Annotated in this window: 56 protein-coding genes (1 of these 56 cut by a window edge); 31 read left to right on the top strand and 25 right to left on the bottom strand. The window is 71.3% G+C overall.

Going from position 1 to position 56,302, the window contains the following annotated elements:
* Positions 1–863 carry the 5' portion of a malate synthase A gene (gene aceB, locus ACLJPY_RS22925; RefSeq protein WP_410591341.1) on the bottom strand. It extends 745 nt beyond the left edge of the window, so only the first 863 of its 1,608 coding nucleotides appear in the window; it begins with the start codon at positions 861–863; its stop codon lies off the left edge, out of view.
* Between the two features lie 88 nt (positions 864–951).
* A complete protein-coding gene (gene aceA / locus ACLJPY_RS22920) occupies positions 952–2,232 on the bottom strand; it encodes an isocitrate lyase (protein ID WP_410591340.1) in 1,281 nt (426 codons plus the stop codon).
* A 227-nt stretch (positions 2,233–2,459) separates the two neighbouring features.
* Between aceA and ACLJPY_RS22915 the strand changes: the two genes are divergently transcribed.
* Positions 2,460–3,884 carry a short-chain fatty acyl-CoA regulator family protein gene (locus ACLJPY_RS22915; protein WP_410591338.1) on the top strand — a complete coding sequence of 475 codons (1,425 nt, stop codon included), beginning with the start codon at positions 2,460–2,462 and terminating at the stop codon, positions 3,882–3,884.
* Here ACLJPY_RS22915 and ACLJPY_RS22910 read toward each other — a convergent pair whose 3' ends face one another.
* Positions 3,885–4,028 (bottom strand): hypothetical protein, encoded by a 144-nt coding sequence (locus ACLJPY_RS22910; RefSeq protein WP_410591337.1) that lies wholly within the window; start codon positions 4,026–4,028, stop codon positions 3,885–3,887.
* A gap of 329 nt (positions 4,029–4,357) precedes the next feature.
* Between ACLJPY_RS22910 and ilvA the strand changes: the two genes are divergently transcribed.
* On the top strand, positions 4,358–5,614 hold the full coding sequence (gene ilvA, locus ACLJPY_RS22905; RefSeq protein WP_410591336.1) for a threonine ammonia-lyase IlvA: 1,257 nt from the start codon (positions 4,358–4,360) through the stop codon (positions 5,612–5,614).
* A 20-nt stretch (positions 5,615–5,634) separates the two neighbouring features.
* On the top strand, positions 5,635–6,204 hold the full coding sequence (locus tag ACLJPY_RS22900; protein ID WP_410591335.1) for an NADAR family protein: 570 nt from the start codon (positions 5,635–5,637) through the stop codon (positions 6,202–6,204).
* Positions 6,205–6,210: 6 nt separating this feature from the next.
* On the opposite strand, the gene ACLJPY_RS22895 is transcribed toward ACLJPY_RS22900, so the two are convergent.
* Both ACLJPY_RS22895 and ACLJPY_RS22890 read right to left on the bottom strand, forming a co-directional pair.
* Positions 6,211–6,576, bottom strand: coding sequence for a hypothetical protein (locus ACLJPY_RS22895; protein ID WP_410591333.1), 366 nt, complete (start codon positions 6,574–6,576; stop codon positions 6,211–6,213).
* Positions 6,577–6,620: 44 nt separating this feature from the next.
* The gene (locus tag ACLJPY_RS22890) at positions 6,621–7,373 is read right to left on the bottom strand and encodes an acyltransferase (RefSeq protein WP_410591332.1); all 753 of its coding nucleotides are present in this window, start codon (positions 7,371–7,373) and stop codon (positions 6,621–6,623) included.
* A 52-nt stretch (positions 7,374–7,425) separates the two neighbouring features.
* On the opposite strand from ACLJPY_RS22890, the gene ACLJPY_RS22885 reads away from it, so the two are divergent.
* The 4 genes from ACLJPY_RS22885 (at position 7,426) to ACLJPY_RS22870 (ending at position 11,995) form a co-directional block, all read left to right on the top strand.
* Positions 7,426–8,388, top strand: coding sequence for a nucleoside hydrolase (locus ACLJPY_RS22885; RefSeq protein ID WP_410591331.1), 963 nt, complete (start codon positions 7,426–7,428; stop codon positions 8,386–8,388).
* Positions 8,389–8,444: 56 nt separating this feature from the next.
* On the top strand, positions 8,445–9,536 hold the full coding sequence (locus ACLJPY_RS22880) for an NlpC/P60 family protein (protein ID WP_410591841.1): 1,092 nt from the start codon (positions 8,445–8,447) through the stop codon (positions 9,534–9,536).
* Between the two features lie 270 nt (positions 9,537–9,806).
* Complete coding sequence (locus ACLJPY_RS22875; RefSeq protein ID WP_410591329.1) at positions 9,807–11,243, top strand: FAD-dependent monooxygenase; 1,437 nt, start codon at positions 9,807–9,809, stop codon at positions 11,241–11,243.
* Between the two features lie 224 nt (positions 11,244–11,467).
* Entirely contained in the window at positions 11,468–11,995 is a 528-nt protein-coding gene (locus tag ACLJPY_RS22870; RefSeq protein WP_410591328.1) for a hypothetical protein, read from the top strand.
* Positions 11,996–12,001: 6 nt separating this feature from the next.
* Here the strand turns inward: ACLJPY_RS22870 and ACLJPY_RS22865 are convergent, their stop codons facing one another.
* On the bottom strand, positions 12,002–13,153 hold the full coding sequence (locus tag ACLJPY_RS22865; RefSeq protein WP_410591326.1) for an MFS transporter: 1,152 nt from the start codon (positions 13,151–13,153) through the stop codon (positions 12,002–12,004).
* Positions 13,154–13,270: 117 nt separating this feature from the next.
* Here ACLJPY_RS22865 and ACLJPY_RS22860 point away from each other — a divergent pair, with 117 nt between their 5' ends.
* Genes ACLJPY_RS22860 through ACLJPY_RS22845 form a run of 4 tightly spaced genes read left to right on the top strand, consistent with a single transcriptional unit; the run spans position 13,271 to position 16,581 of the window.
* A complete protein-coding gene (locus ACLJPY_RS22860) occupies positions 13,271–14,044 on the top strand; it encodes a maleylpyruvate isomerase family mycothiol-dependent enzyme (RefSeq protein ID WP_410591325.1) in 774 nt (257 codons plus the stop codon).
* 39 nt (positions 14,045–14,083) lie between these two features.
* Positions 14,084–14,512 carry a MarR family winged helix-turn-helix transcriptional regulator gene (locus ACLJPY_RS22855; RefSeq protein WP_410591324.1) on the top strand — a complete coding sequence of 143 codons (429 nt, stop codon included), beginning with the start codon at positions 14,084–14,086 and terminating at the stop codon, positions 14,510–14,512.
* Positions 14,513–14,553: 41 nt separating this feature from the next.
* Positions 14,554–15,129, top strand: a complete 576-nt coding sequence (locus ACLJPY_RS22850; RefSeq protein WP_410591323.1) for a PadR family transcriptional regulator — start codon at positions 14,554–14,556, stop codon at positions 15,127–15,129.
* Between the two features lie 9 nt (positions 15,130–15,138).
* A complete protein-coding gene (locus ACLJPY_RS22845) occupies positions 15,139–16,581 on the top strand; it encodes an FAD-dependent monooxygenase (protein WP_410591322.1) in 1,443 nt (480 codons plus the stop codon).
* A 219-nt stretch (positions 16,582–16,800) separates the two neighbouring features.
* Here the strand turns inward: ACLJPY_RS22845 and ACLJPY_RS22840 are convergent, their stop codons facing one another.
* Positions 16,801–17,319 (bottom strand): GNAT family N-acetyltransferase, encoded by a 519-nt coding sequence (locus ACLJPY_RS22840; RefSeq protein WP_410591321.1) that lies wholly within the window; start codon positions 17,317–17,319, stop codon positions 16,801–16,803.
* Between the two features lie 10 nt (positions 17,320–17,329).
* Positions 17,330–18,217, bottom strand: a complete 888-nt coding sequence (locus ACLJPY_RS22835; RefSeq protein ID WP_410591320.1) for a TetR/AcrR family transcriptional regulator C-terminal domain-containing protein — start codon at positions 18,215–18,217, stop codon at positions 17,330–17,332.
* A gap of 143 nt (positions 18,218–18,360) precedes the next feature.
* On the opposite strand from ACLJPY_RS22835, the gene ACLJPY_RS22830 reads away from it, so the two are divergent.
* The gene (locus tag ACLJPY_RS22830; RefSeq protein WP_410591319.1) at positions 18,361–19,065 is read left to right on the top strand and encodes a DUF2306 domain-containing protein; all 705 of its coding nucleotides are present in this window, start codon (positions 18,361–18,363) and stop codon (positions 19,063–19,065) included.
* Between the two features lie 90 nt (positions 19,066–19,155).
* Positions 19,156–20,121, top strand: a complete 966-nt coding sequence (locus ACLJPY_RS22825; protein ID WP_410591317.1) for a chitinase — start codon at positions 19,156–19,158, stop codon at positions 20,119–20,121.
* Position 20,122: 1 nt separating this feature from the next.
* Here ACLJPY_RS22825 and ACLJPY_RS22820 read toward each other — a convergent pair whose 3' ends face one another.
* The 7 genes from ACLJPY_RS22820 to ACLJPY_RS22790 form a co-directional block, all read right to left on the bottom strand.
* On the bottom strand, positions 20,123–20,953 hold the full coding sequence (locus ACLJPY_RS22820) for a LysR family transcriptional regulator (protein ID WP_410591840.1): 831 nt from the start codon (positions 20,951–20,953) through the stop codon (positions 20,123–20,125).
* A 16-nt stretch (positions 20,954–20,969) separates the two neighbouring features.
* A complete protein-coding gene (locus ACLJPY_RS22815; protein WP_410591316.1) occupies positions 20,970–21,347 on the bottom strand; it encodes a DUF427 domain-containing protein in 378 nt (125 codons plus the stop codon).
* A gap of 63 nt (positions 21,348–21,410) precedes the next feature.
* Positions 21,411–22,175, bottom strand: coding sequence for an HAD family acid phosphatase (locus tag ACLJPY_RS22810; RefSeq protein ID WP_410591314.1), 765 nt, complete (start codon positions 22,173–22,175; stop codon positions 21,411–21,413).
* A gap of 81 nt (positions 22,176–22,256) precedes the next feature.
* Complete coding sequence (locus tag ACLJPY_RS22805) at positions 22,257–23,417, bottom strand: THUMP-like domain-containing protein (protein WP_410591313.1); 1,161 nt, start codon at positions 23,415–23,417, stop codon at positions 22,257–22,259.
* 1 nt (position 23,418) lies between these two features.
* Positions 23,419–24,384 (bottom strand): class I SAM-dependent methyltransferase, encoded by a 966-nt coding sequence (locus tag ACLJPY_RS22800; protein WP_410591312.1) that lies wholly within the window; start codon positions 24,382–24,384, stop codon positions 23,419–23,421.
* Positions 24,385–24,388: 4 nt separating this feature from the next.
* Positions 24,389–25,168 (bottom strand): enoyl-CoA hydratase/isomerase family protein, encoded by a 780-nt coding sequence (locus tag ACLJPY_RS22795; protein WP_410591311.1) that lies wholly within the window; start codon positions 25,166–25,168, stop codon positions 24,389–24,391.
* A 54-nt stretch (positions 25,169–25,222) separates the two neighbouring features.
* Positions 25,223–26,044 (bottom strand): ABC transporter ATP-binding protein, encoded by an 822-nt coding sequence (locus tag ACLJPY_RS22790; protein ID WP_410591310.1) that lies wholly within the window; start codon positions 26,042–26,044, stop codon positions 25,223–25,225.
* 323 nt (positions 26,045–26,367) lie between these two features.
* Between ACLJPY_RS22790 and ACLJPY_RS22785 the strand changes: the two genes are divergently transcribed.
* Together ACLJPY_RS22785 and ACLJPY_RS22780 are read left to right on the top strand one after the other, a co-directional pair.
* The gene (locus ACLJPY_RS22785; protein WP_410591309.1) at positions 26,368–26,913 is read left to right on the top strand and encodes a cysteine dioxygenase; all 546 of its coding nucleotides are present in this window, start codon (positions 26,368–26,370) and stop codon (positions 26,911–26,913) included.
* On the top strand, positions 26,910–27,305 hold the full coding sequence (locus ACLJPY_RS22780) for a rhodanese-like domain-containing protein (protein ID WP_410591307.1): 396 nt from the start codon (positions 26,910–26,912) through the stop codon (positions 27,303–27,305). Before ACLJPY_RS22785 ends, ACLJPY_RS22780 begins: the two co-directional genes overlap by 4 nt.
* Positions 27,306–27,346: 41 nt before the next feature.
* Here ACLJPY_RS22780 and ACLJPY_RS22775 read toward each other — a convergent pair whose 3' ends face one another.
* The 4 genes from ACLJPY_RS22775 to ACLJPY_RS22760 all read right to left on the bottom strand — a co-directional run bounded on the left by ACLJPY_RS22775 (position 27,347) and on the right by ACLJPY_RS22760 (position 30,137).
* Positions 27,347–28,336: an LLM class F420-dependent oxidoreductase gene (locus ACLJPY_RS22775; RefSeq protein WP_410591305.1), complete on the bottom strand. Its 990-nt coding sequence runs from the start codon at positions 28,334–28,336 to the stop codon at positions 27,347–27,349.
* Between the two features lie 65 nt (positions 28,337–28,401).
* Complete coding sequence (locus tag ACLJPY_RS22770; protein WP_410591303.1) at positions 28,402–28,992, bottom strand: putative T7SS-secreted protein; 591 nt, start codon at positions 28,990–28,992, stop codon at positions 28,402–28,404.
* 13 nt (positions 28,993–29,005) lie between these two features.
* Positions 29,006–29,329, bottom strand: coding sequence for a hypothetical protein (locus tag ACLJPY_RS22765; RefSeq protein WP_410591302.1), 324 nt, complete (start codon positions 29,327–29,329; stop codon positions 29,006–29,008).
* Positions 29,330–29,348: 19 nt separating this feature from the next.
* Entirely contained in the window at positions 29,349–30,137 is a 789-nt protein-coding gene (locus ACLJPY_RS22760) for a hypothetical protein (protein WP_410591300.1), read from the bottom strand.
* A 370-nt stretch (positions 30,138–30,507) separates the two neighbouring features.
* Between ACLJPY_RS22760 and ACLJPY_RS22755 the strand changes: the two genes are divergently transcribed.
* Entirely contained in the window at positions 30,508–30,708 is a 201-nt protein-coding gene (locus ACLJPY_RS22755) for a hypothetical protein (RefSeq protein WP_410591298.1), read from the top strand.
* Between the two features lie 2 nt (positions 30,709–30,710).
* Here ACLJPY_RS22755 and glgP read toward each other — a convergent pair whose 3' ends face one another.
* Positions 30,711–33,239, bottom strand: a complete 2,529-nt coding sequence (gene glgP / locus ACLJPY_RS22750; protein ID WP_410591297.1) for an alpha-glucan family phosphorylase — start codon at positions 33,237–33,239, stop codon at positions 30,711–30,713.
* A gap of 129 nt (positions 33,240–33,368) precedes the next feature.
* On the opposite strand from glgP, the gene ACLJPY_RS22745 reads away from it, so the two are divergent.
* Positions 33,369–34,793, top strand: a complete 1,425-nt coding sequence (locus ACLJPY_RS22745) for a neutral zinc metallopeptidase (RefSeq protein WP_410591296.1) — start codon at positions 33,369–33,371, stop codon at positions 34,791–34,793.
* 43 nt (positions 34,794–34,836) lie between these two features.
* Here ACLJPY_RS22745 and ACLJPY_RS22740 read toward each other — a convergent pair whose 3' ends face one another.
* Positions 34,837–35,808 carry a tetratricopeptide repeat protein gene (locus tag ACLJPY_RS22740; protein WP_410591294.1) on the bottom strand — a complete coding sequence of 324 codons (972 nt, stop codon included), beginning with the start codon at positions 35,806–35,808 and terminating at the stop codon, positions 34,837–34,839.
* A 719-nt stretch (positions 35,809–36,527) separates the two neighbouring features.
* Between ACLJPY_RS22740 and ACLJPY_RS22735 the strand changes: the two genes are divergently transcribed.
* Complete coding sequence (locus ACLJPY_RS22735) at positions 36,528–36,935, top strand: hypothetical protein (RefSeq protein ID WP_410591293.1); 408 nt, start codon at positions 36,528–36,530, stop codon at positions 36,933–36,935.
* Position 36,936: 1 nt separating this feature from the next.
* Here ACLJPY_RS22735 and ACLJPY_RS22730 read toward each other — a convergent pair whose 3' ends face one another.
* Positions 36,937–37,242 (bottom strand): MTH1187 family thiamine-binding protein, encoded by a 306-nt coding sequence (locus ACLJPY_RS22730; protein ID WP_410591291.1) that lies wholly within the window; start codon positions 37,240–37,242, stop codon positions 36,937–36,939.
* A 77-nt stretch (positions 37,243–37,319) separates the two neighbouring features.
* On the opposite strand from ACLJPY_RS22730, the gene ACLJPY_RS22725 reads away from it, so the two are divergent.
* Positions 37,320–37,820, top strand: a complete 501-nt coding sequence (locus tag ACLJPY_RS22725; RefSeq protein ID WP_410591290.1) for a MarR family winged helix-turn-helix transcriptional regulator — start codon at positions 37,320–37,322, stop codon at positions 37,818–37,820.
* Between the two features lie 74 nt (positions 37,821–37,894).
* Here the strand turns inward: ACLJPY_RS22725 and ACLJPY_RS22720 are convergent, their stop codons facing one another.
* The 3 genes from ACLJPY_RS22720 to ACLJPY_RS22710 form a co-directional block, all read right to left on the bottom strand.
* On the bottom strand, positions 37,895–38,260 hold the full coding sequence (locus ACLJPY_RS22720) for a DUF3817 domain-containing protein (RefSeq protein ID WP_004562934.1): 366 nt from the start codon (positions 38,258–38,260) through the stop codon (positions 37,895–37,897).
* A 217-nt stretch (positions 38,261–38,477) separates the two neighbouring features.
* The gene (locus ACLJPY_RS22715) at positions 38,478–40,865 is read right to left on the bottom strand and encodes a GH92 family glycosyl hydrolase (RefSeq protein WP_410591289.1); all 2,388 of its coding nucleotides are present in this window, start codon (positions 40,863–40,865) and stop codon (positions 38,478–38,480) included.
* A 71-nt stretch (positions 40,866–40,936) separates the two neighbouring features.
* Positions 40,937–44,167 carry a GH92 family glycosyl hydrolase gene (locus tag ACLJPY_RS22710; protein ID WP_410591288.1) on the bottom strand — a complete coding sequence of 1,077 codons (3,231 nt, stop codon included), beginning with the start codon at positions 44,165–44,167 and terminating at the stop codon, positions 40,937–40,939.
* Positions 44,168–44,475: 308 nt separating this feature from the next.
* Between ACLJPY_RS22710 and ACLJPY_RS22705 the strand changes: the two genes are divergently transcribed.
* The 12 genes from ACLJPY_RS22705 (at position 44,476) to ACLJPY_RS22650 (ending at position 56,179) form a co-directional block, all read left to right on the top strand.
* Entirely contained in the window at positions 44,476–45,459 is a 984-nt protein-coding gene (locus tag ACLJPY_RS22705; RefSeq protein ID WP_410591838.1) for a LacI family DNA-binding transcriptional regulator, read from the top strand.
* The gene (locus tag ACLJPY_RS22700) at positions 45,456–46,493 is read left to right on the top strand and encodes a class I mannose-6-phosphate isomerase (protein ID WP_410591287.1); all 1,038 of its coding nucleotides are present in this window, start codon (positions 45,456–45,458) and stop codon (positions 46,491–46,493) included. The genes ACLJPY_RS22705 and ACLJPY_RS22700 overlap by 4 nt, the downstream gene beginning before the upstream one ends.
* The gene (locus ACLJPY_RS22695; RefSeq protein WP_410591285.1) at positions 46,490–47,254 is read left to right on the top strand and encodes an ATP-binding cassette domain-containing protein; all 765 of its coding nucleotides are present in this window, start codon (positions 46,490–46,492) and stop codon (positions 47,252–47,254) included. Before ACLJPY_RS22700 ends, ACLJPY_RS22695 begins: the two co-directional genes overlap by 4 nt.
* Positions 47,251–48,303 carry an ABC transporter permease gene (locus tag ACLJPY_RS22690; RefSeq protein ID WP_410591284.1) on the top strand — a complete coding sequence of 351 codons (1,053 nt, stop codon included), beginning with the start codon at positions 47,251–47,253 and terminating at the stop codon, positions 48,301–48,303. The genes ACLJPY_RS22695 and ACLJPY_RS22690 overlap by 4 nt, the downstream gene beginning before the upstream one ends.
* A gap of 28 nt (positions 48,304–48,331) precedes the next feature.
* On the top strand, positions 48,332–49,330 hold the full coding sequence (locus tag ACLJPY_RS22685) for an ABC transporter substrate-binding protein (protein WP_410591282.1): 999 nt from the start codon (positions 48,332–48,334) through the stop codon (positions 49,328–49,330).
* Positions 49,331–49,535: 205 nt separating this feature from the next.
* Positions 49,536–50,231 carry a hypothetical protein gene (locus ACLJPY_RS22680; RefSeq protein ID WP_410591281.1) on the top strand — a complete coding sequence of 232 codons (696 nt, stop codon included), beginning with the start codon at positions 49,536–49,538 and terminating at the stop codon, positions 50,229–50,231.
* 44 nt (positions 50,232–50,275) lie between these two features.
* Positions 50,276–51,328, top strand: a complete 1,053-nt coding sequence (locus ACLJPY_RS22675; protein ID WP_410591280.1) for a sensor histidine kinase — start codon at positions 50,276–50,278, stop codon at positions 51,326–51,328.
* Positions 51,325–52,077 (top strand): LytR/AlgR family response regulator transcription factor, encoded by a 753-nt coding sequence (locus ACLJPY_RS22670; RefSeq protein WP_410591279.1) that lies wholly within the window; start codon positions 51,325–51,327, stop codon positions 52,075–52,077. The genes ACLJPY_RS22675 and ACLJPY_RS22670 overlap by 4 nt, the downstream gene beginning before the upstream one ends.
* On the top strand, positions 52,074–52,421 hold the full coding sequence (locus tag ACLJPY_RS22665; RefSeq protein ID WP_410591277.1) for a hypothetical protein: 348 nt from the start codon (positions 52,074–52,076) through the stop codon (positions 52,419–52,421). The genes ACLJPY_RS22670 and ACLJPY_RS22665 overlap by 4 nt, the downstream gene beginning before the upstream one ends.
* A complete protein-coding gene (locus tag ACLJPY_RS22660; protein WP_410591275.1) occupies positions 52,421–54,145 on the top strand; it encodes a cation acetate symporter in 1,725 nt (574 codons plus the stop codon). The genes ACLJPY_RS22665 and ACLJPY_RS22660 overlap by 1 nt, the downstream gene beginning before the upstream one ends.
* 70 nt (positions 54,146–54,215) lie before the next feature.
* On the top strand, positions 54,216–54,575 hold the full coding sequence (locus ACLJPY_RS22655; protein ID WP_410591273.1) for a DUF485 domain-containing protein: 360 nt from the start codon (positions 54,216–54,218) through the stop codon (positions 54,573–54,575).
* The gene (locus ACLJPY_RS22650) at positions 54,572–56,179 is read left to right on the top strand and encodes a cation acetate symporter (RefSeq protein WP_410591271.1); all 1,608 of its coding nucleotides are present in this window, start codon (positions 54,572–54,574) and stop codon (positions 56,177–56,179) included. The genes ACLJPY_RS22655 and ACLJPY_RS22650 overlap by 4 nt, the downstream gene beginning before the upstream one ends.
* Positions 56,180–56,302 lie beyond the last annotated feature (123 nt).

Raw genomic sequence — 56,302 nt, 5'->3', positions numbered from 1 at the left:
GCGAAGTTCTTGATAAGGCTGAAGATGTAGTCCCAGCGGCCGGCGTTGAGACCCGCGGCGTGCTCACGCAGCTCGTAGAGGATTTCGTCCATCTCGAACGCGGCGGTGATCGTCTCGATCAGCACGGTGGCGCGGATCGTTCCGCGCGGGATGCCGAGCTCGCGCTGCGCCAGCAGGAAGACGTCGTTCCACAGGCGCGCTTCGAGGTGGTTTTCCAGCTTCGGCAGGTAGAAGTAGGGGCCGACGCCGCGGGCGAGCAGCTGGCGCGCGTTGTGGAAGAAGTACAGGCCGAAGTCGACCAGGCTCGCCGACACCGGGCGGCCGTCGATGCGGATGTGCTTCTCCACCAGGTGCCAGCCGCGCGGGCGCGCGACGATCGTCGCCGGGTCGTCGCCGATCGTGTACCGCTTGCCGGCTTCCGTCGTGAAGTCGATGTTGCGGCGGATGGCGTCGTAGAGGTTCAGCTGGCCGTCGATGACGTTGTGCCACGTCGGCGACGTCGCGTCCTCGAAGTCCGCCAGCCAGACCTTGGCGCCGGAGTTCAGGGCGTTGACCGTCATCTTGCGGTCGGTCGGGCCGGTGATCTCGACGCGGCGGTCCTCCAGGCCCGGCGCGGTCGGGGCGACCTGCCACGACTCGTCGTCGCGGATCCGGCGGGTCTCGGGCAGGAAGCCGAGCGGTTTCTCCCCGGACTGCAGTTCCTCGCGCCGCGTGCGGCGGGCGTCGAGCAGCTCGCGCCGGCGTCCGGCGAACGTGTTGTCCAGCTTGGCCAGGAAGTCGAGTGCCGCGGGGGTCAGGATTTCCGCGAACCGGCCCTCGACCGGCCCGGTGACCTCGATGCGGTAGTTCAGCCGATCAACCATGGGGTGCCTCCACGAGCTGAGCAGGGAAGAAGGGGCAGGACGCGGCCCGGCGGCGGAGGGGGTTGCCGCCGCCGGGCCGCGACCGGGATCAGTGGAACTGGGCTTCTTCGGTGGAGCCCTTGAGCGCGGTGGTCGAGCTCTCCGGGTTCAGCGCCGTCGCGACGTTGTCGAAGTAGCCGGTGCCGACCTCGCGCTGGTGCTTGGTGGCGGTGTAGCCGCGGCTCTCCGAAGCGAACTCGCGCTCCTGCAGGTCGACGTAGGCGGTCATGCCCTCGCGGGCGTAGCCGTGCGCCAGGTCGAACATCGAGTAGTTCAGCGCGTGGAAGCCGGCCAGCGTGATGAACTGGAACTTGTAGCCCATGTGGCCGAGCTCGCGCTGGAACTTCGCGATCGTGGCGTCGTCCAGGTGCTTCTTCCAGTTGAACGACGGCGAGCAGTTGTAGGCCAGCATCTGGTCCGGGAACTTCGCCTTGATCGCCTCGGCGTACTTGCGCGCCACCTCGAGGTCCGGCTCGGAGGTCTCCATCCAGAGCAGGTCGGCGTACTGGGCGTACGCCAGGCCGCGCTCGATGCACGGCTCGATGCCGTTGCGGACCTCGTAGAAGCCCTCGGCGGTGCGGCCGCCGGTGAGGAACTGCTGGTCGCGCTCGTCGACGTCGCTGGTCAGCAGCGTCGCGGCCTGGGCGTCGGTGCGGGCGACGACCAGGGTCGGCACGTTCAGCACGTCGGACGCGAGGCGCGCGGCGTTCAGCGTGCGCTCGTGCTGCTTGGTCGGGATGAGCACCTTGCCGCCGAGGTGACCGCACTTCTTCTCGGACGCGAGCTGGTCCTCCCAGTGCACGCCCGCGGCGCCGGCGGCGATCATGCCCTTCATCAGCTCGAACGCGTTGAGCGGGCCACCGAAGCCGGCCTCGGCGTCGGCGACGATCGGCGCGTACCAGTCGATGTCGGTGTTGCCCTCGGCCCAGTTGATCTGGTCCGCGCGGCCCAGCGCGTTGTTGATGCGGCGCACCACGGCCGGCACCGAGTTGGCCGGGTAGAGGCTCTGGTCCGGGTAGGTCTGGCCGGACAGGTTGGCGTCGGCCGCGACCTGCCAGCCGGACAGGTAGATGGCCTGCAGGCCCGCGCGGACCTGCTGGACGGCCTGGTTGCCGGTGAGCGCGCCGAGCGCGTGGATGTAGTCCTCGGTGTGCAGCAGGTCCCACAGCTTCTCCGCGCCGCGGCGGGCCAGGGTGTGCTCCTCGACCACGCTGCCGCGCAGCTTGATCACGTCTTCGGCCGAGTAGGAGCGCTGCACGCCCGCCCAGCGGGGGTCGTTCGCCCACTGCGCCGCCAGCTCCGCGGCCGCCTGCTTGGCCTGTTCCGTCATCGGTACTCCCGGTGTTGCGAAGTTTGCGATTGCTCGCCTTGCTTGCCATGACCCTGACACGCCAGCGAAAACGCGGTCCAGTTGTCCAAGTTGCCAATTTGTGCGAAGGGTACGTACGCTCTTTGCAAAGCTTGCGAATCGGCTGATTCGCAATGATCGAAAATCCGCGTTCTTGACCGTTCACGTAACCGTTCAGGACCGGAAACCTTCCGGGAAGGAGGGCACGGATGGAGAAGACTTTCGCCGGCGCCCGGCTGCGGCACCTCCGCGAAAGCCGCTCGATGAGCCAGGCGGACCTCGCCCGTGTGCTGGAGATCTCACCGAGTTACCTCAACCAGATCGAGCACAACTCGCGCCCGCTGACCGTGCCGGTGCTGCTGCGGATCACGCAGGCGTTCGGCGTCGACACCGAGTTCTTCGCCAACAACGACACGTCCCGGCTGGTCGCCGACGTGAAGGAAGCCCTGCTCGACGAGGTCCTCGGCATCGACGTCACGACGAGCGAGCTCAACGACCTGGCCACGAACCTCCCGGCGATCGCGCAGGCGCTGGTCAAGCTGCACCGCAGCTACCGCAACGCCGTCGAGAGCACCGCCGCGCTGACCACGGAAAACGGCCTCGGCCTGCACGGCAGCGCCGCCGCGCCGCTGCCGCACGAAGAGGTCCGCGACTTCTTCTACGAGCGCGAAAACTATGTCGCCGAACTGGACGAACGCGCCGAGAAGATGGCCGCGGACATCCCGCTGCTGCGCGGGCAGGTGCTGAGCGCACTGAAGGAACGCCTTTCCCAGCGCTACGGCGTCGAGGTGACCAGCGAAGGCATCGACGAAGCCGCCGGCCAGCAGCACCGCTACGAGCCGGTGACGCGGGTGCTGCGGCTGGCGCCGAGCCTGCGGGTCGGGCAGCAGGCGTTCCGGATGGCGTCGCAGATCGCCCTGCTCGAGTACGACGACCTCATCACCGAGCTCGCCGACTCGTGGGCGTTCTCCGGACCGGCCGCCCGCTCGCTCGCCCGCGTCGGCCTGGCGAACTACTTCGCCGGGGCGCTGATCCTCCCGTACGGACCGTTCCTCGCCACAGCCGAGCGGTTCCGCTACGACATCGAGCGGCTGTGCGACCACTTCGGCGTCGGCTTCGAGACCGTGTGCCACCGGTTGTCCACTTTGCAACGCCCGAAGCAGCGCGGGGTGCCGTTCTCGTTCGTGCGGGTGGACCGGGCGGGGAACATGTCGAAGCGGCAGTCCGCGGCCGGCTTCCACTTCTCCCGCGTCGGCGGGGCCTGTCCGCTGTGGAACATCTACGAGGCGTTCACCCAGCCGGGCAAGATCCTCACCCAGATCGCCACCCTCCCCGACGGCAAGAGCTACTTCTGGATCGCGCGCACGGTCTCGCGCAACATCGGCGGCTACGGCAGCCCGGGCAAGACGTTCACGGTCGGGCTGGGCTGCGAACTCCGCCACGCCGGACGGCTCGTCTACTCGACCGGCCTCGACCTCGACGAGCCGGCCGCCGCGACGCCGATCGGGATGGGCTGCAAGGTCTGCGAACGCCCGGCGTGCTCGCAGCGGGCCTTCCCGACGATCGGCAAGCAGCTCACCGTCGACGAGAACACCAGCACCTTCGTCCCCTACCCGGCGGTGCCGAAGGGCTGATCAGCCGATCACGTGCGTGGTCCACTTCGATTCGTCCGGGCCGAGCACCGTGATCCGGCTCAGGAGCTCCTTGGCGGTGATGCCGGCGAGCTTCGGCTGGTTGAACGAGACGCAGGCCTTCAGCCTGTAGTCGTAAACCGACAACCAGATCGATGCCCTTGATCTGCTCCGGCAGCCAGCCGAAGCTCGCCTTCACCCACATCGGGGTTGTCAGTGGCGCCGGCGCGACCAGCGCCGTAGTCCGCACGCGCCGACGGCGTCCGCCGAGCCGGCGTGCCCGTTCGAGGTCGGCCCGGGGCGGCGGGGCGTTTCGGCGAGTTGAGCGCCGCCCGCAGGTCCAGGGCCGATTCGACGTCCGCGTGGGGCCTGGGTGGGTCCTGGTCGTTTTCGCGCAAATCCACGCGCCGCCACCCTTTGCTGCGCCCGGAGGCCCGGGCGGGTGCCCGGGACGCGCGAGTCGTAGATTCACCGGGGTGCACGACATCGACACGGTGACCGCGGCGACGATCGAAAAGGCCGCCGAGCGGCTGGCCGGGGTGGTGACCCGGACGCCGCTGGAGCCGAGCGCCCGGCTGTCGTCCCGGGTGGACGCGCAGGTCTGGGTGAAGCGCGAGGACCTGCAGACCGTCCGGTCGTACAAGATCCGCGGCGCCTACAACTTCATCGTCCAGCTCGACGAGGACGTCCGCGCGCGCGGCGTCGTCTGCGCCAGCGCCGGCAACCACGCCCAGGGTGTCGCGTACGCGTGCCGCCGGCTCGGCGCCACCGGCCGCGTGTTCGTCCCCGGGACCACGCCGCGGCAGAAACGCGAACGGATCGCGACGCTCGGCGGCGCGCACATCGAAGTGATCGTTGTCGGAGAAACGTACGAAGACGCCTTCGCCGCGGCCAACGAGGACGCCCACCGGACCGGCGCGACCCTGGTGCCCGCGTTCGACGACGTCCGGACCGTCGCCGGCCAGGGCACGGTCGCGTGCGAGGTGGTCGAGCAGCTCGGCTTCGTGCCCGACGTCGTGGTCGTGCCCGTCGGCGGCGGCGGGCTGCTCGCCGGGGTCGGCAGCTGGCTGCGCGAGCGGCACCCGGAGGTCCGGATCGTCGGCGTCGAGCCGGCGGGCGCGGCCTGCATGGCCGCGGCCCTGGAGGCCGGCCACCCGGTGCGGCTGCCTGCGCTCGACTCGTTCGTCGACGGCGCCGCCGTGCGCGAGGCCGGCGCGGTCACCTACCCGCTGATCCGCGAGAGCGGCGCCGAGCTCACCGCGGTCGCCGAGGGCGCGGTGTGCACCGAGATGCTGGCGATGTACCAGTCCGACGGCATCATCGCCGAACCCGCGGGCGCGCTCGCCGCGGCGTCGCTCGGCACGGTCGTCGACGTCGAACCCGGCCAGACCGTCGTGTGCCTGGTCTCCGGCGGCAACAACGACGTCAGCCGCTACAGCGAGATCCTCGAACGTTCGCTGATGCACGAAGGGCTGAAGCACTACTTCCTCGTCGGGTTCCCGCAGGAGCCCGGCGCGCTGCGGCGGTTCCTCGAACAGGTCCTCGGCCCGGAGGACGACATCACCCGCTTCGAGTACGTCAAGCGCACCAACCGCGAGCTGGGGCCGGCGCTGGTCGGCGTCGAGATCGCCCGCTCATCCGACCTGCCCGGGCTGCTGGCCCGGATGGACGCGAGCCCGCTGCAGGTGGAGCGGATCGAGCCGGGCAGCCCCCTGTTCCACTTCCTGCTCTGAGCGCGTGGTCCACTAGGCGGATGGTGAAGGTCGACGGTGTCCGCAGTGTCGAGGCGTTGCGCGAAAAAGTCCACGAGGGTGCGGAGCCCGAGTACCTGCTGTTCTACGGGCACACGCCCTCGAAGTCGGGGCGGGTGACGGCGAGCTGCCTGAGCCAGTGGTGGGTCGACCCGTTCGAGGTCGACGGCGTCGAGTACCCGACCGCCGAGCACTACATGATGGCCGGCAAGGCCGAGCTGTTCGGCGACCACGAGAAGGCCGAGCTGATCCGGGCCACGCCCGACCCGAAGGCGGCGAAGGTGCTCGGCCGCGAGGTCGCCGGGTTCGACGCCGCGGTCTGGGAGCGCCACCGGTTCGACATCGTCGTCGACGGCAACCTGGCCAAGTTCCGCGCCCACCGCGATCTGCGCCGGTTCCTGCTCGGGACGGGCGAGGCGGTGCTCGTCGAGGCGTCCAAGAAGGACCTCGTCTGGGGCAGCGGCCTCGCGCGCGAAGAGAAGAACGCGACCAAGCCGGACTACTGGCGTGGGCTGAACCTGCTCGGCTTCGCGCTGATGGAGGTCCGCGACCAGCTGCGGGCCCGGATCTGACGCGGGTCAGCCGCCCGGGCATTCGTTGCCGCCGCCGCTGCGCTCGACGCAGTGCCGCGGTCCCGGCGGAGGCGGCGGGCGGTGGTGGACGTCGTCGGCCCACTCCAGTGCCGCGACGACGGCGGCCAGGGCGAGGGCGATCCCGAAGAACCACGTCCAGCCGCGGCGGCGCGTGGTCGCCGAAACGACCACGCCACCCAGCGGCAGCCCGGCGCCGAGCCAGGCCGCCCAAGTCAGGGAGCCGTCGCCCGCGTGCGAGCCCGGCAGGTTCGTCAGCAAGCCCCGCAGCACCAGGTACGGGACGACGAGCAGCCATCCGGCCGCGCCCACGGCGAGCAGGGTGGACACGACGACCCGGCGGTAATCCCCCATGCGGCAACTATGTCGTGGAAACCGGCCACGCCGCGTGAGTAGTTCTACTGTTCCAGGGTCTTCTGCAGGGCCTTGTTCGCCTTGCGGGCCATGTCCGCGATGGCTTCACGACGGGCGGCGTCGGCCGCGTAGTCGTCCTCGCGGTTGCGCACCACACGGGCCGGCGCGCCGACCGCGATCGAGTAGTCCGGAATGTCACCACGGACCACCGCGTGCGCCCCGAGCACGCTGCCGCGGCCGATGCGGGTGCCCTTCAGGACGCTGACCTTGGTGCCGAGCCACGTGTCCGGGCCGATCCGGACCGGGGACTTCACGATGCCCTGGTCCTTGATCGGGACGTGGATGTCCGAAATAACGTGGTCGAAGTCACAGATGTACACCCAGTCGGCGACCAGCGTCGCCGCGCCGAGCTCGATGTCGAGGTAGCAGTTGATCACGTTCTGGCGGCCGAACACCGACTTGTCGCCGATCCGCAGCGAACCCTCGTGGCAGCGGATGGCGTTGCCGTCGCCGATGTGGACCCAGCGGCCGATCTCCAGCCGCCCGTAGCCCGGGCGGCAGTGGATCTCGACGTCCTTCCCCAGGAAGAGCATCCCGCGCAGGATGATGTGCGGGTTGGCGAGCCGGAACTTGAGCAGCCGGTAGTACCGGACCAGGTACCAGGGCGTGTACGCGCGGTTGCGCAGCACCCAGCGCAGCGAGTCGGCGGTCAGGAACTTCGCCTGCCGCGGGTCGCGGCGGGCGCGGCGCCACGCCCGCACCCGCGACAGCGCGGGCGCACCCCACATCGACGTCATGCGAGTGACCGTAACCTGTGTGCGGGACGGGTTCGCAGGCAAGGGGAGCTGGATGGGCACGAAGCTGATCATCGACACCGACCCGGGCGTCGACGACGCGCTGGCGATCGCGCTGGCGGCGCTGTCCCCGGACGTCGAACTGCTCGGGGTGACGTCGGTTTTCGGCAACGTCCCGCTCGACCGCACGACGTCGAACGCCCGCCGCCTGCTGGAGCTCTTCGGCCGCACCGACGTGCCGGTGGCCGCCGGGGCGGCGCGGCCGCTGGTCTACTCGAAGCCGCGTGACGCGAAAGAGGTCCACGGCGGCGACGGCCTCTCGGGTCACTCCTACACGCTCCCCGAGGCGAGCCGGCCGCTGGAGGAGCGGGACGCCGTCCGGCTGATGCTCGACCTGCTCGAGGCCGCCGGCGAACCGGTGACCATCGCGCCGATCGGTCCGTTGACGAACATCGCCGCCCTGCTCGCGGCCCACCCGGGCGCGGCGGCGAAGATCGCGCGGCTGGTGATCATGGGCGGCGGCGTGACGTTCGGCAACAGCACGACGGCCGCCGAATTCAACATCTGGAGCGACCCCGAAGCGGCCCGGCGCGTGCTGGTCGAGGAGGACGTCCCGGTCGTGCTCGTGCCGCTGGACCTCACGCACCGCTGCGCCGTCGACGCCGAGTGGCTGGCGAAGCTCGCGGCGTCGGGGCCGGTCGGCGCCACCCTCGAAGGACTGACGTCGACCTACCGGCAGCACTACACGCGCGTGTTCGGCGAGGACCGGATGGTCATGCACGACGCAGTCGCGGTCGCCGAAGCGATCTCGCCGGGCATCCTGCGCACCGAGACCTACCGGGTCGACGTCGACTGCGGCCTCGGCCCGGCGCGCGGCCAGACCCTGGTCGACCGGCGGCGGCTCGGCGAGGACGATCCGCAGTTCACCCCCGGCCGCCCGATCGAGGTCGCGCTGGACACCGACCTCGACGGCCTGCGCGGTTTCGTCCTCGACCGGCTCACCGGAGCCGCCCGGTGAGCGAGGAGCCCGAGGTCGTCCCGGCCGAGCCGCCCGCACCGCGCCGCCGGAAGCCCGTGGTCGTGATCGCGGCGGTGGTCGTCGTCGCGGGCGCCCTGGTGGCCGGGGTCCTGCTCGCGCCGAACCGGCAGGAGACCGAGAACGCCGCGGCCACGTCGTCGACCACGGCCCACCCGCCGACGTCCCGGCCGCCGGCCACGACGACACCGCCGATTTCGGCACCGCCGAAGGTGCCCGAATCGAGCGAGTTCGACGCCTGGGCGTCCAAGACCAGCCAGTGGCTCGACGTCCCGCTGCGGGCGATGGTCGGCTACGCGAAGGCGACGACGAAACTGACCAAGGACATCCCCGGCTGCCACCTTTCGTGGGTCACGCTGGCCGCGGTCGGAAAAGTGACCACGGACCACGGCCGCGCGCGGGGCGGCCAGCTCGGCACCACCGGCGTCCTGGACAAGCCGCTCGGCACGATCGAGGTCCGCGACTTCTACAACCAGGTCGTCTCGACGCCGAACGCCGCCGGGCCGATGCAGCTGTCGCCGGCGATCTGGGGCAAGTACCAGGAGAGCGCGTCCGGCGGGAAGCCCGATGTCCAGAACATCGACGACGCCGCGTTGACCACCGGCCGCGCGCTGTGCGCCGACGGCCACGACCTGTCGCAGGGCCAGGCCTGGTGGAACGCGGTCGCCACGCTGCAGCCGGCGCCGCTGTTCCTGCACCGGACGCTGGCCACGGTCAACGTCTACGGGACGGTCGGCCAGGGCTCGGCGGCGCCGAACCCGGCCGTGCTGAGCGCGGTGAACTTCGCGATCGACAAGATCGGCCTCCCCTACATCTGGGGCGGCAACGGCACCGGCGGCAACGACCCGGGCTTCGACTGCTCGGGCCTGACGACGGCGGCGTACGGCAGCGCGGGGATCAAGCTGATGCGCACGGCCGACACGCAGTTCCGGAGCGTGCCGCACGTGACCGATCCGCAGCTGGGCGACCTGATCTTCTACGGAGAGCCGACGACGAAGATCCACCACGTCGGTCTCTACATCGGCAACCAGCAGATGATCGACGCACCCCAGACCGGCCAGGCGGTCCAGGTCCACTCCTACCGCCGTGACGGCGACGACTACGCGGGAGCCGGCCGCCCGACGGCCTGAGCGGCTTCGGCGTCGAAAAGACCACGGGCTCGGCGGTCAGGCCCGGCTCTTCCCCGTGGGCCCGGCGATGGTGGGTGGTCGTGCGGACGGCAAAAGCGGTGGACGCCGGCCCGCACGGGCTTGTAGCTTGCGGAGGTCCGTGACACGCCCGAGGAGGTGAGACCCATGACCGCTGGATCGATGTGGGTGCTCCCCCTCCCGTCACGGCCGGGCGACTGACGTAGGCGTCGCCGGGAGCGCCGACCCGAGGCACTCCCGAAAGGCACCACCATGGACTCGTCCCCCTTCGACGTCGTCATCGCCGGCTGCGGCCCGACCGGCGCGACGCTGGCCGCCGAACTGCGGCTGCACGGCGTGCGCGTCCTCGTCCTGGAGCAAAACACCGAGCCCGCGTCGTTCGTCCGCATCGTCGGGCTGCACATCCGCAGCCTGGAGCTGATGGCCATGCGCGGGCTGCTGGACCGCCTGCTCCGGCACGGACGGCAGCGTCCGGCCGGCGGGTTCTTCGCCGCCATCCCCAAGCCCCCGCCCCCGGGTCTCGACTCGGCGCACGCCTACCTGCTGGGCATCCCGCAGCCGGTCATCGTCCGGCTCCTGGAGGAACACGCGATCGACCTGGGTGCCGAGGTCCGGCACGGGTGCGCCGTGGTCGATTTCGAGCAAGACGACGACGGCGTGACCGTCGAGCTGGCCGGCGGCGAACGGGTACGGGCGCGCTACCTCGTCGGCTGCGACGGCGGGCGCAGCGCGGTGCGCAAACTGAGCGGCATCGGCTTCCCCGGCGAACCCTCGCGAACCGACACGCTGATGGGTGAAATGGCGGCCGAAGCGCCGCCCGCGGAGATCGCGGCCAAGGTGGCCGCGGTCGGCGAAACCCACAAACGATTCTGGCTGCGGCCCTTCGGCGAGGGTGTCTACAGCGTCGTCGTCCCCGCCGCCGACGTCGGCGATCGTGCGGCAGCGCCGACCCTGGACGATTTCCGGCAACAGCTCCGGGCGCTCGCCGGAACCGACTTCGGCGTGCACTCCCCGCGCTGGCTGTCCCGCTTCGGCGACGCCACCCGGCTGGCCGAGCGGTACCGGGCCGGGCGGGTGCTGCTGGCCGGCGACGCGGCGCACATCCACCCGCCCACCGGCGGCCAGGGCCTGAACCTCGGCGTCCAGGACGCCTTCAACCTCGGCTGGAAGCTGGCCGCCCAGGTCCGCGGCTGGGCGCCCGAGGACCTGCTGGACACCTACCAGGCCGAACGCCGTCCGGTCGCCGAGGCCGTGCTGGACAACACCCGCGCCCAGATGGCGTTGTCGTCTTCCGAACCAGGCGCGCAGGCCGTCCGCCGGCTGCTCGCCGAACTGATGGACTTCGACGAGGTCAACCGCCACCTGATTGGCAAGATCACGGCGATCGACATCCGCTACGACTTCGGCGAGGGCCCCGACCTGGTCGGCCGCCGCCTGCGCGACATCGACGTCGAGTCCGGGCGCCTCTACGACCGGCTGCACCGCGGCCGCGGCCTGCTGCTGGACCGCACCGGAAGCCTGACCGCCGGCGACCGGCCGGACCGGGTCGAGGTCCTCGCGGATCCGGCCGCGGCCCTCGACGTCCCGGCGGTCCTGCTGCGGCCCGACGGTCACGTGGCTTGGGCCGGTGACGACCAACGAGACCTCGACGAGCAGCTGGCCCGCTGGTTCGGCGCACCTCACCGGTAAAACTCCGGGCACGGCGTCCAGGCGCGCCGGGTCGTCCGCCGTGAGCCGGAGATCTCCGGCGGCGACGGACGCCCGGCCATCGCCTGCTCCCGGTCCCGGTCCCGGTCCCGATGGCGTGGCACGGCGTAGGCGGCGAACGCCTGGCCGATTTTCGGCAACCGCCTTGCGCCGAAGCCGACGCGGTGGACGGCCTGGGCTTGGAGCGGCGCAGGGATAATTCCCGGATGGATTCGGGGACCACAACGCAGCTGATCACCGTGGGCGCCACGCTCGGCGGGGTCGTGCTCACCCAGCTGAGCAACACCTTCGTCGAGGGCCGCAAGCTGAAGGCGACCCAGCGCGCCGAAGTGCAGAAGCGGGCGGCCGATCACGCGAACTGGCTGCGCGACGAGCGCGTCAAGGCCTACGCGAGCTTGTCGACGGCGAGCGAAGAGGCGTTCCAGCTGGTCCGGGCGGAGTTCCCGAGGCTGCCGGAGGGCCGGGCGGAGATCGAGGCGCGCTGGCGCGAACGGCGCTCCGAGCTGCGCAAGGCGCACAACCAGGTGGCGCTGTTCGGCACCGACGAGCCGCGGCAACGCGGCAAGGAGCTGTGGAAGGCGGCCCGCAACGGGGTCAACGCGATCTTCGCCGAGCTGGACGCCGGGGCGACGCAGGTCCGCCGGGAAAGTCTCGACGAGGTCCTCACCGGGATCAGCGACGCCGGGGACCGGTTCCTGGAGGCGTGCCGCACCGACGTGCAAGGCACGCACTGATCGCCGTCACCTTCCCGCCGGTTCCCGAACCCGCAACGACGGCGCGAGGAAGACGATCCCGAAGGTGACCACCACCGCCGACGACAACGCCCAGTGCAGGCCGATCCGGGTGGCGAGCGCGCCCACCAGCACCGGTTCCACCAGGAAGCCCAGATACCCGCAGGCCGCGACGGCGGCGACCGCCCGGCCCGGTGCGTCCGCCTGCTTCCGGCTCGCCACGCTCCACGCGATCGGCACGATGCCGGCCACGCCGAGCCCGACGACCGCGAAACCGAACACCGCCGCGATCGGCCACGGCGCCACGAGGACCACGGCGAAGCCGAGCACCGCGACCGCGGCCGCCACGCGGACGAACCGGACCGCGCCCGTCCGCGCCACCACGCGGTCGGCGACCAGGCGGACGGCGATCATCGTCCCGGAGAAGGCGAAGTAGCCGAGCGAGGCGAGCGCGGGTGTCGCGCCGGTGACGTCGGCGAGGTACACCGCGCTCCAGCTGTTGACCGCGCCTTCGGCGACGAACCCGCAGAAGGCGATCACGCCCAGCGGCACCAGGACCCGGCTCGGCCACGCGAACGCCGCATCGCCCTGCCCGCGGTCGGCGCCGGCGAGGAACCGGGTGCGGGCCGCCCACAGCGCCAGCGCGAGCAGGACCGCGCCGGCCACCGGGAAGTGAACGGACACTGGAACGTGCGTGGCCTCCATCAGCGCGTCGACGCCTGAGCCCGCGAGGCCGCCGATGTTCCAGAAAGCGTGGAAGCCGGCGAAGATCGGGCGCCCGTAGCCTTCCTCGACGCGGGCCGCGTGGGCGTTCATGGCGACGTCGAGCAGGCTGTTGCCGACGCCGAGCACGACGAGCGCGGCGAAGAACACCGGCGCCGACCACGCGAGCGCGACCAGCGGCAGCCCCGCGCACAGCACGACCGCCCCGAGCACGACGGCGGCGCGGCTGCCGATCCGCGTGAGCAGCGCGCCCGCGGCCAGCAACGCGAGCACCGACCCGGCGGCGAGGCCGAACAGCCCGGTCGCCAGCTCGCCGGTGCTCAGCCCGAGCCGATCCTGCACCGCGGGCACCCGGGCCAGCCACGTCGCGAACGCGGCGCCGCACACCGCGAACACGACGGAGACTCCCAGCCGCGCGCGTTTCAGTTCCCCAGTCATCCCGCCACTCTAGGGATCTTGAGCTCTGGTGCGGCGGCCGTCCAGGTCCGCGGAGGCCGTCTTGGGGGCAGCCGATCACGACCCCACGGCCGTCGCCGCACGGCCTACCGTGGACAGGTGAAGTCTTTGAGCCACGACCGGCTCGCCGGCGCCCTCGTCACCGAAGCGCACCGGTTCGGGACGGCGATCGCGGGCGCCGACCCGGCCGCGCGCGTCCCCACGTGTCCGGAATGGACGCTGCGGGACCTGGCCTGCCACGTCGGACTCGCCTACCACAAGACCGCCGTGATCATCGCGAGCCGGCCCACGGGTTACGTGCCGTTCGAGGCCGTCACGGTCGACGACCCACCCGCGTTCGAGGACCTCGGCGGCTGGCTGCGCGACGGCGCGGAGCGGCTCGTCGCCGCGGTGGCCGAGGTCGGCCCCGGAACGCCGACGTCGACGTGGACCCCGGATCGGCGCGCCGGGTTCTGGACGCGCCGGCTGACCCACGACACGGTCGTCCACCGCGCGGACGCCGCCTTCACGACGGGCACGCCGTTCGACGTCGACGCCGACCTCGCCGCGGACGGCATTTCCGAAGGCCTGGACCTCGTCGCCGTCTTCTCGCGCCGGCAGCACCCGGCACTGGACCGGACGTCCTTGCAGGGCACCGGCGAGACGCTGCTCTTCCGCGCCACCGAACCCGAAGTGGCCTGGTTCGTCCGGCGGACGCCGACGGGGGTCGAGGTTTGTCAGGAACCTGCCTCGGCAGCCGACGTCGTCGTCGAGGGGCGCGCCGTCGATCTGCTCCTCGCGCTGAACAGGCGCCTGGCGGCGGACGACGCCCGGCTCACCGTGTCCGGCGACGCGACACTGTTCGACCACTGGCGGGAGAACACGCGCTTCTAGCACCCTTTCGGGTCGAAGCAGTTGCGTAAGGTTCCTGTCATGAGTTCCGCCCCGACCGGGGATCGGCCCGGCTACCTGATCAAACGCGCGCAGCAGGCCCTGAACCAGACCTGCACCGACCGGCTGCGCCCCCTGGAACTGTCGATGTCGCAGTACGCCGTGCTGCGCGCGCTCGACGACCACCCCGGCGCGTCGTCGGCGGAACTCGCGCGGATCACCTTCGTCACGCGGCAGTCGCTGCGGGACGTCCTGGGCGGCCTGCAGTCGGCCGGACTGGTTGCCGTCGCCGAGCAGGCGCCGTCCGGGCGCGCCCGGCCCGTCACATTGACGCCGACCGGGCGCGCCCGGCTCGACGCCGCCGAAGACCTGATCACGCAGGTCGAAGCGCAAATGCTCGGCACGTTGTCGGCCGACCAGCGGCGCTACCTGGCGGAACTCTTGCGCACCTGCGTCGGCAACCTGACTTGACCGAGGTCGTATAGTCGGTTCCGACTAATAGGGAGCGACTAGTGCCGCCACGCAAGATCCGCAACACCCTCGCGCTGGCCCTGCTCGGCCTGCTGCTGGAACGCCCGATGCACCCGTACGAAATGGCGTCCACGCTGCGCGAGCGCCACAAGGGCTCGACGTTCAAGATCAACCCCGGTTCGCTCTACGACACCGTGGAGTCCCTGGCGAAGCACCGCTGGATCGAGCCCGTCGAGACGGTCCGCGAGGGCAACCGGCCGGAGCGGACCGTCTACGCGCACACCGAACTCGGCCGCCAGGAGTTCGTCGCCTGGCTCGACGAACTGGTCCGCGAGCCGGTCGCGGAGTACCCGAAGTTCGTCGCGGCGGTCAGCTACCTCGGCGCGCTCGGCCCGGAACGTGCCGCCGACGCACTGGAGGAACGCGCCCGCCACCTCGCCGAACGCATCGAAGGCGCGGACACGGCGCTGGCCGAAACCGTCGGCCAGGGCGCGCCGCGGCTGTTCATGATCGAGGTCGAGTTCGTCCGGCACGCGTGGCAGGCGGAGCTCGACTGGGCACGCCGCACAGTCGCCGAAATCCGCTCCGGCTCGCTGCCGTGGCCCGAACACTTCTGAGGGGAAACCGTGTCCGATCCCGATGTCCTCGTCGCCGGCGCCGGTCCGGCCGGCCTGCTGCTCGCCGCGGAACTCGCGCTGGCCGGCGTCCGCACCACGGTCGTCGAACGCCTGCCGGAGCGGCCGCCGTACTGCCGCGGCTTCAACCTGAACGCGCGGGCGCTGGACCTGCTGGCGCGTCGCGGCCTGGCCGAGGGACTGGTGGCCGAGGGGCACCGGGTGCCGCACGCACCGGCGACCGGCTTGCGCGGCCCGTTGCTGCTCGACCGCACGGCGACGGACCACCCGTTCTCGCTGGGCATCCCGCAGACCCGCGTCGAAGAAGTCCTGGAGGCGCGGGCGCTCGAGCTCGGCGCCGAGATCCTGCGCGGCCACGACCTGCGCTCGTTCACCCAGTCCGCGGACGACGTCACGACCGTGGTCCACAATGGACGCTTCGGCCGGACGATCCGGTCGCGCTTCCTCGTCGGCTGCGACGGCGGCCGCAGCACGGTCCGCAAGCAGGCGGGCATCGACTTCCCGGGCGTCGACGCGCGCTGGTACGCGCTGCTCGGCGACGTCGAGTGCGACCTGCCGTACGGTCCTTCGGCGGGTCCGGACGGGCGGAGCCTGTTCGTGATCCCGCGGCCGGGGTACGTCCGGATCGTGGTCCGGGAGGACGATCCGCCGTCGGACAAGAACACACCGGTCACGCTGGAGCGGTTGCAGGCGCAGGTGGACGCGGTGCTCGGCCGTCACGTCGAGCTGCGCGCACCCCGCTGGCTCAGCCGCTTCGGCGACGCGGCGCGGTTGGCCTCGAGCTACCGCGAAGGCCGGGTCCTGCTGGCGGGCGACGCGGCCCACATCCACCCGCCGGCCTCGGCGAACGGCGTGAACGTCGCTCTCGACGACGCGTTCAACCTGGGCTGGAAACTCGCGGCAACGGTCCGGGGAACGGCCCCGGAGGGCCTCCTGGACACCTACCACGACGAGCGGCACGCGGCGGGTTCGCGGATCCTGGCGAACACGCGGGCCCAGGTGGCACTGGAGGAGCAAGCGACGGAGCCATGGGCGGACCTGCTGCGGCGCGTGGCGGCCCACCCGGCGGGCAACCGGGCGCTGGCGGAGATCATCACGGGCTTGGACGCGTGCTACGAGCCGGGCGGCCACGCCTGGCTCGGGCGGCTGGTTCCGGACATGCCGCTGCGGGTTTCGGGGGCGGAGACGCATTTGGCGGCACTGCTGCACACCGGGCGGCCGGTGCTGGTGGACCTGACCGGCGCGTTCGCTGCCTGGTCGGCCGGGGTGGAGGTGCTCGCGGCCTCGAGTCCGTCCACTTCGGACGTCGAGGCGGTGTTGCTGCGGCCGGACGGGCACGCGGCTTGGGTGGGTACGAACGGTTCGGGAGATGCGGGGCTGGCGGAGGCGGTGCACCGGTGGGTGGGTGATGTCCCGGTTCCGGCTTCCGCGTGACCTCGGGGGTGGGGAGGCTGCGGCCGGTTCGACGCCGGCCGCGGATGACCGAAACCCGTTCGGTTGATCGGCATCCGGGTAATCGCCGGGCCCCGAAACTCCCCCGCCCTCTCCGGGGGGCGTCCCCAAGTCCATTCTATCGGTGGGGTCGGACAGGACCCCGGAAATCGCCGTTGGACGGCTGGGTTTTACACAATCACACCGCCCTGTGGACAACCCTCAGCGGGGGCGTTCGAGCACCGCGCGTTGCTCCACCCGGCCGTTCAAAATGAACTTGCTGTGCAACGAAAATCCGAGTTTCTCCACCACTCGCACCGACGGCTGGTTCGCCGGTTCGAACACCGCCAGGAGACGGTCCGTCCAGGCCGACTCGAACGCTTGGTCGCGGATTGCCGTCGTTGCTTCTGTTGCGTACCCGCGGCCCCACGCCCGAGGTGCTGTCCACCAGCCCATCTCCAGCGCCGGTCTGCCCAGGCCCGACTCCGTTGCGGTGCGCTTGACCAGGGACACCACTCCGTCGAACGATCCCGGCGCCGCCGATATCGCGAACCAGCCGAACCCGTGGTCCGCCCAATGGGAAAGCGTGGCGCGGTGCTTGGCCAGTGTGTACTCGTGGCTCCACGGCTCGCCCGTTCCCACGTAACGGACCGTCTCCGGGAGCTGGGCCAACGCGAACAAGTCGTCGAAGAACTCTTCCGACCACGCGTGCAGCGTGAGCCGTTCCGTGGTGATCAGCACCGGTGGCAGTCTAGTGGTGGCGCAGCAACGCAGCGATGCCGTCGAGCTGGCGCTGCAGGCCGAACTCGAACGCCTCGTCGAGGTCCACGTCCTCGATGCCGGTCATCACTTCGGTCAGCGTGGGGAACCGGCCCGATTCGAGGAACCTCGTCAGCAGCGCCATGTCGGCCTGCAGGCGCTGGTCGCCCGTGATGCCCGTGTCCTGCTCCGCCTGGACCTCGAACGCGTTGCTCACCGCGAGCCCGCCCACCCAGCCGTTCAGCGTCATGATCACTTGCAGCTTCGCCCGCCGCTTCAAGCCGGTGCCGGCCAGCGCTCGCAACGACCAGTCGACCAGCCGCAGGCCCGCCGCCAGCACCGGCGGGCGGACCAGCGAATTGAGCAGGATCGGCGCCAGCCACGGGTGACGGCGGTACGCCCGCCACTGCGCGCGTGCGGCGAGCTCGAGGCGCCGCCGCCACTGCTCCGGGCCCGGTTCCGGCAGCTCCGCCTCCCCGAGCGCCACGTCGGCCATCAGCCGGAGCAGCTCGTCCTTGTCCGGGACGTGCCGGTACAACGCCATCGGGCCGACGCCCAGCTCCGCCGCCAGCCGCCGCATCGACAGCGCCGCGAGACCCTCGGCGTCGGCCAGGGCGATGCCCGCGCGCACCAGCGCGTCCCGGCCCAGCGGCGGCTTGGCCGGCGTCCGGTCGGCCACCACCGTGCCGCTGCCCGGCACCGCGCGCACCCAGCCCTGCTCGCCCAGCGCGGACAGCGCCTTGGCCGCGGTCGCCATCGCGACACCCCACTCGCGAACCAGTGCCCGGGTCGACGGGACGCGATCGCCCGGCCGCAGCTCGCCCGCGGTGATCCGGCGACGCAGGTCCGCGGCGATCCGCAAGTAGGGCGCCTCGGCCACGCACTCCTCGATCCGTACTAGAACAGTTGCCGATCGGTGGTAGAACAGTTTCAGGGTACTCCCCTATTAGTTGCCGCCGTTGTTGTCGTTCAGTTCCGCCGGTCCATACGGTTCGGATACACCGTACGAGCCAAGGGGGCAACATGACGACAACTGAACAGGCCGCACCCGCAGCCCGCGTCGCGACACCGTGGTGGCGACGCCCGTGGGTCTTCCCGCTGGGCCTGCTCGTCACCGCCTTCCTGGTGTTCTCGCTCCCGCCGTACCTCGGGCTCGACCCGGCCCGGTCCCGGATCCCGGCGCCCACGGCCTGGTACTACCCGGTGCTGGTCACGCACATCGGCTTCGCGACCATCGCCATGGTGACCTGCGCGCTGCAGATCTGGCCGTGGCTGCGGCAGAAGCACCCGGCGGTGCACCGCCGCACCGGCCGGGTGTATGTCTTCGCCGGCGCGATCCCCGCGTCGATCGCCGGCTTCGTCATCGCGCTCGCGGCGCCGTTCGGGCCGGTCGGCGCCGTGTCGAACGTCCTGCTGTCGCTCCTGTGGTTCGGCTGCACCGTGCAGGGCTACCGGATGGCGCGGGCGCGCCGGTTCGGCGACCACCGCCGCTGGATGGTCCGCAGCTTCGCGCTGTGCATGTCGATCATCAGCAACCGGATCTGGGGCGTGGTCTGGGTGCTCGTGCTGACCCCGCAGCTGGACACGACGTTCGGCGGCAGCGGGGTCGCGCTGGGCCAGGCGATCGCCGGGATCACGACGTGGACCGGGTGGGTGCTCCCGCTGCTGGCCGCCGAGTGGTGGCTCGGCCGCCGCCCGCGCCGCCGCAACGCACCGTCACCGGCGTAGCCCGTCCGGCCTATGGTCCGCACCAGGGTTAATGGTCTATACCAATGAGGACACTTTCCGCCGCCGCGCCCACCGTCGTGGAGGTTCCCCGTGCGTCTCCGTTCCCTGCTGGCCGCCCTGGCCGGAGCGACCCTGATGAGCACCGCGTTCGCCGCTCCGGCCGGCGCGGCGGCCGGCTCGCCGATCCCCGTCGGTCCCTACGTCGACATGGGCGCGTGGCCGACGCCCAGCCTGTCGGCGATGTCGGCCGCGAGCGGCGTCAAGGGCTTCACGCTCGCGTTCGTCAACTCCTACGGCTGCAAGGCCAGCTGGTTCGGCGCCTACGACCCGCGCACGGCGTGGCAGCAGGAGGAGATCGCCAAGATCCGCAACGCGGGCGGCGACGTGAAGATCTCCTTCGGCGGTGCGTCCGGCATCGAGCTGGCGCAGGCGTGCAGCACGTCCGCCCAGGTCGCAGCCGAGTACGACGCCGTCGTCAAGGCGTACGGCCTCAAGTACGCCGACTTCGACATCGAGGGCGCGGCCGTCGCGGACCCGGCGTCGATCGCACGCCGCTCCCAGGCGTTGAAGACACTGCAGAACAACAATCCGGGACTGAAGATCTCGCTGACCCTGCCGGTGCTGCCGACCGGGCTCACCGCGGACGGGCTCAACGTCGTCAAGGCCGCCAAGGACGCCGGGGTGAACCTCGACCTCGTCAACATCATGGCCATGGATTACTACCAGGGCGCCGGCGACCAGGGCGCGAAAGCGATTTCGGCGGCCAAGGCCACTCAAGCGCAACTGAAGTCGCTGTACGGCCTGGGTGACGCGGCGGCGTGGAAGAAGGTCGGCGTCACCCCGATGATCGGCGTCAACGACTCGCAGAACGAGATCTTCTACCAGAAGGACGCGAAGGCGCTGGTGGCCTTCGCGAAGACCGTGCACCTGGGCATGCTGTCGTTCTGGGAGCAGGGACGCGACGCGAACGCCTGCACCGGCGCGCTCTACCGGTGCACCAACGTGCCGCAGGCGCCGTACGAGTTCGCGAAGATCTTCGCGGGGTACACGGGCTGAGTCACCACCGCCCGGCGTCCGCGAGCAGTGCGTCGCGCACCGCCGCGGGCCCCGGGCGGCACGGCTCGGTCCGGCTGACCACGTACAGCGTGTTGATCGGTGGCTCCGCCGGCTCCAGCAGCGCCACCAGCTCGCCCGAGGCCAGCTCGGCCGCGCAGAGGTACCGCGGCAGCACGCTCACGCCGAACCCCGCCCGCACGCAGGCCAGCACGCCGCGCAGATCCGGGACGACCACGGCTGGCGCGGCGGGCGGGCGCGTGCCCAGCACCGACCGCCAGTAGCGGCGGACGATCGGCAGGTCCTCCGCGTACGCCACCAGAGGCGCGGTACGGAGGTCGCCGGAGAACCCGGGCGGGCCGACCAGGACGAACTCCTCGTCGGTCAGCGGGGTGGCCGTGAAGCCGCGGCCGCGGGGGCGGATCGTCGAGACCACCAGGTCGAAGCGGCGCTGCGCGAGGCCCGCCAGGAGGTCGTCGGCCAGGCCGAACGTCACCCGCAGGCGGAGTCCGCGCGCCACCAGGGCCGCCAGTGCGGGCAGGACGCGGGCCGTGGTCAGTTCGGTGGGTCCGGCCAGGTGCACCGGCGTCGCGAACGGGTCGGGCTGCCCGGCCGTGACGTCCGCCAGCGCGTCGATGTGCGGGGCGATCCGGGCCGCCAGCTCGTCGGCGGCCGAAGTCGGCGTCACGCCCCGGGCGCGGCGGACGAACAGTTGCCGGCCCAGTTGCTCCTCCAGGGCCTTGACCTGCGCGGTCACCGTCGGCTGGGACAGGCCCAGTGACGGTGCCGCGCCGGTCAGTGAACCCGCTCGGTGGACGGCCAGGAACGTCCGCAGCAGGTCGAGGTCCAGCTCAGTCCTCGACCAGCTCGATCGAGTCCACCACGTTCGGGTAGAACGCGACGTGGTCCTTGATCGGCGCGACCGCGTCGTACGGCTTCTCGTACGTCCAGACCGCGTTCTCGCCCTTCACCTCGCCGGCGTTGAGCGTGTAGTAGCCGGCCTCGCCCTTGTACGGGCAGTACGTCTCGTGGTCGGTCCGCTCCAGCACGCTCGCGTCGACGTCCGCCAGCGGGATGTACTGGACCGCCGGGTAGGACGCTTCCTGCAGCGTGAGCGCGTTGCGGCTGTCGGCGACGACGCGGCCGCCCGCCTTGACCACCACCCGGGCCTTCGTCGGCTCGACGGTGATCGGGTGGTCCGGGCCCGGCTGAAGAACCTGCTTCGCCATGTCAGCTCCCTAGGAATCCTGTGTACAGGGAGCAGCACGCCGGACCCGGCGGATATTCCGCGATCAGGGCAGGTAGTACATCGGGTTCGGCAGCTTGACCGGACGCAGCGCGTAGCCGCCTTCGAGGTCGCTGAACTGGTCACCGAGGTTGAGCACGATCTTCGCGCCGGTCGCCTCGATGTGCGCCCGCGTGCCCGCCTTGTACTGGACGGTGGTGCAGGTCAGCCCGCACGGGAGGTAGGCAGGCGCGGCGGTCTTCGGCTTGAAGAACGCCCCGGCCGGGGCGGGGTAGCCCTCGCCGGCCAGGTTCTTCAGCGACTGCGGTCCCTGGAACTCGTTGCGGCCGGTCAGGAAGTACACCTTGACGCCGTGCTGCGCCGCCCAGTTCGCCAGCTCCAGCACCGGCTTGTTCGCCACGAACGTGCCGTTGTCGATGGCCTGCTGCTGCTTGACCGGGTCGAAGCCGAAGTCGTTGTCGGCCTCCCAGCCGTAGGTGACCTCGGCCGTGTCGTCGACGTCCAGCACGATCGCCGGGTTCTTCACCCGGCCCAGCGACCGCTCCAGGTAGTGCTTCGCGTCCGAGACGATCCGGTCGGTGTCCTTCGCGAACCGGCTGGTGTCGGAGTAGTGGTGCTTGCCCGCGGCGTCGACGTAGTCGCCGTAGTACGCCTTGACGTCCAGCTTGACCTGGCCGATGTTGGCCGGCTCCTTGGCGCGGGCGGCCGTCGACTCGTCCGAGCCCGCCAGTGCGGTGGCTCCCGAAGCGACAGTGGCGCCGATGGCCGCGGCGGCGGCGAGCTTGACGAGACCTGACCAGTTGCGGAACACGTGAATCCTCCAGCGGTGACTTGCCGACCCGCGGAACCTACGTCACGTTCACCCGGAGTTCCACCCCTCGAAAGTTCCCGTTCACTTTCCGGCGCGGCACAGAAACGCCACTGGTGAGCGCCCGATGCGCGTGAGGACGACCGACGCTTCGGCGCCACCACGTGGTTTCAGCCGTCGGCGCAGTGCGTCCGGATCGACGTCCAGGCCCCGCACCAGGATTTCCAGCCGCCCGACGTCGTGTCGCTTGAGGACGGCCTTCAGTGTCTTTTCGCTGTAAGGACACTGCTCCAGTACGCGGAACGCCCGCACGCCCGGCGGCGGGGTGTCACCGGTCAGGTACGCGATGCGTTCGTCCAGTTGCCACAACCCGTGCCGCGCCCCGTAGTGGCGGACCAGGCCCGCACGCACGACGGCACCGTCGGGATCGACGATCCACTCCCCCGGCGCCCGCACGGGCAGTTCGTCCGGTTCCGCATCAGTGACCGTCCACTGTGTCCCATCCGAGCGCAGCACGGTCGCCCGGCGGGTGACGCCGGTGCCGAGCCCCCGCCACAGACAGGACTCGCGAACCTGGCCGTCCAGGGACACCAGCTCGACCTCCTCGGCCCACGGCGTGAGCGCGAAGTCGAGGCCCGGAGCGCACTTGACCGCCAGTGGCCGCCCGGGGTACGCCTCGACCAGCCCGTCCAGCGGCGGGGCGAAGTCGGCGGGTTTCCACGCCCGGCGCCCGGCGGAGTCACGCCGGGCCGGATCGGCGACGACGACGCCCGAGCGGCTCACCGGATGCAGGGCGTCGGCCCGCGCCAGCCCGAACCCGACCCCGGCGGCGAGACCGTTGTGCCGCGCCATTTCCAGCCGCACCGGGTCCACATCGGACCCCAGCGCCCGCCGCGCCACCCGGGCGATTTCGACGAGGTCGGCGCCCACCGAGCACGTGACGTCGTGGACGTTGAGCCCGGCCAGCCGCGAAGCGCGGTGCCGCGCCACGATCGACGCGCTCGCCTGCTGGAGCGCGTCGGAGGTGAACAGCCAGTCCACACCGGACAGCTTGCCGACGGCTTTCCGTCGCAGCAGCACGGTTTCCAGGACGGCGGCCGCGTGCTCCTCGCCCACGAGACGGCGGACGGCCGCGACGGACGTGATCCGGTCGGTCAGCGGCAGCGCCGCAACCTCGGCGAGCGCCGCCGCGCCCGCGCCGGAACGCAGGTAGGCGACGTCACCGAGGCTGAACGAGTAACCCAATTCAGGACGGCCGCTTGGTCCCGGTGATCATCACGTTGTAGAACAGCTCGCGCGGCAGGATCTTGGCCAGCACCTTCTTGTCCACGGCGGACAGCCGCAGCCACAGGTGGTAGGCGAACATCCGCCAGCGCACGGTGAGCTTCTCGGCCGGCACGGCGGCCTCGAACGTCCGGATCGGCCAGCCGGCCAGCGCGGCGGCGAACTCCTCGGTCACCGCGCGGACGTCCTGGGCGCCCGCGCCGCGGGCCCACGACTCCAGCTCCGACGGGTCGAAGGTGTGGATGTCGACCACAGCCTCCAACGCGGCCGCGCGCGACGATTCGTCCAGCTCCGACTGCGGACGCCGCCAGCCGCTCAGCACGGGCAGCTTGGTCACGCGGGTGGTCAGGAACCAGGTGAACTGGCCGAGCTTGCGGGCGTAGAAGTCGCCGATCTTGGTCGGCTCGCCGGCGAAGACGAACCGGCCGCCCGGCTTGAGCACGCGCAGCACCTCGCGGAACGCCGCCTGGACGTCCGGGATGTGGTGCAGCACCGCGTGCCCGACCACGAGGTCGAACGTGTTGTCGTCGTACGGGATGCGCTCGGCGTCGGCGACCCGGCCGTCGACGTCGAGACCGAGCTTCTCGGCGTTGCGCAGCGCGACCTGGACCATGCCGGGCGAGAGGTCGGTGACCGAGCCCTTCTTGGCCACGCCGCCCTGCATCAGGTTCAGCAGGAAGAAGCCGGTGCCGCTGCCCAGCTCCATCGCGTGCTGGTAGGGCTGGCCGTCCTCGCCCGCGACGGCGTTGAACACGTCGGTGGCGTAGGAGATGCAGCGCTCGTCGTACGAGATCGACCACTTCTCGTCGTAGGTGCCGGCTTCCCAGTCGTGGTAGAGCACGTTCGCCAGCTTGGGGTCGGCGTAGGCCGCCTGGACCTCTTCGGCGGTGGCGTGCGGGTTCGGCGCCGGGTCGTTCACGTCGGTCAAGGCGTCATTTCCCTTCGAAAGTGGCCTTGCCGGGCCCGTTTTCGATGAACGACTTCATGCCGTTCTTCTGGTCTTCGGTCGCCCAGAGCGCGGCGAAGAGGTGCGATTCGAGCTTGAGCGCGTTCGGCAGGTCCAGGTCGAGACCGCCGTCGATGGCCGCCTTCGCCGCGCGCAGGGCCACGGCGGGGCCTCCTCCGAACTGGGCCGCCCACTTGTGCGCGGCCGCGTAGACGTCGTCCGGGGCGACGACCTGGTCGACGATCCCCAGCTGCAGGGCCTCTTCGGCCTTGACGAACCGCCCGGTGTAGACGATGTCCTTGGTCTTGCTCGGCCCGATCAGGCGCGCCAGGCGCTGGGTGCCGCCCGCGCCGGGGATGACGCCGAGCTGGATCTCCGGCTGGCCGACCTTGACGTTGTCCCCGGCGACCCGCCAGTCCGCGGTCAGCGCCAGCTCCAGGCCGCCGCCGAGGGCGTACCCGGTGATGGCCGCGACCACCGGCTTCGGGATGTTCGCGATGGCCGCGAGGGTGCCGGTGAGGTTGGCGCCGAACTTGGCGATCTCCGGGTACGTGCGGGTGGCCATCTCCTTGATGTCCGCGCCGCCCGCGAAGGTCTTCTCACCGCCGTAGAGGATCACCGCGCGGACGTCGTCGCGCTCGGTCGCCTCCTTCGCCAGCTCGGCGAGCTCGGCCGTGACCTGGGCGTTCAGGGCGTTGACCGGTGGCCGGTCGAGCCGGATCGTGCCGACCCCGTCCTTGACCTCCAGGGTTGCGAACTCTCCCACGCCCATCCTCCTCGTTGACGATCTGCCAGCACGCTACCGGTCGGTAGGGACAGCCTAGCGACGGCGGGCGAAGAAGCGATCCCCGGAGCGCTCCAGCACGAGGTCCTGGTCGAACGTCTTCGACAGGTTTTCGCTGGTGATGACGTCGTCGACCAGGCCGGACACCACCGCGCGCCCGTCACGCAGCAGCAGCGCGTGGGTGAACCCCGGCGGGATCTCCTCGACGTGGTGGGTGACCAGGATGAGGGCCGGCGCGTCCGGGTCCATCGCCAGGTCGGACAGCCGCGCGACCAGGTCCTCGCGGCCACCGAGGTCGAGGCCGGCGGCGGGCTCGTCGAGCAGGATCATCTCCGGGTCGGTCATCAGCGACCGGGCGATCAGCGCCCGCTTGCGCTCGCCCTCCGACAGCGTGCCGAAGGTGCGCTCGGCCAGGTGCCCGATGCCCATCGCTTCGAGCAGCTCGGTCGCGCGGGCGGTGTCGAGGGTGTCGTATTCCTCACGCCAGCGGCCGAGCACCGCGTAGCCGGCGCTGACCACGACGTCCTTGACCAGCTCGTCGCCCGGCACGCGCTGGGCGATGGCCGCCGACGTGAACCCGATGCGCGGGCGCAGGTCGAAGATGTTGACCCGGCCGATGCGCTCGCCGAGGAGGTCGACCTCGCCGGTGGTCGGGTGCAGTTCGGCCGCGGCGAGGCGCAGCAGGGTGGTCTTGCCCGCGCCGTTCGGGCCGAGCACCACCCAGCGCTCGTCCAGTTCGACGGTCCAGTCGAGGCCGGCGAGGAGGTCGTTGGTCCCCCGGCGGACGCCGACACCGGCCATCCGGACCACGAGGTCGTCAAGTTCGCTGGGCTGGATCGGCTCGCTCACGAGGCCCATTCTGTCTGCCGTCGCGCGCGCGTGCGCACCCGCCCGGGTGAGACGGCGAACCGGCAGGTCGGGCAGTGTCCACGACGTGGAACGCCGCACCGGGGAAGAGCAGCGGGCGGCGTCGTTGTGGCAGGATCGCTGGCATGTCAGCCGACGCGCCCGCCACCGGGATCACCCGGGGTTCGTTCTGGCGCCGTCGCACCATCGACCTGCTCCTCGTCGCTTCGGCCGGGTGTACGCGGGCGCGGCTCCGCTGATCCCTCGCGCCCTTGGCGCGTGCGGTGCCGCGCTGCCCCGGCGTCCCGATCCGTCGCGTCCGAGGAGCACCCGCGTTGACCACTTCCCTGGTTCGTCCGCCCGTCGAAATCCACCCGCAGCTCACCGACCCGCTGCTGCCCGAGCTGCTGCACCCGTCGCGGCTGCTCTGGACCCCGCGTGAGCTGGCCGACCTGACCGCCACCGTCACCACCGAACTGACCGCCGGCCTGCGCGGCATCCTGCGGTTCGACGAGGACCGCCGCTGGTGGGCGCGGCTGGCGCTGACCGACGGCGTCGAGCTGTGGCTGCTGTCGTGGCTGCCCGGCCAGCGGACGAAGCCGCACGACCACGGCGGCGCGTCCGGCTCGTTCACCGTCCTGCAGGGTGAACTCGGCGAGGAGTACCGCTACCCCGGCGGGCCGATCCGGCGGCGCACGCACGTCGCCGGCCAGGGCCTCGGCTTCGGCGCCGGCCGCGCCCACCAGGTCACGGGCATCGGCGACGAGCCCGCGGCCAGCGTCCACGCGTATTCGCCGCCGCTGGTGCCGACGCGGGAGTACGACACGCTCGCCGACGTCCCGGCGGAAATCCCGCCGCTGCCCGCTATCGTCCGATCATGAGCGCTGTCGACTCGCTGCTGGCCTCCGCACGAGCGGGACTGGACCGGGTGACCCCCGTCCGGGCCCGCGAACTGCAGGAAGCGGGCGCGCTGGTCGTCGACATCCGGCCGCTGGCGAACCGCTCGGCTGAGGGCGAGATCCCGGGCGCGGTGATCGTCGAGCGGATCCACCTGGAGTGGCGGCTGGCCCCGGACAGCGAGTGGCGGCTGCCCGCGGTGACGCGGGACACGCGGGTGATCGTGGTGTGCAACGAGGGCTACTCGTCGAGCCTCGCGGCGGCCGACCTGCAGCGGCTGGGCCTGCGCGGGGCGACCGACCTCGAGGGCGGGTTCCGCGCCTGGGCCGCCGCCGGCCTGCCCGTGCAGGCAGGCGGCAGCCCGGCGGTGCCTTAGCAGCCCCCGTTTTCCACGCTACCGGAGGGGACCGACAGTTCTCAGTCCGCGAGCGCCGGGGCGACGTGTTTGGTGAACAGGTCGATGCCCGACCGGTCGTACGCGGCCTCCGGGAAGTTCAGGATCGCGTACGACATCCCGCGCTTGCCCAGGGCGGCCAGGTGCTCGGCGACCTGCTCCGGCGTGCCGGCCGTCGGGCCGCTCGCGAAGGTGGCGACCGCGCGCTCGGCGGCCTCCGCCGGGACGTACTTCTCGTAGTGCGCCTTCAGCCAGGCCTGCTTCTCCCGGACGTCGCTTTCGGTCTCGCCGAGGACGACGCCGAGGTTGCCCGAACGGACGATCGCGTCGAAGTCCGTGCCGACGTCCTTGCAGTGCGCCGCCAGGATCTCCGACTTGTGGGTGAACGCTTCCGGCTCGGGGAAGAAGTTCGTGTACCGCGCGTACTTCGCCGCGATCCGGAGCGTCTTCTTCTCGCCGCCGCCGGCGATCCACAGCGGGATGCCGCCGTCCTGCAGCGGCCGCGGGCTCAGGATGGCGCCGTCCGTCCGGTAGTGCTTGCCGTCCAAAGTGGACTTTCCGGTCGTCCAGAGGTCGCGCATGATCTGCACGCCTTCGTCGAGCTGGCCGAGGCGCTCGCCGGCGGACGGGAAGCCGTAGCCGTACGCCCGCCACTCGTGCTCGTACCAGCCCGCGCCGATGCCCATTTCGACCCGGCCGCCCGAGATGAGGTCGGCGGTCGCGGCCACCTTCGCCAGGTAGGCGGGGTTGCGGTAGCCCATGCAGGTGCACATCTGGCCGAGCCGGATGGTCTCCGTCGACGCGGCGAACGCCGAGATCAGCGACCAGGCCTCGTGCGTGGCCTCCTCGGTCGGCACCGGCACGGTGTGGAAGTGGTCGTAGACCCAGATCGATTCGAAGGGGCCCGCCTCCGCGTGTTTCGCGAGGCCGAGCATGGTCTGCCAGTGGTCCGCGGGGTCGATGCCGGCCAGGTCGAGCCGCCAGCCCTGCGGGACGAACATTCCGAAGCGCATGGCTACAACTTAACCCGGCCTCCCGGCCGGTGCGGCGTGATTTCCGGGCCTGGAGCAGCTCAAGGTCAGCCGCGGGCGAGGTGGTCGAGCACCGCGTCGCAGAGGTCCTGCAGGTGACCGCGGTAGGCGACGCGGTCGACGTCGCCGAGCCGCGGATCTCCCGGCTGTCGCGGCTCCTCCGGCTCGGGAGCCGCGGCGCCGCCGCGGAGCGGCGGTGCCGGCGGCGGCAGCGGGGGCCCGGCCGGGACCCCCGCTGCCTCGGCGTGTTCGGGCAGCACCGGCCGCAGTTCGGCAAGCCTGGCGGCCGCCTCCCGGCAGGCCGCTTCCGCCGCCCCCGCCGCCTCGACCCGCTGGACCTCCAGTCGGGCCAAGCCGTCCGACAGCGGCTCGTGCCGGCGCCGTTCGCCCAGCTCCGACAGGGTTTCGGCGTAGTCGTCCAGTGCCCGGGACGCGAGGTGGTGGGCGTCGGCGGCCGAGCTCAGCTCCTTCGCCAGGCGGCCACGCGCGTCGGCGAACGCGTCGTGCGCGGCTCCCGCCCACCCTTCCGGGAGAAGCAGGCGCACCTCGGTGTCGAGCTCGTCGAACAGCCGCGCCAGCGCCTCGAGCCGGGCGGCCTCACCCCGCAGCAGGTTGACGGTGCCGGGATCCCAGGTCACGTCGGCCGCCCGCTCAGCCGAGGCCGGCCGGGTCGGACGGTTCCGGCGCCCCGATCAGGCCGACCGCGCCGAGGGCGTCGGCGTCCCGGCCGGCGTACAGGCGCGCAGCCCGCTCGAGCCGCGCACCGAGCTCGCGCGCCTCCCCCAGCAGGAGCGTGGCCGCGCGCGCCGAAGCGTCCTGGAGGTCGTCGAGGGCGCGGCCGAGCAGCACGTCACCGGCTTGCTCGGCCTTGGCCGTGTAGCGCAGCTCGGGGCGGGCCGCGGACTCGGCGGCCAGGGCACCGAACCGGTGACCGGCGGCGCGCAGCAGCACGGGATCGGCTTCGAAGCCGTTCATCGGGGACCGTCCTTCGTGGTCAGTTCGGGAAGCCGTGAACCAGTTCGGCGATCAGCGACCGGGGGATCGAGAACGCGCGCTCGGCGCCGATCCCCCGGCTGCTGCTGGGGTTGAGGAGCAGACCGCAGTCCGCACGGTGGGCCACCGCGGCGAGTTCGCGTCCGGTGCCGGTCACCGACAGCGGCCAGTGGCACCCGGCGGTGTCGCGGTAGTCGTCCAGCGCGCCTTGGTCGCCGAAGGCGCACAGCCAGGCGCCGCGCGCACCGAGGTCGACGACCGCGGGCACGTGACCGCTGTCGGCCGGTGCGCACCAGAACCGGTCCAGGAACCACCGGACCACGCCGGCCGAATCCAGGTGGAACCCCTCGATCGGGCTGCTCGGGACGGTCCGGGCGGGACCGGTCGCGAACCGGCCCTCCGCTTCCCGGATGTCCGGCTCGCCGAGCGGCCGCCGGCGGCTCCGCAGGCTGACGAACAGCTCGTCCCGGAACGGCTTGAGGTCCCGCTGGAAGCTGCGGGCCGAACGGCCGAGCAGGTTCTCCAGGCGAGCGGCCAGGTTCCGGTCCAGCGGCACCGGCTCCACGTTGTAGGCCACGTGCACGAGCCGCTCCAGCTTCGGTTCCGGCTCGACCATCGACCGGAGCACTTCCATCAGGCGCAGGTAGACGACGGCGCAGACCCGCTGCGCGGGATCGGCGTCCCCGACACCCCAGAATTCCCGGAGTTCGGGACCGAGCGCCTCGCGCAGACCGGAAACCCGCACACCCGCGTTTTTGTGCAGCTTGCCCACCGCATTCTCGACGCGCACGCGGGCTCGGGGATCAAATCCCTCAGCCGGCCGGTCCTGCCCGGTCATCGTCCTCCCCGCCTCCACAATGGAGCAGCATCATAAAGGATCCGTGATCCGTCAAGGCAAGCCCTTTACCCACGCACGTCACCTGCGGAAACTCGTCGCCACCTGGGCTTATGCCAGGTTTCGGTCAAATTGATGACACATTGTCGCCCGCCTTTCGTCGCGGAGTCGACAAATCTGCTTTCCGGTTCCCAAACCGTACGGTCGTCCTTGACCTGTTTGTGGCGAAACCGCAGATCAGCGCACTGTGAATGGATCAACGCCCGTACGTTGATTCCAACGGCCCGTTCCCGAGCGGCCAACCGACACTCCCGGGAGTACCACAGTGGAATTGATCTTGATTGCGGTTTTGGCGTTCCTGGTCGGCAGCCTGGCGACGGCGCGCGTCGCTGCCTGGCTGCCGCGGTCCAGGGAAGTCGAAGCCGGCCGGGTCGCCGAGCTCGAAGCCCGGCTGCAGGCCGTCGAACACGTCTGGTGCACCGGCCGGCCGGTGCTGCCCCCGCCGCCCGGACGGCGGCCGTGGTGAACTCAGGCCAGGACGACCCGGGCCAGCTCCGCCGGGGTCGCCAGCAGGCCGTGCCTCGGCAGCACCCGGACCGTGTACCCGATCGCGCCCGGGCGGGGCAGCTTGACCCGGGCCGCGAACGCGCCGATGCCGTCGCCGGTCATCGGGACCGTCACCGGGTCGTGCAGCTCGTCGTCGTCGCCCACGCGGCCGACCACCGCCTGGATGTCCACTTCGGACGGGTCGAGGCCGGCCAGGTCGATGCGGGCCCTGATCGTCACCTCGGTGCCCACCACCAGCGGCTCGGTCGCCTCCACCAGCAGCTCCGAGTCGAAGATCCGCAGCCGCGGCCACGACACGTCGAGCTTCGTGCGGTAGTCCGCCAGCGACAGCGCGCCGCGGTAGCCGTCGCCGGTCGCCGCCGCCACCGTCCGGGACGCCGGGAGGTAGCCGTTGTCGACGTACTCGCGGACCATCCGGGACGCCTGGACCCGCGGTCCGAGCGTCTCCAGCGTGTGCCACACCATCGACAGCCAGCCCGTCGGGACGCCGTCGGGCGAGCGGTCGTAGAACAGCGGCGCGATCTGCTGGCCGAGCAGCTCGTACAGCGCCGCCGCTTCCAGGTCGTCGCGGCGGAGCGGGTCGGCGACGCCGTCCGCGGTGGGGATCGCCCAGCCGTTGCTGCCGTCGTAGCACTCGTCCCACCAGCCGTCGCGGATCGACAGGTTGAGCCCGCCGTTCAGCGCCGACTTCATCCCCGACGTCCCGCACGCCTCCAGGGGCCGCACCGGGTTGTTCAGCCAGACGTCGCAGCCGCGGTAGAGGTAGCGGGCCATCGACATGTCGTAGTCGGGCAGGAAGACGATCCGGTGCCGCACGTCCGCGCCGTCGACGAACCGGACGATCTGCTGGATCAGCTGCTTGCCGTTCTCGTCGGCCGGGTGCGACTTGCCCGCGACGACGACCTGGATCGGCCGGTCTTCGTGCAGCAGCAGGGTGCGCAGCCGTTCGGGGTCGCGCAGCATCAGCGTCAGCCGCTTGTACGTCGGGACGCGGCGGGCGAAGCCGACGGTCAGCACGTCCGGGTCGAAGACCGAGTCCACCCAGCCCAGCTCCAGCGGCGACGCGCCGCGCTGCAGCCACGCGGCGCGCACCCGGCGCCGCACCTCGTGCACCAGCTTCTCGCGCAGCTCCCGCCGCAGCTCCCACAGCTGGGCGTCGGACACGCCGTCGCGCAGCGGCCCCTCGCCGGTGTCGAGGCCCCACTCGCGCCCGAGCAGCGTGCTGAGCTCACGCGCCACCCAGGTCGGGCCGTGGACGCCGTTGGTCACCGACGAGATCGGCACCTCGTCGTGGTCGAACCCGGGCCACAGCCGGGAGAACATCTTGCGCGTGACGCGCCCGTGCAGCTGGGAGACGCCGTTCGCGCGCTGCGCCAGCCGCAGGCCCATGTGCGCCATGTTGAACAGGCCGGGGTTGTCCTCGGCGCCGAGCGCCAGCACCCGGCGCGGGTCGATGTCGGGCACCAGGCGCCCATCGGCGAAGTAGCGCTGGACCAGGTCCACCGGGAACCGGTCGATGCCCGCGCTGACCGGCGTGTGCGTGGTGAACAGCGTCCCGGCGCGGACCGCGGGCATGGCCTCGTCGAACGCCAGGCCGTCGGCCTGGACGATCTCGCGGGCGCGTTCGAGGCCGAGGAAGCCCGCGTGTCCCTCGTTCGTGTGGAACACCATGGGCTGCGGGTGCCCGGTCAGCTCGCAGTACTTGCGGACCGCGCGGAACCCGCCGATGCCGGCCAGGATCTCCTGGCGCAGCCGGTGGTCGGCGTCGCCGCCGTAGAGCCGGTCGGTGACGCCGCGCAGGTCTTCGTCGTTGGCCTCGGTGTCGGTGTCGAGCAGCAGCAGCGGCACGCGCCCGACGCGCGCCTGCCAGATCTGCGCGCACAGCTCGCGCCCGCCCGGCATCGCGACGCCGATCAGCACCGGACGGCCGCCCGCCGTCAGCAGTTCCAGCGGGAAGGCGTTGGGGTCGATCACCGGGTAGTGCTCGACCTGCCAGCCGTCCAGCGACAGCGACTGCCGGAAGTAGCCGTTGCGGTAGAGCAGCCCGACGCCGACCATCGGCACGCCCAGGTCGGACGCGGCCTTGAGGTGGTCGCCGGCCAGCACGCCCAGGCCGCCGGAGTAGTTCGGCAGGGCTTCGGTGACGCCGAACTCCATCGAGAAGTAGGCGACCGCGGACGGCAGGCCTTCGTCGTCGCGGCGCTGGTACCAGCGCGGCTCCGACAGGTACTTCTCCAGGTCCTCGGCCGCTTCGCGGGCCCGGGCGAGGAAGTCGTCGTCGACGGCGAGCTCGTCGAGCCGGGCCGGTGGCAGCGCGGTGAGCATGCGCAGCGGGTCCCGGACGGCGTTGAACAGCTCGGCGTCCATGGACGCGAACAGGTCGCGCGTCGGCGGGTGCCACGTCCAGCGCAGGTTGGTGGCCAGCGCGCCCAGTCCGGACAGGGAATCCGGGAGGCTGGCGCGGACGGTGAACCGGCGGACTGCACGCATGGGAAGCGACGATATCGGGCGACCGCCCGCGATGCGCAGGGAGGACTTCGGGGATTACGTGCACGCTGCGCGTATGCGCTGGGTAGGGTCCTGCCGTCGGTACGGGTGGGCACGAGAGCGAGTGGACAGATGATCCCAGGGGGAGGACGGCGGGCGCTGGTCGCGCTGGTCGTCGCGGCGGTCGCCGTGAGCGGGTGCAGCGGCAAGGGCGGCAGCGGGCCGGTCGAGGACACCGGCGCGGGATCCGTCGCGGGGCTGCCGGTGACGCACTTCGAGAGCGGCCTCAGGCCGGACGCGCCGACGCCGAGCCTGAACGTCAGCAACGCCGACGGCGGTGAAGACGACAAGCTCGCCACCGCCGCGATCGACGACGTCCAGGCGTACTGGGGCGAGCGGCTGCCCGCCGACTTCGGCCAGCAGTTCGAGCCGGTGAAGTCCCTGCTGTCCTACGACTCGCAGACCGACACCGAGAAGACCGGCTGCGGCAGCGTGAAGAAGCTCGTGAACGCGTTCTACTGCCCGGTCGACGACTCGGTGGCCTGGGACCGCGGCGTGCTGCTGCCGATGCTGCGCCAGCGGTTCGGCCCGATGTCGGTGGTCGTGGTGCTCGCGCACGAGTTCGGCCACGCTGTGCAGTACCGGCTCGGTGACAAGGCCGGCGTCGGCAAGAGCACCCCGACCGTGGTCAAGGAGCAGCAGGCCGACTGCTTCGCCGGCGGCTACTTCCGCTGGGTCGCCGAGGACAAGAGCAAGTACTACCGCGTGTCGACGTCCGAGGGCCTGAACCAGGTCATGGCGGCGATGTTCCTGATCCGCGACCAGGCGGGCACCAGCGCCGCCGACAAGGGCGCGCACGGCACGGCGTTCGACCGCACCTACGCGTTCCAGGCCGGGTTCGAGAAGGGCCCCAAGGAGTGCGCGGGGATGACGGCCGAGAACGTCAAGGCGCGCCTCACCGAGCGGCCGTTCGACAAGGGCGACAAGGGCAAGGGCGACGCGAAGTTCGACGAACAGGCGGTCGCGCTGCTGAAGAAGAGCCTCGACGAGGCGTTCAAGGGCGCCCAGGTGGCCGCGCCGGAGATCACCGACGGCGGCAGCTGCCGGACCACGCCGCCGGCGTCGTACTGCCCGGGCGACAACACCGTCAGCATCGACATGGCCGAGCTGGCCCGGCTCGCCCAGCCCATCGACCGCGACGCCGAGATGAAGGGCCAAGACCCGGGCGGCATGGGCGACTTCGCGGCGTTCGCGGAGGTCGCGGCGCGGTACGCGCTGGGCATCCAGAAGGGCGTCGGCGCGTCGATCGACAACGCGAACGCGGGCCTGCGCACGGCCTGCCTGGTGGGCGCGTGGGCGGCGTTCACGAACCGGCCGGGTGACCTGCGGCTGTCGGCGGGCGACCTCGACGAGGCCATCGCGGACCTGCTGCAGCCGGAAAGCCTGGTGTCGGCGGACGTCAACGGGAAGCGCCCGGACAGCGGTTTCGACCGGGTCGAGGCGCTGCGGCGCGGGTACCTCGAGGGTTCGTCGGTCTGCTCGAAGCAGTACGCCTAGGTGTGTGGGCCCCCACCGCGAGGTGGGGGCCCCTTCTCGTGATCTAGAAGAGGGCGCTCGCGAGGTCGCGGCGGGCCTTCATAACGCGGTCGTCCGCCGGGTCGAACAGGTCGAACAGCGCCACCAGGTGCTCGCGGACCTTGTTGCGGTCCTCGCCCGCTGTGCGGCGGACGGTGTCGATCAGGCGCTTGAAGCCGGCCTCGACCTCGTTCGCCGCGATCTGGAGGTCGGCCGCGTCGAGCTGGGCCGCCAGGTCGGCCGGGTCGGCGTCGGCCTTGGCGATGGCGTCCGGGTCCGCGTTTTCGGCGCGGGCGGTGAACTTGACCTGGGCCAGGGCGTTCTTGGCCAGCTCGTTCGCCGGTTCGACGTCGAGGATGCGTTCGTAGGCGGCCTGCGCGGCGGCGAAGTCGCCCCGCTCGAAGGCCTCTTCCGCCTCGGTGAAGCGCGGGTCCTCCGGCTCCTCGACCGGGCCGCCGGCCGCCTCGGCGTCGCGGATGCCGGGCAGCTTGTCGCGCAGGGCGTCCAGGAGCGCGGAGATCCACTTGCGGATCTCGGGCTCGGGCAGGGCGCCGGAGAAGGCGTCGACCGGCTGGCCGCCGGCGATGGCGACGATCGTCGGGATGGACTGCGCGCCGAACAGCTGCGCGATCCGCGGGTTCGCGTCGACGTCGACCTTCGCGACGACCCAAGCGCCACCGGACTCGGCGGCCAGCCGCTCCAGGACCGGGGACAGCTGCTTGCACGGGCCGCACCACTCGGCCCACAGGTCGACGACCACGAGCTGGTGCAGGGACCGCTCCACGACCTCGGCCTGGAAGGTGGCCTCGGTGACATCGATCACGGCCCCACCCGCGGCGGGCCGCGGCGGGCCGTCGCCCCCGGCCGGGCCGGTGGGCGGGGCCGGCTGCCGCTGCGCCGCTTCGGCACGGGCTTTGAGCGCGGACAGGTCGACCGCGCCGGACAGGGCGGCGGACAGGGCCGCTGACTTCGCTGCAGATCCGCGTGGTTGTGTCACGGTTCCATCCTGGCACGCGCGCCGGAGGAGTTTCACCGGGAGCCCGGCCTGTCCACGGTCTGGCACGTTCCGCGGTGGGTGGTGGATCGGGGTCGGCGGCGAGCCGCGGTGGGTGGCGGGCCGCGATCGGCGGCGGGTGGCGATCGGCAGCGAGTCGCGAACGGCGGCGGACCGGCGGCGGCGGCGGATCACGGTTGGCACCGGGTTGCGGACCGCGGCGGGCCGGTGCCGGCGGCGGCCGCGGCGGATGCCGGGCCGCGGTGCGCGGCGGGCCACGATCGACAGCGAGACGCGAACGGCGGCGGCGGGCCGCGATGGGTGCCGGGCGCCCCGGCGGCGGCGGACCACGGTTGGCACCGGGCCACGTTCAGCGGCAGGCCACAATCGGCAGCAAGTAGCGGTCGGCGGCGGCCCGCGGTCGGCGGCGAGTCGCGGACGGCAGCCGGCCACGCTCGGTCCCGGCTCGAGGTGGGCGGCGGGTCGCGGTCGACGCCAGGCCACGCGTAGCGCCGCCTCCGGCCCCCGGTATCCAGCTTACCGACCGGCACCGACAATTCCGCACCGCAAGCACCGCTCCCCGGAAACTGTCGGTGGCCACCGGTAGCGTGGAAACCGGGGGCTGCTCAGCCGCCCTGATCACCCACCGGCCGCCGTGGGTTTGCGCACCTCGCGGCCCGTCCGCTTGGCAGGGACGGCACCGCTGGGGCAGGCTCACCCGGGTGCACATCCGGCGTGACGTGAAGGTGGGCCTGTCGGTCGCGGCCGCCGCTGTCTGGGTCGGGGCCGTGACGCTGCTCATCGTGCACCAGCCGGATCCGGGGGCCGGCTCGCCCGGTGAACTGCACGACCGGCTCGCCGCCGCCCTCGCCCGGCACGATGCCGATGCCTTCGCCGACCTGCTCGACTACCCCGGCTCGGGCGGTGGTGACTTCTCGAAGGACTACGTCTCGGTGCTCGCCGGGCGCGGGGTCCACGACGTGCGCGTCGAGCTGGGCCCGGATGCCGGCTCGCCGACCCGGGCGACCGTCTCCGGTGCGCTCGGCGACGGCACGCCCTTCAGCTACCCACTGGCGGTGACGAGCGAAGACGGCCGCTGGACGGTCGCCTTCACCCCGCCTCTCCCCTAGCTCAGTCCTCGCGCAGGTGCGCCTCGATCCGGTCCACCTTGGCCGCCAGCTGGCCGGAGAAGCCCGGCCGGATGTCCGCCTTCAGCACCAGGCTCACCCGGGACGACCCTTCGCCCGCGGCCTCAACCGCGCGCTTCACGACGTCCATCACCTCGTCCCAGGACTCGCCCTCGATGTTCGTGAACATCGCGTTGGTCGAGTTGGGCAGGCCCGACTCGCGGACCACCTTCACCGCGCGGGCCACGGCTTCGCTCACCCCGCCGTCGGGGTCCCCGCCGGACGGGCTCACGCTGAACGCGACGATCATGCTCGGAAGTCCCTTCTTCGGTGGCCATTTCCGCCAGTCGTGCGACACGCCCCGGTACCCGCTGGTAACTTCGCGTCATGAACCGTCCGCTGCCGTTCGACCCGATCGCCCGTGCGGCCCGGATCTGGGAGGACCGGATCGGGCCCTCCGGGACCATGGCCGCGGTGACCGGGGTGATGCGGGTCCAGCAGATCATCCAGTCCGCGGTGGACGGCGCGCTCAAGCCGCACGGCCTGACCTTCGCCCGGTACGAAGCGCTGGTGCTGCTCACCTTCGCCCGCAGCGCCAGCCTGCCGATGCGGGTGATGGGCGAGCGGCTCCAGCTGCACCCCACCAGTGTCACCAACATAGTGGACCGCCTGGAGCGCGACGGGCTCGTGAAGCGCGTGCCGCACCCGACGGACCGCCGCACGACGCTGGTCGAGATCACCGACGAGGGCCGCAAGCGCCGCGAGGCCGCGACCGAAGCCGTCACCGCCATCGACTTCGGGCTCAGCGGGCTGACCGGACGGCAGACCGAGCAGCTGACGGACCTGCTGACGAAGGTGCGCCGCGCCGCAGGGGACTTCAGCGAGTAAGCGTTCTGCTGCGCACTGTCCACAACAGAAAAAGGCCCGCGCCGGGAGCGCGGGCCTTTCTCACGTTCTGGGAATCAGGCGGCGACGGGTTCCTTCGCCTGGAACAGGCCGACCCCGCCGTGGGACAGCCGCTGCGGGCCGTCCAGCTTGCCGTTGCGCAGCGCCCACTTCTCGAACAGCCACGTGAACAGCGGCGGGATGCTCGCCAGCAGGGCCAGGACCAGCGTCTTCGGGCGCCAGCCGAGCGGCTTCGCGACGGACAGGGAGACGACCACGTAGAGGACGAAGATCACGCCGTGCACCATGCCGATGACGGGCACGCCGCCCTCGCCGGAAGAGTGGACGACGTACTTGAGGAACATCCCGACCAGCAGCGCGGCCCAGGACAGGGCTTCGGCTACTGCGGCCACGCGGAATACGAGAGCGGCCTTGCTGGACACTGCTTCCTCCTGTGGGGTCTCACCACGTTGGTCCAAGACATCAGAAAACGCCCGACACACCGTCCAAGGCGGACTTGCCTCGAACGTCAACGGCGCTGTCGGACGTGGTGATACCCAGTGTGAGGCGTGATGGCCCTCACGGGAACACCGGGTCCCGTGAGCCTGCTCACGACCGTGGTCCACTGTGGTCTGAACCACGGTCGCGAGCGGGCGCCGGCTACTCCGCGCAGGGCGAAACCGGGGCGGACGAAGGTGATGTGCCCCACGTCGCGCCGGCCGCGTCCGCGGTCAGCCGGAAGTCGAGCGTCGTGCCACGCTTCAGCTGGTCCACGTTCACGTAGACGCGGTCGCTGGCGCGCGAATCCACCCGCAGGCCCGAGACGTACTGCAGCTTCGAGCCGTCCGCGCCCCGCGCCTGGATCGTGATGTCCCGTCCGTTCTCCAGGTGAAGGACGGACTTCGCGAACCGCGGTGCGTTGAGCACGAAGTTCCCAGTACCTGGGACGGCGGGGTAGAGCCCGAGGGCGCTGAAGACGTACCACGCCGACATGGTGCCGAGGTCGTCGTTCCCGGTGACGCCGTTGGGCGCGTCGGTGAACAGCGTGTGCGCCGCCCGCACGACCGTCGACGTCTTCGCCGGCTGCCCGGTGAGCGCGTACATCCACGGTGAGTGCAGGTCGGGCTCGTTGTTCGGGTTGTAGCGGAACTGGTCGTAGTAGTCGTACGGGCCGACGACCCAGTTCTCACGGACCGCCGTCGCCGGGTCCTTCACCAGTTCGTCGTAGGCGAAGAAGTCGTCAAGGCGCTTGCCGGTGGCCGCCGGGCCGCCCATCCGCTGCACCAGGCCGGGCACGTCCTGCTGGACGAGCCACTGGTACTGCCAGGCCGTGCCCTCGTGGAAGCCGTCCTGGCTCTGCGGGCTGTAGGGCTTGTCGGCGGGCGAGAACCACGCGCCGCCGAGGACCTTCGGCCGGAAGAAGCCGGTGAAGCCGCGGTCGGTCTGCGATTCGTCCCACAGCGTCCGGTAGGTCCGGCCCTTCGCCTTCAGCGCGGCGGCGTCGGCCTTCCGGCCGAGCGCGGCCGCCATGACCGACAGCGAACAGTCACCGAGCGCGTACTCCAGGGTGGCCGACGCGCCGTGGTTCGGGTCGGTGTCCTGGCCCTTCTTCGGGAAGTCCGGGTCGTACTGGACGAACCCGGCGGCCTGGTAGCTCGCGTTGCCCGACCGGCCCTGGAACGGCGACGCCGCGGGCGGGATCTCGCGCGAGTTCTGCAGCAGCGCCTGGTAGGCGTGCACCTCCTCGCCCGACAGCGCGCCGAAGCGCCACAGGTCGACCAGGAACGGCGTGACCGGGTCGCCGGTCATCGTGTTCGTCTCCTGGCTCGCATACGCCCACCTCGGCAGCCAGCCACCCTGGTCGTGGATGGCGAGGATGCTCTTCGCGATGTCCTTCGCGCGGCTCGGCCGCAGCAGCGCCAGGAGCTGGTTCTGGGAGCGGTAGGTGTCCCACAGCGAGAAGAAGTCGTAGTACGTCCAGCCGAGCGCGCGGTGGATCTTCTTGTCGAAGCCGTAGTAGCGGCCGTCGGCGTCGTTCGCCGTCAGCGGCTGCAGCAGCGCGTGGTAGAGCGAGGTGTAGAAGACCGTGCGGTCGTCCGGGGTGCCGCCCTTGATGTCCACACTGGACAGCTCACGCCGCCACGTCTTCTGCACCTCGGCCTTGGCCGCGTCGAACGACCGGATGTGCTCCGAAGCCAGGTTCGCCCGGGCACCGGCGGCGTCGACCTGCGAGATCGCGGTGGTCGCGGTGACCTGCCCGCCGCCCGCGAAGGTCAGCCACGCACCGCGCAGGCCCGCGCCGCCTTCGGACGAGCGGGAGCCGGGGGTGCCGCCGGACGGCGACCAGGTGCCGAACGCCTTGAACGGCTTGTCGAACTTCGTCGTGAAGTACGTCGTGTACGCCTTGCCGCCGCAGAAGGCCTGCGACTCCACGGTTCCTTCGACGGTCCGGTCGTCGACCACCCGGATGCTGCTGCCGGTCACCGGTTCCTTGTCGTTGGCCTGCCCGACGTTGACGAAGACGTTGGCGTCCCCGGCTTTCGCGAACGTGTACCGCTCGGCACCGGCGCGCGTGGCGGCCGTCGTCTCGACGTCGACACCGCCGTAGCCGGTCAGGTGAACCCTGTAGTAGCCCGGTTTCCCCACTTCGCCGTCGTGGGTGAACGGCGAGGCGTACTGCTTCTGGTCGAAAGTGGACGCTTTCGCGGTGTCGAACGCCTGGCCCGGGCCCACTTCCCCGGTGGTCGGCAGCGTCGAGACCAGGCCGCCCTGCTCCCAGCAGCCCGCACCGGACAGGAAGAAGTGCCCGAAGCCGCGGATCGCGGTGTCGGTGTAGCGGTAGCCGGCGTAGTGCGAGGTGATCGGACTGACCTGCGTCATCCCGAACGGCGCCGAGGCGCCCGGGAAGGTGTTGCCTTCGTCCTGCGTGCCGATGAACGTGTTCACGGCTTCGAGGGCGTCGCCGCCGGAAGCCGAAGCGACCGCGGGACTCACCCCCGTCGCCACCACGGCGAGCGTCAGCGCACCCGCCAGGATCCTGCTCTTCACAACAGCCCTCCGGAAAACGGGAAAGGCCGCCCGCGCGGAACGCGGGCGGCCTTTCGACGGTGGATCATCACTCAGGCGCCGATGCCGATCGCGAAGACGTGCAGCGCGCCGCCGCTGACGTTCGACGGCAGCGTCACGCTCGCCACGGTCTTGCCCGCGTCGAGGGTGATCGGGTTGGTGCCGAACACCATCGTGCGGATCTGCTGCGGGTCGCCGCCCGAAGCGTTGCGGTACGGCGTCGACAGCACGATCCGGTTGCCGAACGCCGGCTGCGCGCCGCCGCCGCCGAGCGTCCAGTCGGAGAACCCGATGGTGGCGGTGGACGTGCTGCCGTCGGTGTAGGTGACGGTCAGCGTGCCGGACGCGTTGCCGTTGGACGCCGAGCCGAGCAGCGCCAGGCGCCCGGACCCGCTGACGTTGACCTTCTGGCCGCCGGCGATCACGTTGTCCGGGTCCCCGGCCGGGAACGACGGCCAGGTGAACTTGATGCCGTCACTGGTCACCGTGCTGCCCGGGGTGGCCCCGGCCGCGGCGAGGGCGTCGGCCGAGTAGCTCCAGCCGCCGCCGTCGAAGTTCGCCGCCGCCGGCTTGGCGTCGGGCGAGATGCCGGCGTTGTTCACCGTGGCCAGCCAGCTGTTCGGCTGGGCGACGAGCACGGTCAGCACGGCCTGCGAAGAGGCCACGCCGGGCGCGGAGAACGTCACCGGGATGCGCCGGGCGCCGTCGGCCAGGCCCGCCGGGACGCTGACCGTGAGCTCGGCCTGCGCCTTGCCCGCGGCCGGCACCGCGATGCTGCCGGTCGCCGGGGTCAACGTGATCCCGTCGACGCTGCCCGCGCTGTAGGTCCAGGTCCGGGCGACACCGGACAAGTCCTGGACACCCACGGACGCCTTGGACGTCGACCCCGCGGGCGTCACCGCGCGGGCCGGGTCCACGAAGGACAGGCTCGGCTTCTCCTGCTCACGGAACGACGGCGGTGCGTCGGCCACCGCGCTGCCCCACGCGGTCGCCGTGGCGGAGCGGGTGTAGTCGAGCGTGCCGCCGCTGGAGATCAGCCCTTCCGGCAGCCACGCCTTCGAAGCCGCGGCGCCGTTGACCTTCAGGCTGCCGACGTAGTCGCCGGTGCCCGGCGCGTTGACGGTGACCTTCTTGCCCGCGCCGGTGGTGAGCACGGCGTGCTCGAAGCGCGGGGTGACGAGCAGCGTCTCGGCGCGGCCCGGGATCTCCGGGTAGAGGCCGAGTGCCGACCAGACGTACCAGGCCGACATCTGGCCGAGGTCGTCGTTGCCGATCAGGCCTTCGGGACGCGGGTTGTACAGCTCGTCCATCGAGCGGTGCACGATCGCCTGGGTCTTGGCCGGCGCGCCCGCGTAGGAGTACACGTAGGGCGCGTTGGAGTTCGGTTCGTTGCCCATGAAGGCGTACGGCAGCTGCGTGCCCGCGTTGAGCTGGGTGAAGAAGGTGTCCAACCGCGACTGGGTCGCGGTGTTCCCGCCGAACGCCGTCACGACGCCGCCGAGGTCGTAGGGCACCATCCACTCGTACTGCGCGCCGTTGCCCTCGACCCAGCCCTGCGAGCTGGCCGGGTTGTAGGTGCCGGCGAAGGAGCCGTCGGCGTTGCGCGGCTGCAGGTGGCCGGTGCCCGGGTTGTAGAGGTTCTGCCAGTTCTGGGCTCGCTTCATGAACGTCGTGTACGTCGCGCTGTCGCCGAGCCGCTTCGCGAACTGGGCGATGGAGAAGTCCGCGCTGGTGTACTCGAGCGTGTCCGCGCCGGCGCCCGGGACGTACCCGAGGTTCTGGTAGTCCTCGAGATCCGGCCGCTCGGTGTAGCCCTGCGTCGGCTGGGTCGCGCCCTTGATCATGAGCAGCAACGCCTTCTGGGCGTCGAAGTCACGCGCGCCGAACGCGTACGCGCTGGAGACGATGATGTGGTACGGGTCGCCGTTCATCACGCCGGTGTAGTCGTTGGCCACCGTCCAGCGGTCCCACGAGCCGCCCTGCTCGGCGTAGGCCATCATCGACCGGACGATGTCCGACGTCTCGTGCGGCGCGATCGTCGCCAGCAGCGGGATCTCCGAACGGTAGATGTCCCAGCCGGAGAAGTTGGTGTACATCGCGTGGCCCTTGTCGGCCGTGTGGATCCGGCCGTCGAACCCGATGTACTGCCCGTTGACGTCGGAGAAGACGTTCGGCTGGATGAGCGAGTGGTAGAGCGAGGTGTAGAACGTCGTCTGGTCGGCGTCGGAGCCGCCGGTGACGGCGATCTTGCCGAGCTGCGCGTTCCACGCCTTGCGCGCGTTCGACGCCACCGTGTCGAACGACTTCCCGGTGTTCTCCGCCTTGAGGTTGGCCTTCGCGCCGTCGACGGACACGAAGGAGAGGCCGACCTGGACGTTCACCTGGGCGCCGGTGAGGTTGGCGAAGGTGACGTACCCGCCGCTGCCCGGGCCGCTGACCGTGGTGTTCTGCGGCGCGGCCTTGGCCGGGCGCGCGATCGAGGCGTTCACGCCGTTGGGCTGCGCGACCTTCGCCTTGGCGCCCCCGGTTTCGGCGGCCTTGTTCGGCGTCACGGCGCCGTTCTTCCACGTGCCGATCGAGGCGAACGGCGTGTCGAACTTGGCCGAGAAGTAGACGCGGTAGCTGTTGCGCGCGCCGCAGAAGCGGCCGCTGGTGGCCCAGCCGCTGATGGTGTCCTTGCCGATGGTGATGGACGCGTCGTCGGTGCCGTTGACCGAGCCGGACGTGTTCACCAGCAGCGTCGAGGACGCCCCGGCCGGGTAGGTCAGCCGCGCCGAGCCGGTGCGCTGGGTCGCGCTCAGCTCGACCTTCGCGCCGCTGTCGAGGGTGACGTCGTAGGCGCCCGCGGTCGCGTGTTCGTTCGTGTGCGAGAACTTCGACGTGTAGTGTGCCGGGTCGGTCGCCGGGGAGGTCGTCACTTCCCCGACGTACGGGATGAACGGGATGTCCTGGTAGGTCGAACAGCCCGCCCCGGACAGGTGGGTCAGGCTGAACCCGGTCAGGGCGTCGTCGTCGTAGAAGTAGCCGCCGGGCTGGGACTTCACCGTGTCCGGGCTCCACTGGACCATGCCGAACGGCACGACCGCGCCCGGGAACGTGTTGCCGGCGCCGCCCCCGGTGCCGTGGTCGGCCCCGCCGGGCCGGGTGCCCACGAAGGGGTTCACCCACTTCGCGTAATCGGTGCTCGTAGCTGCGGCGGCGGGAACAGCGGGAGCCACCGCTGCGGTCACCGCCAGGGTCAGGAAAGTTAAACCGGCTCTCAAGCGCAATCGCGCCATGGCCATCGCCTCTCCACCTCGTCAGCGCGACCGGAAACCCCGTCATGACAACCTTGTCGCGCAGTCGGTCGAACCGGGCCACCTTGGGCAGCGGCTCACGAGACAGTCAAGGGACACGTCAAGACCTGTCCGGTTCCGGACAGCGTGATCAGCCGTCTGTCCTACGCCGTCGGTAGCCGAATCGGCACAATCCCCGCCCGGGGCGTTGACAAGCACCGGGGCGGTGGCGTTCAATCCCCGTCACTATGACAACGTTGTCTCCTCTGGGCCGGGACCGGGACGGCAGCACGCGCACCGCGAGCAGGCGGGCCACGATGAGCGACGTGGCCCGGCTGGCGGGCGTGAGCATCAAAACCGTCTCCCGCGTGGTCAACGACGAACCGGCCGTGCACCCGGACACCGCCGAGCGGGTCATGGCGGCCATCGAGCAGCTCGGCTTCCGGCGCAACCTCGGCGCGCGGAACCTGCGGCGCGGATCGACCACCGGCACCATCGGGCTGATCGTAGAAGACGTGGGCAACCCCTTCTACTCCGAGCTGAACCGCGCGGTCGAGCGGATCGCGACGTCGTTCGGCCGCCAGGTGCTCACCGGCTCGTCGGAGGAGAACTCCGACCGCGAACGCGAGCTCGTCCTCGAGTTCTGCGCGCGGCGGGTGGACGGCATCCTGGTCGTCCCGGCCGGCCTGCAGCACGGTTACCTGGTGCCGGAGATGCGCGCGGGCACGCCGGTGGTGTTCATCGACCGCCCGGCGGGCGACATCGTCGCCGACACCGTGCTGGTCGACAACCTCGGCGGCACCATCGAGGCCGTCACGCACCTGGCGCAGCACGGGCACCGGCGGATCGCGTTCCTCGGCGACAGCCCGGACATCTTCACCGCCGCCGAGCGCCTGCGCGGGTTCCGCGAGGGCTGCGTGCGCAACGGGATCTCCTACGACGAGTCGCTCGTCTCGATGGGGACACCGACGCCGGATTCGGTCGGCAACGCCGTCAAGCGGCTGCTCGACGGCCCGGAGGCGGCCACCGCGGTGATCGCCGGCAACAACCGGGTCGCCGTGCACCTCCTGCGTGCTCTCGCGCACGCCGAGCGCCGCCCGGCGATGGTCGGCTTCGACGACTTCGAGCTGGCGGACCTGCTGAACCCACCGGTGACGGTGGTCGCGCACGACGTCAGCGCGCTGGGCCACGCCGCGGCCGAGCTGCTCTTCGCCCGCGTCCAAGGAGATCAGTCCCCGCCGAGAAAGGTAGTCCTGCCCGTGCATCTCGTCGCCCGTGGTTCCGGTGAGGTCGCCCCGTGACCCTCGAACCGATCCGGCTCCCCGCCAACCAGCCGCCGCAGTTCTACCGCGGGGGCGACGCCATCGCGGCGCTGCGCGGGGCCCCCTCCGAGTCGAAGTTCGGCCCGGAGGACTGGGTCGCCTCGGCGACCACGATGTTCGGCCAGGAGACCAACGGCCTCACCCGGCTCCCGGACGGCGCCTGGCTGCGGGACGCCGTCGTGGCGAACCCGAACGGCTGGCTCGGCGCCAAGCACGTCGAAGCGCTCGGGACGTCGACCGGCCTGCTGGTCAAGCTCCTCGACGCCGGCCAGCGCCTGCCGGTGCACTTCCACCCGGACGACACCTTCGCCAAGCAGCACTTCGACTCCCACTTCGGCAAGACGGAGGCGTGGATCGTCGTCGGCACCTACGGCGACGACCCGCGCGTCTACCCCGGCTTCAAGGAGACGCTGTCGAAAGCGACGGTGTCCGAGTGGACGCGGGAGCAGGACGTGCCGTCGATGCTGGGCGCGCTCAACAGCGTCCCGGTGGCCGCGGGCGACACGGTCTACATCCCGGCCGGGCTGCCGCACGCGATCGGCGAAGGCGTGTTCGTCGTCGAACTGCAGCAGCCGACGGACTTCTCGCTCACCATCGAGTGGCGTGACTTCCTCGCGTCGCCGGAGAAGGGCCACCTCGGCCTGGGCTTCGACACCGCCATCGAAGCGCTGGACACGTCCGGCTGGGACACCGAACGCCTCGGCACGATCATCAAGCGCACGGCGGCCGACTCTTCGTCCACTGTGGACCTGCTGGCCGGCGGCTCGGAGCGGTTCTTCCGAGCCGACCAGCTGCGTACGGACAAGGCGACAACGTTGTCACTCGACCCGTCGTTCGCCGTGCTGGTCGTTTTGGACGGCGAAGGCACCCTGCGGACCGAGCAGAGGGGCGAGCACGCGCTGGCGAAGGGCGACACCTACGTCGTCCCGTTCGACGCCGGCCAGACCGAGCTGTCCGGCACCGCGACGGTGATCCGCTGCCGCCCGCCGGCGCCGGAGGAGAGGCACGGATGAGCGAAATCCTGCTGGACGCGATCGACCTCACCAAGCACTACGGCTCGGTCGAAGCCCTGCGCGGCGCGTCGTTCCAGGCGCGCGCGGGCGAGGTGACGGCCCTGATCGGCGACAACGGCGCCGGCAAGTCGACGCTGGTCAAGTGCCTCTCCGGCGCGGAGCAGCCGACGTCGGGGAAGATCCTCCTCGACGGCGAGGCGGTGCGCTTCGAGTCGCCGACCACCGCGCGGCGGCTGGGCATCGAGACCGTCTACCAGGACCTCGCCGTCGCCCCCGAACTCGACCCGGCGGCCAACCTGTTCCTCGGCCGCGAAATCCACCGCAAGGGCATCCTCGGCAAGTTCGGCATGCTGGACAAGGCCGAGATGCGGCGGCAGGCCGTCGAGGAGTTCCAGCGCCTCGGCGTGACGCTGCAGAGCACCGACGTCCCGATCGGCTCGCTGTCCGGCGGCCAGCGGCAGAGCGTCGCCGTGGCCCGCTCGGTCGTGTGGGCGTCGAAGGTCGTGTTCATGGACGAGCCGACGGCCGCGCTCGGTGTCGTGCAGCGCGAGCGCGTGCTCGACGTCATCAAGAAGGTGCGCGACAAGGGCATCGCCGTCGTGCTGATCAGCCACAACATGCCGGAGGTGCTGTCGGTCGCCGACCGCGTCGAGGTGCTGCGGCTCGGCAAGCGCGTGGCCCGGTTCACCGGATCGGACACGAAGCTCGAAGACCTCGTCGCCGCGATGACCGGCGCCCTCGTGCAGGAGGAGGCCGCGTGACCGCCTCGACGCCCACGCGCAAGGACATCCAGGAAACCCCGGACGCCGGCTTCGGCAAGCGGCCGCTGGGCAGGCGCCTGGTCGGCGCGAACACGTTCTGGATCGCCCTGGTCCTGGTGGCGCTGATCGTCGTCTTCAGCGCGATCGCCCCGGGCGAGTTCCCGACGCTGTTCACCTTCCAGACGCTGCTCATCGAGACCTCGGTGCTGCTCGTGCTGTCGGTCGGGATGACGTTCGTGATCATCACCTCCGGCATCGACCTGTCCGTCGGCTCGGTGCTGATCTTCGCCGGCATGGTCGCCGGCAAGGTCATGGAAGCGATGTCCGGTGGCAACGCCTCGAACGCCGGCTGGGGCGTCATCACGGTCGGCCTGCTCGCCGCGGTCGTCGCCGGGACGGTCTGGGGCCTGGTCAACGGGTTCCTCATCGCGGTGGCGGGGATCCCGCCGCTGATCGTCACCCTCGGCACCATGGGCGCGGCGCTCGGCGCGGCCTACCTGCTCAACAACGGTTCGGACGTCCGCAGTGTGCCGGTGGCGCTCAACCAGACCCTCGGCTACGGCACGTCGTTCGGCGTCGTGCCGAACCTGGTCATCGTGGCCGTGGTGATCACCCTCATCGGCGCGTGGCTGCTGCACACGACGAAGTTCGGCCGGTACACCTTCGCGGTCGGGTCCAACGCCGAGGGCGCGCGGCGCGCCGGCATCGGCGTCACCCGGCACCTGCTCAAGGTGTACACGCTGACGGGGTTCCTGGCCGGGATCGCCGGGTTCCTCTCGCTGGCGTACTACGCGTCGACCACGATTTCGGCACACACCACCGACAACCTCAACGCCATCGCCGCGGTCGTGATGGGCGGGACGAGCCTGTTCGGCGGCGTCGGCTCGGTGCTGGGCACGGTGATCGGCGTGTTCATCCCGGCGGTGCTGAAGAAGGGCTTCAACATCACCCACGTCCAGGACTTCTGGCAGATGATCGCCGTCGGCGCGGTCCTCATCGCCGCCGTCTGGTTCGACCAGCGACGCCGCCGCCGTCGCAACTCCCGCTGAGTTCCCCCCTAAGTACAAAGAGGTGCTTATGAAGCTGACCAAGACTCTCACCGCCATGGGTGCCGTGGTCTCCGCGGCGGCGCTGCTGTCCGCCTGCGGCTCCGGCACGGTCGGGCAGACCGGGTCCGGCGACAGCCAGGCCAATTCGGCAGGCTCGAAGAAGCTCGCGCTCATCCCGGGCGTGCAGGCCGAGCCGTTCTACATCTCGCTGCAGTGCGGCGCGCAGGCCGAGGCGAAGAAGCTCGGCTACGAGCTGACCACGCAGGCGCCGCAGAAGTTCGACGCGGCGATGCAGACCCAGCTGGTCAACGCGCTGGGCTCGAACCCGCCGGCCGCGCTGCTCATCGCCCCGACCGACGACACCGCGATGCTCGCGCCGATCCAGCAGGTCAAGAACCGCGGCGCGAAGATCGTCGAGGTCGACACGTCGCTGAAGGACACGGGCGTCGCCGTGTCGTCCGTGTCCTCCGACAACGCCGAGGGCGGCAAGCTCGCCGCCCAGACGATGGCGAAGCTCGCGAACGGCAAGAGCGGCTCGGTCCTGGTGCTCGACACGATCGCCGGCACGTCGACCACGGCGGCGCGCGCGAAGGGCTTCGAGGACGAGCTGAAGAACACCCCGAACCTGAAGTCGATCGGCGTCCAGTTCACCCAGAACGAGCCCGACCAGGCGGCGTCCAAGGTGACGGCGGCGCTGTCGTCGACGCCGGACCTGATCGGCGTCTTCGCGACCAACCTCAACACCGGGGAGGGCGCGGCGACCGGCCTGCGCAACGCGGGCAAGGTCGGCGCGGTCAACCTGATCGGCTTCGACGCGAGCCCGTCGGAGGTCGAAGGCCTCAAGAACGGCCAGTACCAGGCCCTGATCGCCCAGGACCCGGCCTCGATCGGCACCCAGGGCGTCCAGCAGGCGGTCGCGGCCGTCGAGGGCAAGCCGGTGACGCGGAACCTCACCGCGCAGCTGCACTCGATCACGAAGGCGGACATGGACGCCAACTCGCAGTACTTCTACAAGCAGAGCTGCTGAGCCGTCCGTCAGGGTCCTGCGGGTGGTGCGCACGCCACCCGCAGGGCCTTGACCAGCGTGTTCCTCGGCAGTGAAGCCACCCACCGGTCACCGCGGTGGGATAACCGCTCACCGCACAGCCCGTTTACCCGGACGGGTGTCCTGCGTCACACTCATCTGCACATGCATCTGCACCCGCCGGATGCATGATCGCAGGGAGGGTGCGATGAAGTACGAGCGGCCGGCTTTGCACCGGACGATCTTCGCCGTGGACGTGGAAGGCTACGGCGACCAGCGCAGGACCACACCACACCGGCTGGCGTTGCGCGAAGGGCTGTACCGCGCGCTCTGCCGGGCGTTCGACGACGCCGGCGTCCCGTGGGCGGACTGCCACCGCGAAGACTGCGGCGACGGCGTCTTCGTCCTCGTCCCGCCGGAGGTCCCGAAGGGGCCCTTCGTCGAGTTCCTGCCCGCGGCGCTCGCCGTGGCGCTGCACCGCCACAACCGGACGCACGACCCCGGCGCCCGGATCCGGCTGCGGATGGCGCTGCACGCGGGCGAAGTCGCCTACGACGACCACGGCGTCACCGCGCCGGCGATCAACCAGACGTTCCGGCTGCTGGCGGCCAGGCCGCTGAAGGAGGCCCTCAAGGCCTCCCGCGGCGTGCTGGCGCTGATCACGTCGGCGTGGTTCTTCGACGAGGTCGTCCGGCACAGCGACGGGCTCGACCCGACGACGTTCCGGCCGGTGCCGGTGGCGGTCAAGGAAACCCGCACGACCGGCTGGATCTCGCTGCCGGACCGGCCGTACCCGGCGAACTCGAGCCTGCTCGGCAACGTCACGGCGCTCGACCACTACCGGACCTGGCGCCGCTTCCGCCGCCACGCCCAGGTGCTGGCCGACCGCGACGGGCCCGCGTAGCCGTAGGATCTTTGCCCTGGACACCGCCGCCGAGGGGAGGCCCGATGACCGTGCACCTGCGCCCGGCGTCCCGCGCCGACCCGGTCGCGGTGCTGGCCGCCGCCCGCCGCATCACCGACGACCTGCGCGACGGCCTGTCCGGGATGCCCGCCCGGCGCGCCGCGCACCGCCTGCGCCGGCTCTTCGGCTTCCCGGGGCTCGGCCTCACCGACCTGTCCGGGTCGCTGCTGTGGTCGGGGCGGCCCGGGCCGGACGCGGTCGTCGCGGCGGTGCTCGACGGAGTCCTCCACAGCGAAGAACCCGGCTCCGCGCCGGACGTGCTGGTGCTGCCGCTGCACGTCCGGGACGAGCTGGCCGGGGCGCTGCTGGTGGTGGGCGACGTCCGCGACGCGGTCGCGGCCCAGGCCGCCGACCTCGTCGTGCAGGCCCTCGAGCGCGGGCGGCTCGAGGCGTCGGCGGAACAGGCGGCGCAGGCCGAACTGCGGGCACTGCGGGCGGAGATGTCGCCGCACTTCGTCTACAACGCGCTGACCGTGATCGCGTCGCTGGTGCGGTCGGACCCCGACCGCGCCCGCGACCTCATGCTCGACTTCGCCGACTACACCCGCTACAGCCTCGCCCGCCACGGCGAGTACACCGTCGTCGCCGAGGAGTTCCGCGCGATCGAGACGTACCTGGCGCTGCAGAAGGCGGTGCTCGGCGAGCGGCTGCGCGTCCAGGTGCGGGTCGCGCCGGAGATCCTCGCCGTCGCGGTCCCGTACCTCGTGCTGGAACCGCTGGTGGAGAACGCGATCCGGCACGGCATCGAGCCGCGGTCGGGCACCGGGCTGGTCCAGGTGCACGGCCAGGCGGAAGGGAACGACTGCGTGATCTTCGTCGAGGACGACGGGGTCGGCATGGACCCGCACCGGGCCGCGGACATCCTCGCCGGGCGCACCGGCGAGGACGACACCGCGGGCATGGGACTGGCCAATGTGGACAGACGGCTCCGGGACGTCTACGGCGCTTGGTACGGCCTCACCGTGGAAACCGAGGTCGGCGCGGGCACCCGGGTGATCGTGCGGGTGCCGCGGTTCCAGCCGGGGGTGCTGCCGTGAGCCTCCGGGTGCTCGCCGTCGACGACCTGCCGCCCGCGCTGGACGAGCTGTGCCGGATGCTGCGCGAAGCGCCCGAAGTCGGCGAAGTGGTCGGGGCGGGCGATGCGCTGAAGGCGTTGAAGCTGCTTCAAGCGGATCGCTTCGACGCGGTGTTCCTCGACATCTCGATGCCGGGCCTGGACGGGCTCGAACTGGCGTCCCTGCTGGCGAAGCTGAGCGAGCCGCCGGTGATCGTGTTCGTCACCGCGCACGACGGGCACGCGGTGACGGCGTACGGCATCGGCGCGGTCGACTACCTGCTCAAGCCGGTGCGCACCGAGCGGCTGGCCGCGGCGCTGGCGAAGGTGCTCCGGATGGCGACCCCGGCGTCCCGGCCGACCCCGGACGCGATGGCGGCGCTGCCGGTCGAGTCGGGCGGCCGAACGCGGTACGTCCGTCGCGACGACGTGCTGTTCGTCGAGGCCCACGGCGACTACGTCCGCCTGCACACCCGCGGCGGGGTCCACCTGGTGCGGATGCCGATCTCACGGCTCGAGGAGTACTGGGAGGGAACGGGGTTCAGCCGGGTGCACCGGGGTTTCCTGCTCGCGGTGAGCGCGGTGCTGGAGCTGCGCAGCGACACCGCGGGCGGCCTGCTCGCGCACACGGAGGCGGGCGACGTCCCGGTCAGCCGCCGGCACGCCCGCGACCTGCGCGACCGGCTGCTGGAAGCCGCCCAGCGCGGCCAGCTCGGCCCGGACCCGCGATGAGCAGGATCCGCCGGGTCGCCGTCACCAGCCCGCAGACCCGGCTCGCGCACGCGCGCCGCCGGTCGCGCGGCCGCTGGCGCCAGCCGCGCCTGCCCGCGGGCGACACCCAGCGCGCCACGGCCCTCTACACCGCCCAACGCCGTCACGGCATCCCCGCGCTGGTCCTCATGTTCGCGCTCCTGCTCGGCCTGCCGGGAATCTTCGCGATCTTCCCGGCGCTGGACACCGTGCGCCTGCTGGGCATTCCGGTGTCCTGGCTGATGCTCGCGGTCCTCCCCTACCCCGCGATGGCCCTGCTCGCCCGCTGGCAGCTGCGCCGCGCCGAGCGCCTCGAGGACGAGTAGTGGGTGTCGCGCTGGCCGTCGCGCCGGTCGTGCTCGTGACGCTGCTGATCGGCGTCCGCGGGGTCGCCGCCATGCGCACGACGTCGGACTTCCTCGTCGCCTCGCGCCGGATCTCGCCGCTGGTCAACTCCGCGGCGGTCTCCGGCGAGTACCTGAGCGCCGCCTCCTTCCTCGGCATCGCCGGGCTCGTCGTCAAGGACGGCATCGGCGCCCTCTGGTACCCGGTCGGCTTCACCGCCGGCTACATCGCGATGCTCGTGCTCGTCGCCGCGCCGATGCGGCGCTCCGGCGCGCTGACCGTCCCCGACTTCGCCGAAGCCCGGCTCAACTCCCCCGCGCTGCGCCGCCTCGCCGCCGTCGTCGTGCTGGTGATCGGCACCATCTACGTCGTCCCGCAGTTCCGCACCGCCGGCCTGGTGCTCGCCGCGGTCGGCGGCACGCAGTACTGGGTCGGCGTGGTGCTGGCCGGCGCCGCGGTCAGCGTCACCCTCGCGCTCGGGGGCATGCGCGCGGCGACGTACGTGCAGGCGTTCCAGTTCGTGCTGAAGCTGCTGCTGTTCCTCATCCCGGCGATCTGGCTGGTGCTGCAGGCCGGTGCGGTCAACCGGACCGACGCGCTCAACCCCGTCGAGTTCACCCACTTCGCCCGCGAGACGCCGGTGCGGTTCGAGGTCGACGTCACCATGGAAATCCGCGAACCGACGCCGGTGCGGCGCAACGGCGTCGTCGAGACCCTGCCGCCGGGCGAGTTCACCGCGCACAGCCAGGACGAGGTCGTCTTCGGCACGGGTGCGGCCGTCCCGGCGGTCCGCGGCGGCGCCGCGCTGGGCGGCCCCGACTGGCGGCGCCCGCTGCTCGACCTCGGCGACCAGGGCTACCCGCTGCTGGGCACGTGGGCGGTGCTCGTCGCGACGATGCTGGGCACCATGGGCCTGCCGCACGTTCTGATGCGCTTCCACACCAGCCCGGACGGCCGGGCCGCCCGCCGCACGGCGGCGATCACGGTCGCGCTGCTCGGCGTCTTCTACCTCTTCCCGGGCGTCTACGGCGTGCTGGGCCGGGTGCTCGTCCCGGGGCTGTACCTCTCGGGCGCGACGGACACGGTGGTCGTCGCGCTGCCGTACCAAGTGGACAGTGGCTGGGCGGGCGGCCTCTTCACGGCGTTGCTGACCGCGGGCGCGTTCGCCGCGTTCCTGGCGACGTCGCTCGGCCTGCTGCTGGTGATGTCCGGCGCGATCGCGCACGACCTCGTCCCCGGCGGGCTGCGGCGGCTGCGGATCGCCGTGTTCGGTGTCGCCGGGATCATGGTGCTGCTGGCGCTGCGCTCGGCCGAGCTCGACGCCGGGGTGCTGGTGACGTGGGGGTTCACCGTGGCCGCGTCGACGTTCTGCCCGCTGCTGGTGCTCGGCATCTGGTGGCCGCGGCTGACCGCGACCGGCGGGATCGCCGGCGTGCTGACCGGGCTGGTGGCCTCCTCCGGCTCGATCCTGTTCGCCCTCGCCGGGCCGCCGCTGCGCGGCTGGGTGGCGATCCTGGTCCAGCAACCGGCACCCTGGTCGGTACCGCTGGCGTTCGGCGTGATGGCGCTGGTCTCGCTGCGGGGCCGGCCGCCCGGCTGGTCGACGGCGGCGATGCTGCGCCTGCACCTGGACGAACCCCGTTCGACGGGACCCCGCGACCGTTCGTCGACCGTTCGTCGTCTCGCTCGGCTGTTGAACCGCTGAATCTTCACGCGAGACTCACCCGTCCCTACGGTGTCGCACGTCACTTTCCGCAGCGTCGCAGGGAGCAGCGATGAGCACTACGGACACCGGCGGGCCCCCGGAGACCTCCGAAACGGTCTGGGAGCGAGCGCACGAGAGCACCGAGTTCCGGGAGCTGCGCAGCCGCCTGCGCCGGTTCGTCTTCCCGATGACGGCGGTGTTCCTCCTCTGGTACCTGCTGTACGTGCTCCTCGCGGACTACGCGCACGGCTTCATGAGCACGAAGGTGTTCGGCAACATCAACGTCGGCCTGATCTTCGGCCTGCTGCAGTTCGTCTCGACGTTCGTGATCACCGGGCTCTACGTCCGGTACGCCAACCGGAAGCTGGACCCGGTCGCGGAGAAGATCCGCGAGGACATCGAAGGCGACTCCCCGAAGGAGCAGGCATGACGAACATCGCCGCGGGTGTGGAAGGCAGCAACCCGCTCCTCAACATCATCATCTTCGCCGCCTTCGTGGTCATCACGCTGGTGATCGTGTTCCGGGCCAGCCGCAACACGAAGACGGCGTCGGACTACTACGCCGCCGGCCGCGCGTTCACCGGCCCGCAGAACGGCATCGCCATCTCGGGTGACTACCTGTCGGCGGCGTCGTTCCTCGGCATCGCCGGCGCGATCGCCATCAACGGCTACGACGGCTTCCTCTACTCCATCGGTTTCCTGGTGGCGTGGCTCGTCGCGCTGCTGCTGGTCGCGGAACTGCTGCGCAACACCGGTAAGTTCACGATGGGCGACGTGCTGGCGTTCCGGATGAAGCAGCGCCCGGTGCGGGCCGCGGCCGCGACGTCGACGCTGATCGTGTCGTTCTTCTACCTGCTGGCGCAGATGGCGGGCGCGGGCGGTCTCGTCGCGCTCCTGCTCGGCGTCGAAGGCAAGGGCGCGCAGGCGCTGGTGATCGCCGTGGTCGGCGTGATCATGATCGCCTACGTGCTGATCGGCGGTATGAAGGGCACCACCTGGGTGCAGATCATCAAGGCCGCGCTGCTGATCGTCGGCGCGCTCGTGATCACGCTGTGGGTGCTCGGCAAGTACGGCTTCAACTTCTCCCAGCTGCTGCAGGCCGCGGTCGACAAGGCGGGCAAGGCCGGGCAGACGCTGCTCGGGCCGGGCAAGCAGTACGGCACCAACGGGACCTCGAAGCTGGACTTCCTCTCCCTCGGCATCGCGCTGGTGCTGGGCACGGCGGGCCTGCCGCACGTCCTGATGCGCTTCTACACGGTCCCGACGGCTCGCGACGCACGTCGCTCGGTGGTCTGGGCGATCGTCCTGATCGGCGTGTTCTACCTGTTCACGCTGGTCCTCGGCTACGGCGCCGGTGCGCTCGTCGAGCCGGACACGATCAAGAAGGCGCCGGGCGGGGTCAACTCCGCGGCTCCGCTGCTCGCGCTCGAACTGGGCGGCCCGGTGCTGCTCGGCCTGATCTCCGCGGTCGCGTTCGCGACGATCCTGGCGGTGGTCGCCGGCCTGACGATCACGGCGTCGGCGTCCTTCGCCCACGACGTCTACGCGAACGTCGTCAAGCGGGGCAAGACGTCGCCGGACGCGGAGGTCAAGGTCGCCCGGATCACCGCGGTGGTCATCGGCGCCCTCGCCATCGGCGGCGGCATCCTGGCCAACGGGCAGAACGTGGCGTTCCTGGTCGCGCTGGCCTTCGCGGTCGCGGCGTCGGCGAACCTGCCGACGATCCTCTACTCGCTGTTCTGGAAGCGGTTCAACACCCAGGGCGCGCTGTGGTCGATCTACGGCGGCCTGGCCATCACCATCGTGCTGATCGTCTTCTCGCCCGCGGTGTCGGGCAAGAGCACGTCGATGATCAAGTCCGTGGACTTCGCCTGGTTCCCGCTGAGCAACCCGGGCCTCGTTTCGATCCCGGCGGCGTTCATCCTGGGCTGGCTGGGCACGGTCCTGTCCAAGGAGCACGACGAGAAGAAGTACGCCGAGATGGAGGTCCGCTCCCTGACCGGCGCGGGCGCCGAGAAGGCCGTCGTCCACTAGGGCCTGTATCGAAGTTGTCTCCGGCGGGTTGAGCTGGAGTTGGCGGTGCTGGGCGTGTCGTCGGCCGAAATGGGTGAGGTCTCCGGTATTTGGTTCGTCGACCAAGAAAAACCTGAACACCGG

Source organism: Amycolatopsis sp. lyj-23 (genome assembly GCF_046549135.1).
In the GTDB taxonomy this organism is placed as follows: Bacteria; Actinomycetota; Actinomycetes; order Mycobacteriales; family Pseudonocardiaceae; genus Amycolatopsis.
Note: the sequence above shows the minus strand (reverse complement) of the source record. Positions and strands in the feature narration are given on the sequence as shown.

Coding starts and splice junctions, on each gene's coding strand:
- ACLJPY_RS22655 (WP_410591273.1), top strand. CDS start 54,216: ATGAGCACTACGGACACCGGCGGGCCCCCGGAGACCTCCGAAACGGTC.
- ACLJPY_RS22680 (WP_410591281.1), top strand. CDS start 49,536: ATGAAGTACGAGCGGCCGGCTTTGCACCGGACGATCTTCGCCGTGGAC.
- aceA (WP_410591340.1), bottom strand. CDS start 2,232: ATGACGGAACAGGCCAAGCAGGCGGCCGCGGAGCTGGCGGCGCAGTGG.
- ACLJPY_RS22705 (WP_410591838.1), top strand. CDS start 44,476: ATGAGCGACGTGGCCCGGCTGGCGGGCGTGAGCATCAAAACCGTCTCC.
- ACLJPY_RS22665 (WP_410591277.1), top strand. CDS start 52,074: ATGAGCAGGATCCGCCGGGTCGCCGTCACCAGCCCGCAGACCCGGCTC.
- ACLJPY_RS22745 (WP_410591296.1), top strand. CDS start 33,369: ATGATCCCAGGGGGAGGACGGCGGGCGCTGGTCGCGCTGGTCGTCGCG.
- ACLJPY_RS22650 (WP_410591271.1), top strand. CDS start 54,572: ATGACGAACATCGCCGCGGGTGTGGAAGGCAGCAACCCGCTCCTCAAC.
- ACLJPY_RS22895 (WP_410591333.1), bottom strand. CDS start 6,576: ATGGGGGATTACCGCCGGGTCGTCGTGTCCACCCTGCTCGCCGTGGGC.
- ACLJPY_RS22865 (WP_410591326.1), bottom strand. CDS start 13,153: ATGACTGGGGAACTGAAACGCGCGCGGCTGGGAGTCTCCGTCGTGTTC.
- ACLJPY_RS22900 (WP_410591335.1), top strand. CDS start 5,635: ATGGTGAAGGTCGACGGTGTCCGCAGTGTCGAGGCGTTGCGCGAAAAA.
- ACLJPY_RS22775 (WP_410591305.1), bottom strand. CDS start 28,336: ATGCGCTTCGGAATGTTCGTCCCGCAGGGCTGGCGGCTCGACCTGGCC.
- ACLJPY_RS22725 (WP_410591290.1), top strand. CDS start 37,320: ATGAACCGTCCGCTGCCGTTCGACCCGATCGCCCGTGCGGCCCGGATC.
- ACLJPY_RS22915 (WP_410591338.1), top strand. CDS start 2,460: ATGGAGAAGACTTTCGCCGGCGCCCGGCTGCGGCACCTCCGCGAAAGC.
- ACLJPY_RS22780 (WP_410591307.1), top strand. CDS start 26,910: ATGAGCGCTGTCGACTCGCTGCTGGCCTCCGCACGAGCGGGACTGGAC.
- ACLJPY_RS22710 (WP_410591288.1), bottom strand. CDS start 44,167: ATGGCCATGGCGCGATTGCGCTTGAGAGCCGGTTTAACTTTCCTGACC.
- ACLJPY_RS22675 (WP_410591280.1), top strand. CDS start 50,276: ATGACCGTGCACCTGCGCCCGGCGTCCCGCGCCGACCCGGTCGCGGTG.
- ACLJPY_RS22890 (WP_410591332.1), bottom strand. CDS start 7,373: ATGACGTCGATGTGGGGTGCGCCCGCGCTGTCGCGGGTGCGGGCGTGG.
- ACLJPY_RS22730 (WP_410591291.1), bottom strand. CDS start 37,242: ATGATCGTCGCGTTCAGCGTGAGCCCGTCCGGCGGGGACCCCGACGGC.
- ACLJPY_RS22765 (WP_410591302.1), bottom strand. CDS start 29,329: ATGAACGGCTTCGAAGCCGATCCCGTGCTGCTGCGCGCCGCCGGTCAC.
- ACLJPY_RS22830 (WP_410591319.1), top strand. CDS start 18,361: ATGACGACAACTGAACAGGCCGCACCCGCAGCCCGCGTCGCGACACCG.
- ACLJPY_RS22695 (WP_410591285.1), top strand. CDS start 46,490: ATGAGCGAAATCCTGCTGGACGCGATCGACCTCACCAAGCACTACGGC.
- ACLJPY_RS22870 (WP_410591328.1), top strand. CDS start 11,468: ATGGATTCGGGGACCACAACGCAGCTGATCACCGTGGGCGCCACGCTC.
- ACLJPY_RS22875 (WP_410591329.1), top strand. CDS start 9,807: ATGGACTCGTCCCCCTTCGACGTCGTCATCGCCGGCTGCGGCCCGACC.
- ACLJPY_RS22815 (WP_410591316.1), bottom strand. CDS start 21,347: ATGGCGAAGCAGGTTCTTCAGCCGGGCCCGGACCACCCGATCACCGTC.
- ACLJPY_RS22885 (WP_410591331.1), top strand. CDS start 7,426: ATGGGCACGAAGCTGATCATCGACACCGACCCGGGCGTCGACGACGCG.
- ACLJPY_RS22685 (WP_410591282.1), top strand. CDS start 48,332: ATGAAGCTGACCAAGACTCTCACCGCCATGGGTGCCGTGGTCTCCGCG.
- ACLJPY_RS22790 (WP_410591310.1), bottom strand. CDS start 26,044: ATGGGCCTCGTGAGCGAGCCGATCCAGCCCAGCGAACTTGACGACCTC.
- glgP (WP_410591297.1), bottom strand. CDS start 33,239: ATGCGTGCAGTCCGCCGGTTCACCGTCCGCGCCAGCCTCCCGGATTCC.
- ACLJPY_RS22855 (WP_410591324.1), top strand. CDS start 14,084: ATGAGTTCCGCCCCGACCGGGGATCGGCCCGGCTACCTGATCAAACGC.